The following is a 57,671-nucleotide window of genomic DNA, read 5'->3' as shown; positions in this document are numbered from 1 at the left end:
GTTTCTTCGTAGGTACGGACTTGGGCTACAGCTTCCAGACGGGCAGCGAGCTGAATGGTAATGGCGGCATGTATGTACGGCCCCAGGTGGGCTACCACAACCGGCTTTGGAATATTTTTGGGTTTTACAACGGCATCTTCCGTAAAGAGGAAAACGGAGGCCACATCCAATACCTTGGTATTGGCACCACCTTCAACATCATGTTTAAGTAGCCTGTCTACTAAGAATACCCATAAAAAACGCCGCCACCGGAAAGCGGCGTTTTTTTATGGGCTAAAATCAAGCGGTATCGTCTTTCCTTCCCGTGTCGATAATATCGCTCATCAGGTAGTAGCGCATGCTACCGATCTTGAGGGGATGAGTGCGGTTTTCGGTACTTGAATAGCAAACTATCGAGTTCCAAATATTTTTCTCGCATGGTTCCCAGCGCAAAGGAAGCTGCCGAAGCGGTCAGGACTGAAAAGTCGAATACCCCTTTGATGCCCGTAGAGAATGTCATCGATAGCGCAAACAACAGCAATAAAACACCACTGAGTGTTGCGAACAATTCCGTTTTGAAACCAATCAGGAGAAACAAGGCGAACACTACTTCAGCCGCCGTGGCGATAAATCCTATCGTCGGTATTAATCCAGCTGCAACCCATGGATTTAACAATTGGGTGTATTCCAAAAAACTATCCCAATTGCCCCAAATAGTCACGTCCTCGTTCCAAAATCCGAGCCTGTCTGCCACCGCCGACAAAAACCCGACAGCAATTGCCAGCCGCAGGTATAGTTTGATTGTTCTTTGCATACCCTATTTTATCTTAAATCTGTTTGCTATTTCGCCAAGGAGGGTGTTGGAAAACTTTTCAGCCGCTCCAATGCAAATTTCAATTGCGGATTTAACAGGCAGGAAGTAACCGCTATGCCAGCTACAATCAAAGGTGATAGGGCATCCCCATACATACCTGTTGCCAGGTGTGAGATTACGGCACCTATTGTCACAAAAAACAAGCCTGCATAGGCACTGATTTTAAAAAGCGCAGGGATCCGTGGTATGCTCAACGTAATTCCCCCAAGAATTTTCCCAAGCCCTATTATTGACATCGCATACAGCGGGTAGCCCAATTGTTCAAAAACATCGACTTGATAGGCTAGTTGGAAGAATTGACTTGCTCCGCCGACAAGCATCCCGATGATGGTAATGGCGGTAGTAATCTTAAAGATAATGTTGCGGGTTCTTGCTGAACCTGTTTTTGAATTGCTTTCTGCGTTCATCATTTCTGAAATATTTTATGTTTATACCTCAATAATGATTGAACACTTTGAAATTGGACAAATGGAGAGCTTAATCTTTTAAACGTTCCATTTTTTGCACTAATGTTTGTTTGTCAGCTTCCGTTTTGGCCAATGCAATCGCCTTCTGAAAATTCACTTTTGCCTCTTGGTCATCAATACCGGAATAGAGCAGGCCCAGCAGTGTAAAATAAAAATGGTTGTTCTCCAATTTTATCTTTTTGGCTTCTACCAAAGCTGGTTGTGGCCCATGTACTTTATAAAAGGCAAAAAGCCTGTTTAAAGCCACGCTTGGGGAATAATTGATCAAGAGAAGCTGGTCGTACAATTGCAATATATCTTTCCATTTTTCATCGCTGTCCTGTTTGATACAATGCCAGTATGCAATCCTTGCCTCCACATGGTATGAACTCATTTCGTGCCCTTCTGCTGAGCGGTTTAGAAAATGAATCCCTTTCTGTACCAATCCCATTTCCCATAACGATTCATCCTGTTGTTCGTACAAAATCAACGCATCATCAAGGCCTTTCCTGGCATCAAAACGGGAAGCATGGAAACACATCAGGGCGATCAATGCATTTGTTTTTGGTTGGTCTGTTTTTTCATATTCGGTAAGCATAATACCCAAGCGCATGGCTTCCAGACATAAATCCTTTTGTAGGATTTGATTTTGCGTTTTGGAATAATACCCCTCATTAAACAGCAGGTAAATAACATGCAACACATTGTCCAACCTATCGGGTATTTCAGTTTCAGCAGGGAATTCCAATTCAACTTTTTCTGTCCTTAGCTTTTCCTTCGCCCTAAAAAGTCTTTTGTTAATGGTGTCCTTTTTTGATAAAAAGGCTTCGGCTATTTCGTCAATACCAAACCCGCAAAGGATGCGAAGTGCCAATCCGATTTGGGCCTCACTTATTATAACCGGGGTGCAGATGGCAAAGAGCATTTGTAGTTGACTATCTTTTATATTCTGTTCCGAAAAATTCAATTCCCCTATTTCTTTGGCCTTGTGGTTATCCATCAGTTCAGGAGCAATTTTTTCCTCGAAAATTTTATGCCGTCTAAAATGGTATAGCGTTTTTTGTTTGGCCACGGTATATAACCACGCTACCGGATTTTTAGGGATTCCTTTCACGCCCCAAGTCTCCGCGGCCAATAAAAAGGTTTCGCTCACAATATCCTCGGCAATTTCTATATGTTGCAGTCCATACATCTTACTGATGACCGCCACCATTTTTGAAAATTCCTGTTGAAATATTGTTTTTAAAGATTCGTGTTCCGTTTCCATAATTTAATTACAAAACCCACGGTTCCACTCGGGAACGTGGGTTTTGCTTTTTGCTATATCCTTGTTAAGAACCATAAATCGGTCTGATCTCCACGCTACCGCCCTCGTCAATTGCGGGGCAACCGTGCGCCAAGGTCGTCGCATCATCAAGATTTTCTGCCTTGATAATAATAAAACTACCCAATTGTTCCTTGATTTCCACAAAGGGACCATCGGTAATCATGCCCCCGGGTTTTAGTACTTTACCTTCCATAGCCAATCGTGGGCCATGACTTGCCAATTTTCCCTGGGAAGCGATATTCCCCGCCCAGTCTTTCCATTTTTTGGAAAGCGTTTCCATTTCTTTGGGAGAAGCATTGCTGTAGTCATAATTGGGTTGACGGAATAATAGCATAAATTCTTTCATCTTTTTTATTTTTTATGGTTTACATATACTCCAATAATGATTGAAATCCCATGAATTGGACATCTTTTTTAAATATAGGTATTCCATCTGCTATTCACGCCGCATCGCCGGCATTTTGGCGGACGCCTAATCATATCCCCGATTCACAAAGCATTCAGGAACTCCAAATACAGCGGCACACTTTTTTCAACCCATTCCGGAGAAGCATTATACTCCATCCCATAGTACGCGAAAAAATGCCGATAATCTGCTCTTACATATTCAGCAGTCAGTTCAAAAGGCCGGGTCAATTCGGCAAGGATATATTTATACTTTTCGTTGGGGCGATTCGTGTTCGTCTATTCCGGCCGATATCGCGAGGGCTATATGCTTACCGGACAGCTTGTAACCGCTTTTGCTGCCATAAGCCCAACCATGCACCAGTACTTCATCGATCCATTTTCTAATAAATGACGGACAGCTATGCCAATATACCGGAAATTGGAATACGACCCGATTGTATCGCTCGACAAGGCGCTGCTCTGTCAATTTTCTCATCGGGATAAGCCTCGTACAACTGGTGAATGACATACTTTTCAGGAAATTTTTTCAACTCTTCTACCCATCGTTTATTGATGACCGAATGTTTAATATCCGGGTGGGTAACGATTACCAATGTTTGCATCATATTAATATTTTATTCAAGGCAAAAATAAACCAGCTAATCATACGTTTTAACCCAAAATCGAGCCCCAATTAGTTCGTTTGGATAGTATCGAACTAACCCAAAAAAAGACGCCTGTACTTTGGCAAAAAAGTACAACTATGGCGGAGTCCTCATCTGGACGCACTAAGCGGTATGTTTCGAGCAAACACAGTACATTAGCAGAAACATTAGACGCGGTCCAATGCTTGACATCAATTTGCTAACCTTCTTTAACGCGTTTACCGCAGGCGCCCTGTGGTTGCTCGGCGTTTTGTTTTTGTTCAACGTAAACGGCGTAAACGTGGCCGGTAATCGATGGCTTGGTGTGTTTTACTGCATTCTGGCCTGCATGTTTTCCCAGCTTTTCCTGGAAAATTTGCGAATTGGGCAACGTCTGCTGCTCTATCTACTTGAGCTGCCCAGATGGGCTATGCTTCCATGTTTTTATATGGCCATAGCCTATTTTGTGGCTCCTACTGCGCCCAAAAAAAATTTGGTTCTTACACTTTGTCCCCTTTCTGTTTTTCCTTGTTTTTTCGCTCGTATACCTGCTGCCCAGTTTTTTCAATATTGGGGTTGTTCAGCATGCAGGTAGTCTATGTTTCCCCGGCGCTGTATTTTTTGGGGTTACCGCACTCACCTATCTTACGCTGACACAGCGTTCGATCTACGCCATAGAACCCTATCAACCCGTGGCCACCGACGAGGGTTTTCAGAAAAAACCATTGTACGAACGGCTTACACCGCAACAGGTAGACGAACTAAAAAATAGGGTGTTAATAAAAACGACGGCAGAAAAACTACACCTCGACCCCAGTCTCACCCTTTCGGTGCTTTCGGATAAAACAGGGATAAGCGCGCACGAACTTTCCTATGTCCTGAATAACGGATTGGATAAAAATTTTTACCAGTTCATCAACGAGCTGCGGACGGAGGAAGCAAAATCGCTCTTGCTATCAAAAGAAACCAGCCATCTTGATATGCTTGGCGTTGCGACACGGGCCGGTTTCAACTCCAAAACGACATTCTATACCACATTTAAGAAAGCCACGGGCGACACCCCGGGCATACCTAAAAGCCCGTTCAAAACCTTCAAGATAGCGTGTTTTTCGTTCAGATGCATCCATCCGAACTCATCATCGTCGACAACCGGTTATCATTGCATCATACATAACAACGAATATTATGAAAACAATGAAATCATTCAAATTGTCGATCGGCCACAGCATCCGCGTTGCCGTATGGAGTATCTTATTAACAGTCAGAAGTTCTAACCTGCTGAACTACTGAGGAGTGTGTTTTATATTTCTGAAAATGAGTTAGTTAACAGTCGGATTTCTCATTTTCATTTTCACTCTTTTTATTGCTGTAAAGTATTTGTAAAGTACTTTGCAAAAATTAGAACGAGTTCCTACTATCATTATGCATTCTTGCAGAAACTGCCGCGAAAATACAGCTACGAATTAAATTCTGCAAATTTTTCTAAAAACGGATCAGATTTTTTTGATGGGAATCAACCCTGCCTGCAGCCCCCATAGGAAAATTGCATCCGCCTCAAGATGCAGGAAACCATAGACCGTACCACCATACGTGGTACGCTTCTGTGTTTAACATTTATGGAATCGGTATTGAAAATCGCAAGAGGGGGTTGCCCGCGCTTGGGAAGGAGCTTGATATGGATAAGCAGGAGGTGACCGACTGATCCATTAGGTTTCCCCTGACCATATACCCTGTATCGCCGTAGAAGTACAGTATACATTCTTCTGCCACCAACCATGGCGGCAGAAGAATGTTGCTGCCAACAGCACTATCGTTTACTAATCCGCATAGAGCACGTTGATCGCTACTTCGTAAAAATCATCCCCTTTTTTAATGAATGGAGGGGCTTCACCCCAGGCTTTCAGCGAGGTTAAATAGAGTGTAAATACATTTTTGACCGGTAGCGGATCCAAATAGCCCGGGCTGAAACCGGAGGTCCGATAGGGTGAACCGCCGTAATCAAGCAGCGGTTCTCCCGTTGCGCTATCGACAAATTCAAAATAATACTGATAGTCAATGGTACCATCAGGAACATCATATGGTAAAGTCACATAGGCAGCTTCGTCTATCTGCCCGGCAAGGTTACTGATGGTCCCCACCTCAACAACGGTTTCGTTCCATTCTTCGTCGGCAATCTTCACAAATACCTTGATGTCGGTCTGCGCAAATGGGATGAGATCCTGCGCGTAATTAGCGATTCTCAGTTTGATATGGCCATCCGGTGCGGTTTCCTCCGAGGCCTGCCCATCCGGATCGATAAATGTAACCGGAGCGTCCATCGTAGGTTGGAATAGGTAATACACCTGTTTTCCATCAGCTATCACATTGACCGTCGTGTCGCATACCACCTGATTGTTGCGGGTATCATAAAACTCGAAAGTCCCCTCTCCCTCCACTACCCTGACTTTCCCGTCAGCGCCAGCGTTCCAATCGATTGGAGCGCCGTTGTATCGCATCGCGATAAACACCCCTTCTGGATTCGATCGGAGTGCGGTGCGCAAAGGATCGAAATAAACATCCACAAACTCGTGGTATGACTTCACGTAGTCCCCTTTTTCACAGGAAGACAACCCCGCTGCCATTAGGGCCACCCACCAAATAGTTGCTTTTTTTTTCATGTTTCAGTGCAGTTAAAAATTATAGGTCAACGACAAGCTGATGCGTTGTCCTTCCTTCCGGCGGTACATGATGGTGTCGCCGTCTTCCTTATTGAATTTGTTGTCTCCCTTATGGTGCACCCAGTCGCTTTCTTCGCCACCTCCGGTCATTAACTCAGAGTTACGGTAAAAAAACGTCCATTTATTCAGCAGGTTCGCCATATTCAGCTTTAGCTCTGCCCTTTTCTTAAAAAACCGGGCATACAGCTGCGCATCCAATTGACCGGGTGCCTTTTCATATTCCACGGCGTTCTCGATAGCCGCCGTAAGGTTGGTCCGGTATCCCCGTTGGTTGTAGCTCGCCGTAGCGCCAAACTGGTCTCCCCAATACCCCATTCCGAGGTTGAGCAGCCAGGGCGATTGCCCAAGCAGCGGCCGGTCCTGTTCCCCTAATCTTTGCTGCCTGAATTCGGAATTACCCTGGTCATCGATAACCTCTGCCATCCAGGGCGACATCACCTTCACTTTGGATTTCAGTAAACTTCCGTTACCATAGACAAAGATATCCTCCCACCAAGGCTGATCGCCCAAAAAGCCCAGGTGCTTACGGAATTCCATTTCCAGACCCAGGTTGGTTGCAGATTCCATGTTGGTCATCGTGTACTGTCCGCTCTGAAATGCCGGATTCATGATCAACTCAATCGGCCTGTCCAGGTATTTATGATAGCCCGTTAGGGAAACGATTTCGCCGGGCGACGGATACCATTCCAGGCGCACATCCACGTTGTCTATCAGGGTAGACTCCACCCGGTCACCGCTGATGTTGGCATCCAACTCATAGTCGTAGAACCCGAAAAAGGAGCTTTCCCGGAAATCGGGACGGATAACCGTTCGCGAATAGGACGAGCGTACATTGAAGGTGCCGGTCACCTCATAGGTGGCATTGACCGAAGGCAGCCAGCGCCAGCCGTTTTCCATCACCCCCTTCCGGAAACTGATGAACTCATCAGGGTTGGGCCCGTACAGCCGCTTCAGCATATCCTCCTGGCTGCTGTTCAGCTCGAAGGACTCGCCCCGTACACCATACACTAGGCGCAGCTTGTCCCACAGTTTCTGGTCGGCCATTACATAGACCGAATGCGATTGGATGCGTCCGTCAAACACCGGGCCGTTGGTCTGCTGGGCCCAGTAATAGGCCTGGTTGACACCACTGCCCATGTTGGCCGGATCCAACACCTCTTCATAAGGCGCTTCGATAAGGCTGCCACGCGATGAAAACGGAATCATCCGCAGGATGTTCAGGTCGCGCTGTTTGTCATACCCCTGGTAACCCAGTTTTACCAGCGTGCTGACGGCCTTTCCCGTGCCGAAAGTCTTCGAGAAACCGGCCGCCCAGTTGTAGTCCATTTCATCTACGTGCGTCCACATGCGCGAATCTTCCGACAGCGCATCCGTGCCTGCTTGTCCATGGTTAGCGATATTGGGTGTCTGGAAATAATATTGGTCGCCGAGCTGCATGGTGAGCTGGTATTTGAATTTGCGCTCATCGAGGATGCGCTGGGTAATCTTATTGAAGGCGACCATCCCGGTGGCCTTGATGTCCCAGGGCAGCTGGTATTCACCGCTCAGCTGGTGCTGCTGCAACGCCATTGCTTCCGGCAATTGGTATTGTTCCTTATATGGCTTCGGATTGTGGCCAAGATCCGGATAATTCAGCCGGACAGCCTCGTTGTAGTTATTGCTGTACGTGCGGGCATACATATTTTTCAGGACCACCTTGAAGCCGCTGCCCTGCAGCCCGAGGTTGGCCACCAGGCCGCTATTGCTGTTGAAGCGGAAGGATTTGCCGGCGCCGTTGTATCCATACTTCGTGCTATCGGCATACTGCGCGCCACCGAATGGCGTGCCCCTCAGGTTGTTGAATTCATACAGCTGCTGGTCGTTGCGCAGGCTGGCACTGGCCGAAAAACCGAAGCGCATCCCATCAGCAAAATTATATACCCGGCCCAGGCTGAAGCGGTAGTTCTGGTTCGGCCTTCCGGAGGTCTTGTGGAGTTTCAGCGGTTCTGCCGACAGGCGCTTCGACTGGCCTACGGCATCTAGGCTGCTATATGGAATGCCGGCACCCGGGTAGAGTTCCATGTCATCGGTATTGGAGCCGGGTATTCCCGGCGGCGGCACGTCTTCATTCTGGAAACTCCAGGAAAGGATCCCTTCAGGCTGCTTGGCCGATTTATCGAAAAACCCGAAATATTCGCTGGCATGCCGCTGGCCCAACTGGTAGATGTCGCTTCCGATGGACTGGCTGTTGAAGCCCGATCCCACCTGTATACTCGTAAAGTTCCGGTCGGGGATATCCAGCGTGTTAATGGATACCTGGCCGCCGGAAAACTCCGAAGACACGTCAGGCGTGGCCGTTTTGTTGACCACCACGCTGCTGACCATCTCGGTGGGGATGATGTCGAACGAAAAATCACGCTTGTTCATGGAGGTGCTGGGTATCGCCACGCCGTCCAGCATGGCTTGGTTGTACCTGTCGGACATGCCGCGCACCACCACGTTTCTGTTGTTGATGGTCGTCAGGCCCGAAATACGTTTCAGCACCTGCCCCATATCGTTATCCGGTGTACGGGCTATTTGCTCGGCACTGATGCCATCGGTCACCGACGCCGCATTTTTTTGCGCGGCATAAAGGCCTTCCACCGACGCTTTCTTGTAGCCTGCTGTTACCGTGACCGTCCCTAGCTCTGCGGTGGATACCGATAGGGATATAGCCAGCGGGGTCATTTCCCCGGCTCGTATGTTTACGCCCGTAACACGCTTCGTCTGATATCCAAGGTAAGAGACTTCGATGGTGTAAGCGCCCGCAGCAAGCTGGAATGAATAACTGCCATCAACAGCACTTTGGGCAGAGCGGTTTAATTCTACTACCTTTACCGTGGCTCCGGCCAGGGTTTCGCCACGGTTGTCCATAATCTTGCCGGAGATGCGGCCGGGTTGCTGGGGTTTGGCCTCCGGCTCTTCTTTTCGTTTTACGATGATTTTTTTATCCTTAGCCGTGAATTCCAATAGGGTTCTTTGTTCCAATTGGCTCAGCACAGCCGCAAGGTTGTTTCCTACCTTATCAAGTGCTACTGGTTTGTTGAGCAGGGCATTGGCGTGCTGGTCCATCATCAGGAAAGAGTAGCCTGTCTGGCTTTCTATGTCTTCAAAAAGCATAGCCAGTGTTTTCTGTCCAGGCTGGGCAGCATAGGGTACATGCTCTAAATTTTGTGCACGTCCTGCTGCCGGGGACACTGTAAGGAAAATCATGTTGATGAAGAACCCGATTACAGTTATTTTCATAAAGTATAGAATAACAGAAGCGTTTGGATTTTTGGCCCCGAATATTTTGCCAGGGTGTTTTTTTTTCATATTTTTATCGAATACGTTTTTTAAGTTTCACTGATTTGAATGACGTTGTTAAGCCGGCATGGATCAGATGCCGGTTTTTTTATGGTAGCCATTGCCTGGCAAGGGTCGACCGATTGTTCTTTTCTGTATGCCTACATTCCTTTTTTGCTTGTTAAATAGATTACATCTCCTTCTTTTCTAAAATGTACCCCTCCGGCCATTTTGAGGTATCCGAGAACTTTTTCAAGGGATTCGTTTTCGAAGCTGGCCCATAATTGGCGATCTGCCATGTCTTTGTCGATCAATACGATTTTTACGCTATAGAGCTTTTCGATCTTCCGGGCGGCTTCCTCCAAAGGCGTATTTCTGAACACCAATTTGTTGGTGATCCAGCCATTGACGGTGGCTTCGTTGAAGTCCTGCCGGTATATGCGTCCTTCGTTGCGATCGTACAGGAGTTGCTGTCCGGGATGGAGGGCGTAGCTATGTTCGGGTTCGTTTTCTTTCGAAACTTCCACTTTGCCGCTAAAGAGGGATATTCGGATGTCCGGGCTGCCTGCAAATGCGTCGATATTGAACGATGTGCCCAGTACCCTCGTAGTCAATAGTTCGGTTGTTACGAGGAACGGATGGAGCGTATCCCTTTTCACTTCAAAAAAGGCTTCTCCCTCCAGAAAGACCTGCCGTTTGTCCCCGGCAAATGTTTCCGGGTACCGTAGCCTACTTTCCGGGGCAAGGTAAACTACGGTACTATCTGCCAGTATCAATTTCAGTTTTTGTTTGGGCAGCGTATTTTTTTCGATGTATACAATTGCCCCAGACTGGTTTTCGGATGTGTATCGAAAAAGAAACAGCAAGCAGAAGATGGTAATCGTGGCAGCGGCAGCTCCCCAATAATACCATCGGTTGCCTCGTGTCTTTTTTTGGGCAGGATATGGTGCCACATCGGTGATACCGTATTTTTCCTTTGTCTTGTGTAGCGCACTTAAAGCTGATAGCGCATCGCTGGCACTTGATCCGGCCAGCCATATCGTCTTGATGTTCTCAAACTCGGTTTCGTTCCCTTTAGACAGCGCAATCCAGTCGGCGAGTTTTTCATTTTCATCCAGCGTGGTTTGCTTGGAAAGGTAACGGGTAATGAGTAAATAGACTTCCTGATCTTCCATAGTATATAGCTGCCATTTTCTGGCTACTATATACGAAGAGCCACAGACAGCTTTAACTCCTTACAGGAAAAATGAAGATTAATGATAAGATAATATAAGAGGGAGTATTGTGAATAAAAGGTTAGGTTTCTATTTACCTAATGTAAACACGGCTGTTTTCAGGAATAATAATGCGCGGTACATGTGTGTTTTCACCGAATGGATTGAGATGTCCAATAATGCGGCGATCTCTTCATAGGTAAGCTTATCATTTCTGTTCATCAGGAACACCATCCGGCTACGCTCCGGCAGTTTGCCAATTAGGTGCCTGATACACTCATCAAGTTCTTTATACTGTAAAATACTGTCCGGTTCGTTATGAATGCTATCGGCAATAGCTGTATGTTCCGTACGATCCGCTTTGCGTTCGTAGATCCTTTCCCTGTTAAGTTCCTTTAATATCCTGTTTTTAACCGAGGTATAGAGGTATGCTGCGATAGACGCGGAAATATCCAGCCCATGACGGCGTTCCCATATATAGCCGAATACGGCACACACGCTATCTTCTGCACCATCGCTTGGGTAAGGCATCAAGCTCTTGGCAAAGCGGAGCAATCCGCTGTAATGGGTTAGGAACAGCTGGTCAAACGCTACCGTATCGCCCTCAGAAATCCTTCGCAAGAGCTCTCTGTCCTGTATATCAATTCTCTTTGTCACTTCGCAAATCTACAGGTTTAATGTTATCGGTATGTTAAGTCATTTGCGGAGGTATGTAGTGTCAAATCTGACTTTGTAGGATTTCTTCCGCGCGCGTTTGCGAACTGCCCGTTTCATGATGAAAATCAATAGAAGCCTTTAGTATTGACTGCGGTTAACTGTCAGTTAATCTTGAGCTATTGGTCTTTTTTTTGGAGGGAGGTAATCCACCCAAAAAGCTGGCATCCTTGCAGAAACTGCTTAGAAAACACCGCTAAGAATTAAATTCTGCAAATTTTTCCAAAAACGGATTAGATTTTTTTGTTAGCGATTAATAAGAAAGGCACCCTCATTCTTAAACACCGATGATGAAAGGTTATTATGCCGAGGCAAAAAGTCATCCATATAATCGGCCCAGCTCTCCCTGAGCATCCATGAACCTTGCTGATCCCAGATATAATCATGTCCCAAAAGTATAGGGTCACTCCCAAAAGGATTGGCATCTGTCCGTGCTAAGCAAAACGCGTAAATTTCAACCGAAGCATATCGTTTTTTTAGTACGGTAGCAACTGCCCTGATAGTAGCGCCGGTAGTGACCACGTCATCGATTATCCAAACCCGTTTTTTACCCCAGCCAAAAACATTCCCCAATTTATACACGTTTTCCAATTCCCGTTCCCGTTCAAAGCGGTTCAGCCCCGTTAGCTTTGTCGTGTTCCGTTTCTTTTGGAGGAGATCCGGGAGAAACCCGCATCCTACCTTTGAGGCAATGGCAACACAAAGCAAGTCCAATGGTTTGGGATCCGCCTTAAAAAGCACGGCCGTTTCCGGATGGCCTAGGGCACGGACCAAAATATCACCTCTTTCCAAACCAATCTTTTCCTCGGGATTACCGACTCGTTGAAAAAGGTTTACCGCCAACGGTTCACCTACGGCCCAAACCCGCAGCTGTCCCCGGTATTTTGATAACATTTTACATTTATAAGCCTTTCGATCATTCATTATTTCCCAAATGCAGCGAGCTCCTATCGAGGCCTCCATGTTTCGAATTTGAGTTCTCGATAAATGCCGAAGTAAATAGGAAGTACCCAGAATCTTCTAACCTGTATCTCTCTGAGAGTTTGAAAAAGTTTTCATTATTTTAACACCTCATTAACAATTTACTTAGTAATTTTGGCTGGCTATGTTACTCGAAGAATATGGAATCGCTTTATCACCTATCCGATGGTCAATTGATCGGCCTGCTGAACCAGGATAGCGAAGCCGCATTTACGGAAGTTTACAGGCGGTATTTCGACGTGTTGGACAGGCATGCCTATAAAATGACATACGGTGATGACGGTTCCTGTGATCTTGTCCACGACGTGTTTGCCAACCTATGGGTAAGAAGGAGAGAATTGATCAACATCTCCGGATCTGCGCTGAAATATTACCTCTACGCGGCCACCCGTAATGCTGTGTTGAATGACCTGCGCCGTAAGCGATACCTGGAGAAAAATCAACGCGATTTTGCCCGTTATGCGTCGACGAGGATGACCGCGCCCGATCAGCAGCTGGTGGACGCACAGACTCAATCTGCCCTTGATAAGGAAATAGGTGGTCTTCCTGACCGTATGCGGGAGATATTTTTGCTACGCCGAAACGAGGAGCTCAGCTACGCACAAATTGCTGAAAAGTTAAATCTTTCTAAACTGACTGTCAAAACCCAAATGCACAATGCCATCTATAGGCTTTGGAAGAAATTTTCAACCATTCTTATATTTTTGATAATCAGAACTTTGAATTAAACTAAGGTTCTTCACTTAATTTTCTTTCATTTCGGTCTACAACCGCAATGCACTTTTGGTGTATTATCAAATAACCAATGGCGGGATAAGTTAGAAAATACCTGGCTAAATTTATTAGGTATGACAACGAAACAAGCGAAAATATTGTTTGAAAAGTATCGACAAGGCACTTGTACACGCGACGAAAAGGCAATGATCGAAGAATGGTATGCCGACGCTTTGGCCAGCGACCTACGCCCTGATATTCCGGAAAGCAAAATGACCCATGACCGTGAAATGGTGCTTGCCCGTTTGCGCAAAACGTTGCTTCACGCGGATACCCCGCACAAGCCGGAACGTCTCCGTTGGGGTAAGTCTGCACAATACTGGTCAATGGCTGCCGCCCTGCTTCTCGTCTCGGCTGTCGGCCTCTTTTTTTTCAGGAATAGCGGATCTGACGACTGGCGGACCATCGCTGCGTCAGAAATCAGTCCAGGCGGTAACCGGGCGGTACTCGCCCTGGCAGATGGCAGGCAGATAAGCCTAGACAGTAACCAAACGGGAATCATCATGGCAGCAGGGACTATCAGATATGCAGACAACATATCCTTGAGAGCTATCAATTTGGGCGAAACCGAGTTGGTCCAACAACTCGCGCTTTCGACTTCGTTGCGTGGCCAATACCAGGTCACACTTTCCGACAGCACAAAAGTTTGGCTCAATGCAAGCTCAACGTTGAAATATCCCTCCCGGTTTACTGAGGACCGTCGGATGGTCGAATTGGAAGGAGAAGCCTATTTCGAAGTATACAAAAATGAAAGGGTACCTTTTATCGTAAAAAGCAAGGGGCAGGAAGTCAGGGTATTGGGCACGGAGTTCAACATTTCGGCCTATAACGACCAACAGGATATAACGACCACCCTGGTCAATGGTACAGTGCAAGTGACGGCCTATACGGGGATGCAGCAAGGTAATGCGGTGCGTGAAATACTCAAACCCGGGCAGCAAGCCATAAACAGTGATGGTGAAATCGAAATCGGCGACGCTGAAATCGAGAATGCCATTGCCTGGAAAAAGGGCTACTTCCGTTTCTCAGAAGACCTCGAAAGCATCTTGCAGCAGGTATCCCAATGGTACGACGTAAGCGTAACGTTTAAAGACGAATCGTTAAAGGGCGAACAGATTTTTGGAATAGTGCACCGGAAATGGACGCTTGGAGATGTGCTTAAAATGCTCGAAGCCGCATCTGACGCCCGGTTTGAAGTGACAACGAATGGGAAAGAAAGGAGGATTAGCGTAATGAGGTAAACGTGTACCAACATTCCCAAAAAAAGCTTCCGGATTGCAGCCGGAAGCCTGAATGCCTGGGAATATCCCCCGCTAGGCGGGGTTAATCAAACTGTGGTGATAATTTAATTAATAAATCCAGACCCTGCGAAGTTAGCAATAATTGCTGATTCAAGGGGTTGCATTACAATTTTATGATTAAAAATTTAGAGGAATGCGGTCTCACGAAAGACACATTGAATGTATTGGAATTGCCGAATCTCCTGCCCGATGTCAGCCCCATTAACGGAGCAAGGGTGGGAAACCTGACCATCGTCAAAAAATGGCTTATGCGTATTTATACCCTTTTCAGTTTACTGACCATCGTAATGATTTCCGCTTTTGCAGCAGAAACAACCGCCCAGCGGGTGACGTTGGAGAAGAGAACAATGGCATTTGAGGACGTCATCACATCGTTCAGTGAGCAAACCGGTTTCAATTTCATTATGAAAGGAGATCTGATGCAGGCTCAACCGGCCATCGAGCTGGAACTTAAGAACGTTCTCCTTGACGAAGCGTTGGAAGAGCTTTTTTCCGGCCGGCCATTCACCTTTGAGATAAAGGATGAATTGAAATTGGTTGTGGTAAAAGAAAAAACCATTCCCGAACGAATCGGGGGTTCCTTTGGCAATGGAGGGAAGGACGGTAACGATGTACAGCAAAAAACCATAACGGGTGTCGTCACCGATACACTGGGCACACCAGTTGAAAGCGTCACCATACGGCTCAAGGGCAGCCCACTCGCAACTTATACCAATCAACTGGGGGAATTTACCCTGCAGGCCGTACCGACCAACGGCATACTCGAAGTACAGCGGATAGGCTACGAACCACAGGAAATCTCCATTAATGGGCGGCAACGCTTGGTCATCGAACTCCGCGCCTCACTTTCCCAATTGGACGAGGTTGTGGTGATCGGCTATGGAACACAGGTAGCCGAGGAAGTAACAGGGGCTGTTTCCACAGTTAATGCAGCCGATTTCAACCAAGGTGCCTTTACAGATGCAGCAGAACTGGTACAGGGAAAAGTAGCGGGTTTAAACATCACTACGCCAGATGCTGATCCCTTGAGCACTTCCCAGATCAATTTAAGGGGTGTTATTACGCTAGCGTCGGGGTCGCAACCTTTGATATTGATAGATGGGGTTCCTGGCGATCTTGACGAAGTTTCACCAGAAGAAATCGAATCGATCAATGTGCTAAAGGATGGTTCGGCGGCAGCCATTTATGGAACCAGGGGCTCCAACGGTGTTATTCTACTAACCACCAAGAGCGTAAAAAGAGATATAAAACCAACAATTTCTATTAAAAGCAGCTTGAACGTTCAAGCCATCGCCAGAAAACTGGATTTCTTGAATACCGACGAATACCGGGAAAAAGTTCAGGAAGGATTGCCGGGCGCTATTGATCAGGGGGCGAGTACCAACTGGCTGAAAGAGGTAACACGCTCGCCTATTTCACAAATTCATGATATAAGCCTTCAGGGCGGAAACAGGGCCAGTAATTATATTGCGAGCCTTAGGTATAGTAGTCAAAATGGAATCATGAAGAAATCCAATGACAAAAAAATATATCCGCGTTTCGAGGTAAATCATTCCATGTTTGATGATATGCTAAAGATTACTGCCAATATTAATGCGTACACACAAGAATCTTTTGCAGGGTCTCCTGGTGGCGGGTATAATCAGGCCGTTTATTACAACGCCCTTATTTATAACCCAACAGCTCCCTTAACGAATGAAAATGGCAGCTGGTTCCAAAACCTGGGCAGGCATGCGTATGATAACCCGGTGGCCCTCCTGGAGGAAACGAGGGGTATAAATCAAAATAACAAACTTAAATACTACGGTACGGCTACATTTAATCCAACACAGGACTTATCCCTCAGGATACTGGGTTCGAGGGATGTAACGAAGGAAATGCTGGGCTATTACGAAACCAAGGCCCATACCTCTACGCTGCGGGACGGACGAAACGGCTTTGCTTCAAGAAGGAACATAAGAACACAGGAGGATCTCTTTGAGGCTACCCTGGAATATGATAAAACTTTTTTTGAGGATCATAACATCGCTGCGCTGATCGGACATACCTGGTTTACCCAAAATTATCAGGATGCCGGGTTGCAGAATTGGGATTTTCCAACGGATGAATACGATTATAACCTCATACAAACAGGACTTGCCCTTACCAGGGGGGAAGCAATCCAGTCCTCTTATCAATCTGAAAATAAATTAATCAGTTATTTCTTCAGGATAAACTATAATTTCATGGGCAAATATTTACTCGCCGCAAGTATTCGGCGTGAAGGTTCGTCAAAATTTGGAATTAACAATAAATGGGCGAGTTTTCCTGCGATATCTGCAGGCTGGAATCTGCACAAGGAACCTTTCCTAAGCTCAAGTACAATTTTGAACCAGCTGAAATTACGTGTAGGATTCGGCCTAACCGGGACGATCCCGGAAGATCCATATCCCTCCCTAAGCACACTGAATTACAATACCCGGAGTTATATTGACGGAAATTGGATCCAAACCATAGAACCTACGACCAACCCGAACCCTAATTTACGATGGGAAACCAAAGAGGAGATCAATCTGGGTATTGATTTCGGCCTCTTTGGACAACGCATTTGGGGGTCCGTAGACCTTTACCAGCGGACAACCCGGGATATGATATGGGATTACAGTGTACCGGTACCCCCCTATTTATTCAATTCCATTACTGCCAACGCCGCAACGATGAAGAACAAAGGCTTGGAAATAACGTTGAATGCCTCCGTTATTGAACGGTCGGACTTCCAATGGAACACAGCGGTAAATTATGCCACCAATACCAATGAAGTTATTTCACTGACCAACGACAATTTTCAACTAGCCAGTGGTTACCTTGATGTCGGAGCTACCGGCGAACCTATTTTACAAACCACACACCGGATACAAATAGGGGAACCCATCGGTAATTTCTTCGGCTATCATTCAGTAGGGGTTGATGAAGAAGGACATTGGTTAATAGCAGGGGAAAATGGGGAAACTAAGCCCATATCGGAACAAACCGGTGACGATAAGCGTGTTTTAGGTAACGGCCTTCCAGACTACTACTTGAACTGGAACAACACCCTTACCTATAAAAATCTTGATCTCAGCATACAAATGCGAGGGGCTTTTGGGTTCCAGATTCTGAATATGGCCAGGATGTTCTACGAAACACCCACCATGCTGACACGGGGTAATGTCCTTAACTCGACCTTCGATCCTGTCTATGGACAACAATTGGCCCTCGACCAAGAATTGCAGTACATTAGCCATTACGTAGAACGCGGTGATTACTGGAAGATCAGCAATGTATCCTTGGGATACAATATGGATTTAAAGCATTCCGCATTTTTTAAAGTATTAAGGTTTAGTGCCACAGGAATTAATCTTGCAACCCTAACGGGATACTCCGGAATTGACCCTGAGGTGAACAGTGTAGGTCTTGATCTTGGAATTGACCATAGATACCGATATCCCTCAGCTAGGACCTACATTCTTGGCCTATCGTTAACTTTTTAAACTGGAATCATGAAACCATCACGATTTATTCATCCACAGTGTGACGAATAAATCTGATAGCTTCATCGCCTTAAACAAACAATTTATTAAGATGAAAAATACACAACGTATACTTATTATATTTTTGTCGGTTTTAATTTTTGGATGTGATCATGATCTTGATCCCACTGTCTTTTCTTCGGTTACAGAAGAAACCTACGAGTTTTCGGAAGAAGATCTACAGAGTACCATTGGGACGGTATACGCCAGCATGCGTCCATGGTGGAACCATCAGCATTTTTATATGGCCCAAGAACTTCCTGGTGACGCCATTGTAATGCCTGCAAATCCTTCAGGATGGGATGATGGAGGTATCTATAGGAATTTACACTTGCACAACTGGAATTCGTTGGAACGATCTATTCCAAATATGTGGGAAGGATTTTATCGAGGCGTTTTTTATTCGAACCGGGTCATCGAGCTGATTGAAAGCGGGGCTCTTCCAATATCAGCAGGTAAAGAGGCTATTCTTTCTGAAATGAGGGTTGCACGTGCTTTTTTTTATTGGTTGATTATGGACAATTTCGGAAATGGCCCTTTGGTGAAATCAACATCACAGGACCTGCCTGAAAGCGCTACTCGTGAAGAAATTTATGCATTCATAGTCACCGAAATAAACGAATCCCTTCCCAATCTGAATGAGGAGAAAAATAGCCTTATGTATGGGCGTTTTAATAAATGGGCTGCTAAAATTTTATTGGCAAACGTCTATCTTAATTCGGAAGTGTATGTTGGACAACCAAATTGGGAGGAATGCCTTGTACAAACCGATGATATTATAAACTCCGGAAAATATGCATTGGAGACCAATTACAGCGATGTTTTTCGTACGGACAATGAAGGGTCTCCGGAGATAGTTTTTGCCATTCCTTTTGACGAAAACCTGGGAACAGGGTTTTACATTCAACGATGGTCATGGCATAATGCCTTGGCTCAGAAGTATGAGTTGAAAGCCTTGCCATGGGGTCCTGGGGCCGCCAAGGGGGTTACTCAATTTTTAAACACCTATGATAGCGGCGACTCCCGGCTGGAAAGTACCTGGTTAGGGGGGCAGCAGTTTGATTTTGACGGGAATCTCATCATGGCAGAAGGTGTACAACTGGATTTTACCAAAGAAATCCCCAATGGCCGTTTCACGGCATCAAATGAAGGATACAGAGTGAATAAATTTGAGGTAAAGCAGGGTTCTCTTGCCAATTTAAGCAACGATTTCCCGTTTTTCCGTTATGCTGAAGTGCTAATGATAAAAGCAGAGGCTTTATTAAGATTGGGAAGAACTGACGAAGCGGCCGAGTTAGTGACCCAAGTCCGGCAGCGGGCGTTTAAGGATGAACCACAACAGGCAACCGTTACCGGGAATGAATTAACCCAGGATTCGGGCTATGATTATGGATATGTTGAAGACTATGAGATCACCGATGAGGGAGATACAAGCCCGGTAGCTTATGGGCGGTTTTTGGATGAACTGGGGTGGGAATTTGCCTGGGAAGCCCATAGGAGACGGGATATGATCCGCTTCGGAATATTTTCCACAAAAAGCTGGTTGTCGCACAAACCCAATGGCGATCATCATAACGTGTTCCCCATACCCCAAACCGCTTTGAACGCTAATCCGAACCTTTCACAGAACCCCGGCTACTAAACGTCAAACGTCTCAAACCCAAAAAAATGTTCGCAATGAAATACCTGAAAATAAATATCCTATTGCTATTCATTCTCACCTCTTTTCAAGCTTTCCCCAAAAATGAGCTAAGATTAGCGTCACCGGATGGGAAGTTGGTTTTTACCTTTCGTTTAACAACGGGCTCACCCGTTTACGAGATCGTATTTAAGGGGGATAAACTGCTCAATGAATCCAAGCTTGGGCTTGCCTTCAAAAAAGACGGAAGCTTTGCCCCAAACTTAAGTATGGGAAAACCTGAATTTACCGAAGTGAACCAATCGTATGAATTGATAGTGGGGAAGGTAAAAGAAGTAAGGGACTACCATAAGCAGGTTATAATCCCACTGGCCGAACGCAGCGGAGCAAAAAGAAAAATTAATCTGGTAGTGAGAGCTTTTAATGACGGTTTAGCATTTCGGTATGAAATTCCTGAACAAGAAAACTGGGAATCATATGAACTATTGGAGGAAGAAAGCACCTTTAACATCAACGGAAACCCTGTCGTGCGTGGGATATTCTGGGATAACTATACCAATAGTCACGAGGGGTTCGTTCACAAAGTCCCTTATGAAGAAGTAAAACAAGATACCTTAATAGACCTCCCGGCATTATTTGAATTTTCCAATAGTACGTTCATGGCTATTACCGAGGCCAATCTAAGGGATTATGCTAGCTTGTACTTAAAAAAGGAGGGTGGCAAATTAAGAAGCCAGCTGTCGCCCTTACCGAGTCAAACAGCGATAAAGGTCAAAGCGACCCTGCCCCACCGCACACCATGGCGGGTAATCATGATAGGAGACCGGATAGGCGGACTGATCGAATCGAATATCTTGGCCAACTTAAATGAGCCAACCCGGTTTGAAGACGTTTCCTGGATTAAGCCCGGGAAAACCACCTTTCATTGGTGGAACGGCGATATTATCCCGGATACCAGCTTTGCTCCGGGCAATAATTTTGAAACCAATAAATACTATATTGATTTTGCGGCGCGCAATCATATTGAATATCATGCAGTAATCGGCTACGGTGGTGTTCCGTGGTATAAAAGTGATGCTGCAATGTACAGCATAGTAGGTGAGCACACCGATGTTACCGAAACCGTTCCAACGATCGATATAAAAAAAATCGCTGATTATGCTAAAGGGAAAGGCGTAGGTATACATGTATGGGTTCATTGGAAAGCCATCTATCCTGATCTGGAAAAAGCATTTAAACAATTTAATGAATGGGGTATCAACGGGATGATGGTAGACTTTATGAACCGCGATGATCAGGAAATGATCAACATCCAAGAGGAAATTTTGCAAAAGGCTGCAAAATACAAACTTTACATTCAGTTTCACGGTTCGAATAAACCTACCGGGCTGAGCCGCACCTATCCGAATGAATTTACCCGGGAGGCGGCCTACAACTATGAATACAATAAATTCAGCCAGAAGCCGATTACGACAGCGCATGATCTTAATATCGCCTTTACGCGATTGCTTGCCGGACCAACGGACTACCATCTGGGCGGCTTCAGGGCCGTCCCCGAATCGGAGTGGAAAGAACATTATACACGCCCGCTTATGATCGGTACACGTGCACATATGCTGGCCATGTATGTCGTGATGGAAAGCTACCTCGGCAGCCTATGCGATTATCCGGAAGCCTATGAAGGCGAGCCCGGATTTAAATTTTTAAAAGCGGTTCCTACCGTTTGGGATGAGACTGTGGTCCCTACAGCCAAAATAGATGAATTTGTCACTGTTGCCCGTAGAAAAGGGAATAGCTGGTATATCGGGACGCTAAACAACAGTAAGGCCAAACGTGTTGAAGTCTCCTTGGATTTCTTGCCTCCGGGTAAGTATAAAGCAGAAATCTATGCAGACGCCCCGGATGTGGAACAAAACCCCAACAATCTCGAGATTTATACGCTGGAATTAACTAATTCGGATAAAATAATCCTAAAGCTGGCGCCTGATGGCGGAAATGCCATAAAATTAACAAAGTTTTAAGGAATTTTAAGTATTTAACATGCACATTCATTTACAATCAACGTTGAGTTTAGTTTTCTTTTATATCTCGACAGCAGTTTGTTTAGGTCAGTCCACTCCTCCAGGATCTGTTTCATTTGCCGTTCTTTCGGATAGCCATATTGGAAAACCCGGTAATGATACTTCGCTTGAACTTGTAGTTGACGCGATTAATCAAAATTCTGAGATAAGTTTTGTAATACATGCAGGAGATGCTAGTGATTTTGGTTCCCATAGTCAATTGAAGGAAGCCAAAAGAATATTGGATAAATTGGACAAGCCGTATATGATTGTTCCCGGAAATCATGATACCTATTGGTCTGATAATGCAGGCGCTTCTTTTACGGAACTTTTTGGGGGGCAGAAATTTATCAAAGACATAAACGGGATCCGTTTTATAGGGATAAGCACCGGCCCCTATGCACGCGCGACTATAAAAGGTTATGTTCCCAAGGGACAGTTGGATTGGCTTGAGAAGACCATGGCTTCTACCCCTCTACACCAACCGATTATACTAATAGCTCATATCCCTTTGTTGGATACATATATCAGCAATTATCAAGAAGTCCTATCCGTGCTGAAAGATCATAATGTCCTGATGGTTTTTTCAGGCCATGGCCATTCAAATAAAATAATCAATGAAGCTGGTTTTAAAAGTTTAATGACGACGACCACCCAGTTCAGGAACGGTTTAACCACATATAATCAAATCACCATTGCTAACGATTCCTTAACTGCAAAGGCTATCTTTCCGGAAGCGGGCAAAGATACAGTCTGGACCACCTTGGCCTTAATGAACAAAGCGGATATTCAGGCAGAGCTATCAAAATTAAACGTTTCGGAAGCAGAAACTGACCGGCCGGAGTCAGTAAAAATAACATGGAGTTATATGGATAATGGGAACATTATTTCGACTCCCATTGCTTCCAGGAAGAACATTTTGTTCGGAAATATGCTAGGGGAGTTTAAATCCGTAAGTACGCAAAATTCCAAGATCAACTGGACGTATAAAACAGAAGGAGCAATTTATTCCTCACCCGCAATATCGGGAAACAAAGTGGTTTTTGCATCGGTTGACAGTACTATTTACTGCCTGGATGTACTCACCGGTGCAAAGCTATGGGAATTGAAAACAGATGCTCCCATTATTGCTTCCCCTATCATTGAAGAGGACATGGTGTTTATCGGAGGAAGTGACAATAAATTCAGGGCTATCGAATTGAACAGTGGAGAAATAAGCTGGATTTTCCATGACATGGAAGGTGCTGTTTTTATGAAACCTTCAATTGCCGGCAAAACGATTGTATTCGGTACCTGGCACAATAAACTTTACGCCTTAGATAAAAATGATGGTTCCTTGTCTTGGTTCTGGGAAAATCCGGACCGCAGCCCGTATTATTCACCTGCTATCTGTGTCCCGGTAATTATGGATACCGTGGTTTACGTAGTTACGCCAGAAGGTCTGTTGAGAGGGTTTGATTTAGCTACCGGCGACCTTGTTTCAGAAATAGAGGAGCAAGGCTTGTGGGAGTCTTTAGGTGGCGACATCAAGAAAAAAAGGCTATTAGCGAAAACAAACCAAAGCGCGGTAGTTGGCTGGAAAATCGACAGTGGGTCTCCGCGTAAATTCCTGGAAATAAACCTTGGGACAGCAAGTGATTTATCTCCCTCCATACCCATTATTCACAAGAATAGCGGTTTTTTTGGCTCCAATTCGGGAGCGGTCTATTCGATAGACCTCTCCAAAAAGAAAATCAATTGGTCTTTTGACATGAGCGATAACATGGTGAATACGCTGTCACGCTTCTCAAAAGGTATTTTATTGGCTAGTAGTGTCGATGGCCGAATCGTTTTATTTGAGGAAGAATAATTCGAGAATATGGTCAACACAACGGGAAAAGCAGACACCACCAAAAAGTTCATCCTGGGCAAAGCTTCCAAGAGACCGCCCGTAATGAGCGACAGCGAGGTCATGTGCGTTTTGCTCCTGTTCCACCTCAGTGGTTTCCGCTGTTTCAAGCACTTCTACCTGTTCTACGTGCAGCGCCACATGCAGGTGGCGCCGATCCCCGATTTTGATGTTTCGGTGGCGATCGATTCAGTCCGATTCGCTTTTTTTGATCTCGTTGAAAATTAAGATTGTTTTTGTATTTCGTAGTGCAATTGAACCGAGTTGTTATTCAACTTCGTTACCTCCAATAGCTTGAGTTTGAATTCAAGTTCCACATTTTTTAAAAGCGGCAAACCGCTTCCGAAAAGCACGGGTTCCATAACGAAATAAATATCATCCACCAGATCGGCATTGATGAATTCACTCATTGTCATTGTACCCCCGATGATTACGGCTTCGTCATGGCCTTTTCCCGCAAGCATTTTTGCGATTTCCGGTGCGTTGCTTTTTGTGAAAACCACCGTTGGGTTATCAGACTTTGCCTGTTCATCCGTTGTCAGGACGACGATTGTCCCTTCCTTTTGGAGCGGCAGATAATCCGGCGCAAGGATGTTATAGGTCGTTTTGCCCATAATCACAGCTTTTGTTTTTTGGCATATTTCCATAAAACCCTGGCCATATTCAGGGGATAGCCAGTCGGGCACGTTTCTGAAATTCGAAATCAATCCATTGGCGGAAACTGCAATATAAATGCTGATTCTCATCGTTTTTTAGTTATTTGTTCGTTCATTGTTGACCAGGGCATTTTTCTCTATTATTATTTAGAGATTTCATTTAGTAACTTTGTTACAAAGTTCAGCAAGCCACTTTGGTTTCGCAATAACGAACAAAATTGTTAGTCCATAGAAAGCCGGAAGATTATGCGGAAAGAAAATTCCACCAATGCTATCAATGAACAGTTTTTGTTTCAGGTTTGTGAGTTGAATTCAGCGATTTCAATGGTAAGCGGACGCTGGAAATGTCAGATTGTTTTTTCCATTTCGCAGGGATACAACCGGTTTCACTTACTGAAAAGGAAATTGCCAAAGATTTCGGAACAGGTTTTAGGCCGTCAACTCAAAGAGTTGGAAACGCACGCAATTATTGTCAAACGAGAACTTCCCGAAACCGTTCCCGTCGGAATTGAATATGTATTAACCAATAAAGGTTTAGACCTGATTCCGATTTTAGAAGGTCTTTGCAACTGGGGAAAAGTTTATACGGGCGGCAAGGAAATTTCTGTTCGACTGACTTCTTAGGTCTATTTCGGTAACCACCACTCCATGCCGGACTGTATGATGTATTATGGCTGATTATGAACAGGAGCGACATCTGGTACAAATCTTTGAAAAATGGAAAAATAGACCGGGCGGATCAGTTTGACGAGAATATCGTGCGAGAAGGTATGGGTAAAATATTTGCGGATGGTTTTATAATGTAGTCAGAAAGAACAATGCAACAGCGAATGAAAGCAATGGTATATACGAGCTACGGCTCAGGCTTCCGGCCACGGCCTGACGTTGCAGATCGCCCCAATCGGAGATGCTTTGCAGCATGGGTTGCATGGAATAACCCAGTTCGGTGAGCTCATACTCTACCCGGGGCGGCACTTCGGGATGCACGATCCTGCTTACGAGCCGGTCCTTTTCCAGCTCCCGGAGCTGGGCTACCAGCATCCGTTCGGAGATACCGGGCAGGGTCTTCTTGAGTTCGCTGTACCGCATTTTACCTTCCAGCAGGAGCTGCCACAGAATACCCGGTTTCCACCTGCCTCCTATCAGGGACAGCGCATAGGCCATGCCGCAGCCGGCCAGGATTCTTTTTTCGTTGGAGTAGTTGGTTGACGTTTCTTTTCTCATGGTCCTTTTCCCCATTTCTTACTTTTTAGTAAGTATTTAATAAATCGGTAAGTACTTACAAATGTACAGTATGTCAGTTAGTTTTGCAAAAGTTTACAGGTAAATAAAAAACAAATGATCATGCAAAAACTAACAGGAAAAGTAGCTTTTATAACCGGTGGAAGCCGGGGCATGGGTGCCGCGATCGCCAAGCGTTTGTCGCAGGAAGGGGCGGATGTGATTTTCACCCATTCGGGAAGGAATCCGCAAAAGGCTGATGAAGTGGTCTCTGCTGCTCGGCAGAACGGAAACCGGGTCAGGGCGCTGGTGGCCGGCAATGAGGATTCGGATGCGCTGCTGACGGCATTGGAAACGACCGTCGATGAATTTGGAAGACTGGATATTCTGGTAAATAATGCCGGGATTTATTCGAACAAACCTATCAATGAATATACCTTGGAGGAATATGACCAGATGATGGGTGTGAATGTGAAGGCTGTTTTTGTGGCTGCGCAGTTTGCAGCCAGTCACATGAAACAAGGCGGCCGGATCATCACGGTAGGGAGCAACATGGCCGACCGGGTTGGGTTTCAGGGAGGCAGCCTTTATGCCATGAGTAAATCCGCGCTCAGCGGGTTAACGAAGGCAATAGCGCGGGATCTGGGTCCGAGGAATATAACGGCCAACCTGATCCAGCCGGGCCCGGTCGATACGGATATGAACCCGGCCGACAGCGATCATGCTCCTGCGTTGATCAGCCAAACGACTATCGGACGCTATGGAACTGTGGCGGAAATCGCCGGATTAGTGGCTTATTTCGCCGGTGAAGAGAGCCAGTTTATTACAGGAGCAACCTTCACCATCGACGGAGGTGTAAATGTCTGATACACCGATAAGGCGGGACAACGTCCGGATGATCCGGAAGAGACGACCCTTTGAATCATGAGCAGAACTACTTATGTACTGGCATTAGGCGCTTTTGGCATTATCACGACAGAATTCGGCATTATAGGCATCTTACCGAAGATTTCAGACTACTTCAGGATAAGCACTAATGAGGCGGGGCTGCTGGTGAGCCTATTCGCCCTAGCGGTGGCTGTTTCAAGCCCGTTCATGACATTGCTATTTTCGGGTTTTGACAGGAAGCGGCTCGTTCAGGGAGTAGTGGCAATTTTTATCGTGTCAAATATCTTGTCAGCGCTTTCGGATTCCTTTGCAACCCTGCTGCTGGCCAGGGTGCTGCCGGCCTTTTTCTTACCTGTTTATTTTTCAAACGGGCTGGTCATGGCGGCGGAGTCGGCCGGGAAGAAAAATGCCATTAAAGCAGTTGCAACGGTATATGGAGGGTTGAGTACAGCTACCGTAATAGGGATCCCTTTGACCGCTTATATGGCAGATCTGTTCACATGGAAGGCATCTTTATGGATGGCAGCGGGTATTAACACGATCGCGTTATCGGGCATCTGGTATGTTGTCCCTTCCATGCCGGGAGGGAAGAAACTTTCCTATGGCGGACAGCTGGGCGTATTGAAAAAGAAAGTCTTATGGATAAATATCCTGACCGTGGTACTGATCGCTGCCGGAGCCTTTTCTGTTTACAGTTATTTTGCCGATTACCTGGAGAAGGTATTTGACATGAGCGGACCCCAGGTCAGCCTGATGCTGATCCTGTTCGGGTTCACCGGCATCCTGGGGAACTGGGCTGCCGGTAGGGCTTTAAGTAAAAGTATCCCTAAGGCCATACTGATCTATATGATCTCCATGAGCGTGATCTTTATTCTTTTATACCATATGAATGCCGGCTATCTGCTGAATGTGGGTATCATTGGCGTCTGGGGCTTTTTTCACATGGCCGGTTTCGTGATCAGCCAGGCATGGATCAGTTCAGCTGCACCTGAGGCTCCTGAGTTCGTGAACAGCCTGGTCTTATCAACAGCGAATATAGGCATAGCCTTCGGAGCCGCTTTAGGCGGATTTATCATCGCGCATTTCGGGATACACCAGGTATTATTAGGCGGAATTGCCCTATTTTCCCTGGCTTTGATGCTGAATTGCCGGAAGTTGCTCGGCTTCAGTCGGGGGCGGAAACCCAGCAGCTGCAACCGGTAAGCTTTAGTTAACCCCCCGGCCATAGCATAGCGCCCGCGGAGTTTACCAATGTATTTTTCCAAGAACAGCTTAATTAGGTTCTGAACTGCCGTTTAATATCCAGGCCAGATTGAACTTGCTGAATGATATCGATTTATTGCTTCCGCTGCTATTCACGTTCTCATTATATTCGATTAAGGCACCTACGCAATAATCGTCTGTTTTTGCCATGCTCGAATAACCACCGTATACAACAGTACTTGTTGCATAATTACAATTTGCAGCACTATACAATGCCCGGCTTTTAGGCCAGGTCACACCGTCATCATAACTGATGCGAACCGTCATGTTACATCTTTTATCAACGCCGTTGGGATTTAAGAAGATAATCCTTCTGTTTGGCAGATCGGTGTTATACCTTAACATTGAACCTTCGCATTTTGGATCTGGAAGGGCAGCAACGGCAATCCAGGGAACAAATCCTCCGCTAATAGAGCCCCAAGTCTTTCTCCTTCTTTTAGAAGTATTCCACGCCGCAGTTCCAGGTCTGTCGTTTCGCATTAAACTGCCGTTCATCAGTTCTACAATTGTACTTTCGTCTGTGCCTCCCGGAATACGTTGATACTGCCAGGTTGTCCCCTTGTCGTCACTATAGATATTTCTACCGTAAGCAGGCACAATGAGTCTTCCGGGACTGTTATATACCGTTCTTATTCCTATTCCAGGGCCTACGCAGTCCCATTTATAGTTTGAAGGGGTAAGCGTAGCAGTTCGGTCTACCGGTGTAGACCAGGTAGAACCATGATTATCACTATACGAAGTATGGATTCTTCTATCACCCCATGAATCGAAATCAGACCATTGTTGCTTATGCTCATCGTTCCATTCCATGAAAAGCCATATCCTGCCATTTGTACCTTTACTCCTGTCATAAACAGCCGTCGGATTGGTCCAGCTACCGGGTCCGCTTCCGATTACTTCTCCACAGGCAGACCATGAAGAACCGTTATTGGTCGACCGCTTAAAAACAATATTAATGTCTCCATAGTCGCTCGGACTCCATCTTCTGCCTTCTGCAAATGCGACCAGCGTACCATTATTGGTTTTAATAATTGATGGGATGCGGAAGGAATGGTAGATAACTCCATTGTTACCTTCATTACCACCATTAAATACAGTGATTCTGGAGTATACAGGTGTTGCCAGGGGGGCAACATTTACCTGTTCTTCTTTCGACATAGCCTGCTTTTCAATAGATTGCATGACCTCCGGACTTTTGGCACAGCCCGTTACAATACATAAAATAAAACTCAGATAGCAAAGAATTGAAACCTCGTTTCTGCTAACACTTAATTTCTTAATGTGATACATAGGATTTATATTTGGCTTACTAATAGTAGTTATGTAGTACATATCAAATATGTTAAATATTTTCTATATATCCAAATATTTCATCAAAATTACACCATTTGCGCCCTGTGCTCCGTAAATAGCAGTAGATGACGCATCTTCAATACGTCTATAGTCTCTATATCTCCGACTGGAATATCATTGATAACCATCAATAAATTTAAAGCCAAGGCTCGACAATGAAGGGAAACATATTTACTATTATAGCTAGGGATACCCATAAAAAACGCCGCCACCGGAAAGCGGCGTTTTTTAATGGGCTAAAATCAGGCGGTATCGTCGTTCCTTCCGGCATCGATGATATCGCTCATCAGGTAGTAACGCATGCTACCGATCTTGAGGGGACACAGTATCCCCAGCTCATTATATCGTCTTAATGTGCGTGCGCTGATACGGAGCATCATGGTGACCTCTTCGGGCAACAGCAGCCCATGCCTATGGGCGGGATTGCCCAGCCCGGCCAATAGCCTTTTGAGCAGCTCCACTAAGAGATTTAACAACGGTAAAATTGCATTTGCCAGCTCTCCCCCTAGGGGATGATGCTGAGCGAGGTAGGTGTTTTGTTCCATACTCGAAATTTAGTTTGATAAACAATGTTAACCATATAATTGCATTATTCCGGTCTACAGGTATGTGTAAGACAAAGTTATAAACCCTCTTCCGATAAAAAAATGCCCAATATTGGGTGTTTTTTTTGTTGGACACAACCGTTATTTTTGCCGGTCACCAAAACTTATTTCGCACATGAAGAATTATTTGTTTTACCTCATTGGTTTATGCACGCTTTACGGATGCTATTTATTTGCTGTTGAACCTAAAACGTTATAGCCTATGGATTTTTTCGTATACGTGCAATTATCGAAATTGGCATTGATCAGCATTATGATTGTCGGTACCATCGCTATGCTAATGTGCTGCACCGCCATCGTGCTCCTCGTGGTACTATATAACCGGGAGCGACAACTTGCGGAGGAAACCGCCAAACGGCAAGACGTAGAACATGAAATTGCCCTCCAGGCCAGTCGTGTTCAGGAAGCGGACCGGGTAATCATGCAAATCACCGGTGCCCTACACGACCACCTGGGCAACAAGCTCGCATTCCTCAACACGTTGTTGGGCGATTTTTCCAAGCAACTCCAACACGACCAGCCCATCACTGCGCAACAGGTGCAATTTTGTCGGCAGTTTGCCCGGGAATCCTTGGCGGACTTCCGGGATTTCAACCGTGTTATCCAAGGAGAGCAGCTTGTTGAAGCAGGTCTTATAAGCGCTATTCAAGCCGAAGCGGCCCTCCTGCGACGCCACTTCAGTCTACAAGTGAGCGTACATATCAAACCCGATTGCCGTGATGATCTGGAACATGGTGTAGCACTTCACATTTTCCGCATTTTGCAGGAGGTCGCGGCCAATATCACGAAGCACGCGCAAGCGCGGGTAATCACCGTCTCACTCGCGATGTACGACCAGGATACATTTCAGCTTACCGTGAAAGACGATGGCAAGGGTTTCGACGTCGAAAGGCTACCCCTTGGCGAATCCATGGGGCTTAGCAATATGCAGTTCCGGGCTGACTGTGTCAATGCTACCCTCCGCATCGAATCAGCACCGAATAAAGGCACACAGATTACCCTCTACGTGCCCATGTTTACGACCTCCAATTGATCAACAAAACCTATTCATGACATGACTGAAAACAACATATCCCAGATTACGGTTGGAATCATCGACAACCAAACACCCATCAATCGCTATACCGCCGAATACCTCAATGCACAACCAAATGGCATTACGGTCATCTTCACCGCCAAAAACGGACTGGAAATGCAAGATCAAATCCACAGGTACGGTGCACCGCATGTGATGATCATGGATATTCGCATGCCGCACATGAACGGGTACGAGGCCACCAAGTGGCTTGCCAAACATTTTCCTGAAACCCATGTATTGGTATACACGTTTTCCGAAGAAAAAGCGGCTGTACAGGGGATGCTCCGTAGCGGGGCGCGTGGGTTCATTGCCAAGGCGTCAGACACGGACGACCTGGCTACTGCGATACACCACCTTTACAAATCCGGCCGGTACGTAAATGCATTGGTTACGGAACGCGATCTCAGCTTGGCCGAACAGGGAAAATTGGGCCGTGGAATTGCAGACATTCCGGCTAAGCGAATGAACGTGCTACATCTCCTTTCTGAAGGCTATTCGCAAAAGGAAATTGCCGCAAAAAATAGCATAAGCATTTACACCGTTCGGGGCCATGTAAAGCACCTGCGAAATACATTCGGGGTGCAGGACAACACCGCATTGATAGCCCGGGCCCATGAATGTGGCCTCGTCCCGTTAAAAAAGGCTAAGTAAAATACCACATGAACTTTCCATCTGCACACCAAAAGTACGAGCTCATCCGGCAGCACCTCCTACCCCTACTGGACACCCTACCCGCGGCGCTCCATGACCGCTTTTGCGGAGGGTTGGCCGAGCGCTGCCAGCTCCGGCAAGCTGTGGCACGCCAGTATGTGGAAGAGCCCGGCACCGCTGATGAGGGGCACGCCATCCTGCTGTTGCAATCCGTGGCGCACAGTTTTCAGATCATCGACCAAGGACCGGCCATACGTTATATCGGCACCCAAATCTGGCGCCGTCGTACCTTGATATTCAACCCCGCCGCCTTACATGATGGCGAGGCGCGTACCGATTACGTACAGGCACTGGAGCCTAGCCCCTATCTCAGCATCCGCTATCCCGCACTACATCGTTTTATGGCCGACTATGCGGTCATCGAGCGTGCCATCACCGTACTGGCCCGCCAACAGGAACGGCAGCGGCAGGCACATGACCATTTGTTGCGCCTCACACCCCTGCAACGCGTAGCCACTTTTGAAAAGCGGTACCCCACCTTTGCCCATGTGGCCACCGTGGAGACGCGCTGCATGCATGCCGGCCTCTCCCGGCAAACCTACAGCAAGAAACTCAAATTACTAGCCGTCGATGTTAAAAGTTAACAGCTGTGATGTTAACCTTTAACCGGGAGAATGTAAACCGCTTAACATTGGTGGGGCCTCCCATGGGCTACTTTTGTGATATGTCGATTACTCGAAAACATATCGCTTCACCTCTCGTCGCCTCGGTCCGGTTAACCCTCCTGCTACTGTGGGTTCCGGTCGCAGTGGAAAAGCTGTGGGGTCTTCAAGGATTCTACAGCACCCTGCTGCGGCAACCCTTCCCGGACTGGTGGGCCGATGTGCTTTTCTGGTTGTTGCCCCTCTTGGAGCTACTGGCCGGTGTGCTTATCGCTTGGCCAAACCTCCCGTCATCGCAAGCAAATCTTTTCGTCACTGCGAGCAAGAGCCCGCGGTACCGTGGAGGAGCGAAGCAGCCTACTTTTGGACGAAAATTGCTTTCACTCATCCCAATCCCCGAATCCCTCCATAGGCTCGGCTTGTGGCTCTCCGCCATCCTGATGCTCAGCTTCACGCTATTCATCCTCTTCGGTGTATTGGGCTGGTACGCCAAAAAGCCGTGTGGATGCGGATCCATCGTGTCTGGCCTTTCGTGGAATGAGCACCTGTGGTTCAACCTCGGTTTCCTACTTCTCTCTATTCTCGGCATCTGGCTCACCCGGCCCCAGCGCAAACCGTCAGCGGACAGCCATTCCTCATCGTCATTGCGAACCCGTGCATTGGACAAGGGTAGTGGCGTGAAGCAATCCAACGTATACGAGATTAAAAGGCGTATCCGCTTTCCGAGGAAATTCGCCCTTTTCCGGCGCAGGGCCTAGTGCATCCGTCCTACCCTGCCGATGTGCCATCTCCAGCGAAATGGCCAACGGCACGTGACCGGAATCTCCACGTCAGTGACCGGACAATAATTATTCATTTTTTCACTAAACATTTTTGGTACCCTTTTTTCGATGTGTTAGAAAAAAGTTCCTGTTATGCATAGTAAAGCAGCAATATTTATTAAGCAGTATTTTTTCGCGTTGGCCCTGGCGGCCACGTTTATCGGATTTTCGGCGTTTAAGTATGTCGAGTCTACCCAGCAACCCGAGGATGGGTGGTATGAGATAACGTCCGACGCCACCGATCCGGATGATGAATCACTGCAACAAATCGGCGAAAAGCTGGACAATGATCCTCCTGCAGTCGGTTCAGGATGTGCTACCGCCAATTCCGGAGACCGTTGCGCCATACATCTCACATTTGATGCTGAAGCAATAGATGTTCCGAGTACGGTTTCTGAAGCAGAGGCGGATGATGATGTCACTGTGGGCCAAGACTCAAACTACCCCTAAACAAACGAAGGCAGTTCTCCAAACCGGAGAACTGCCTTAATGATAAACATCACCGTTCGTTCTGAAGCATATTATTTATTGCGATTTCATCCTCTGGGATAGGCCACGCCAATTTTGGAGACCCGGGTTCTAGCAAATACGTCTCTCCCTCAATAATCCGTTTAAGAGATCGCGAAAACATGGTATCTCGTCTTAATCTCCTCACGTCTTCCCAGCAGTTTCCTCGCAACACCAATTCTTTACGCCGCTCCTCGATGATATATGTCAGTATGCCTTCCTTGGTTAAATTGGCTAAGGGCTCAAAAGTTGCCGTTAAAAAGCGGTGTTTCCTCAGGAAGTTCACGTGTTCCAAAGCTTCCTGCAAATTTCCCTGTCTAGCATGGCATTCGGCCGCAATGAGATATAACTCATCTACTGCAAGTCCTGAAAAAAATGCGTACGGCCCACCTCCGACATATGACCCTTTAAACACAACCCTTCCGTCATTTTCTTCATAAAAATAAGCCCTCCGCCTTAAATCTTCCGCTTCATATAAGCCCAATAGTATCGTATCCGCGTTAAATCTACTCACTTGGATGACAGGAATATTAGACATCATTGAGAAATAGATAATTTCCTTGTTTTCTTCCCTACTAACGGGAAGCATAGGAAAGGGCAAATCCGAGTCGACATCGATATCGTTGTAATCTATCAATTCATTTTTCAATGCCAAAGCCCGATCAGCCGCTTCAGCACCGTTAATATAATCTCCCAAGTGCAGATATGCCTTTGCAAGCATTGTATATGCTGCGACTTTGGAAGGGCGGTACAGATTGCCCGAGTATACCGGCAGTAAATCAGCTGCTTCTCTAAAATCAACAATGATTTGCTCATACGTCGCCTCAACATTGGAGCGCGGAGTAGTTATCGTAATATCCGATTCCAGTCTTATCGGAATACCCAAATCCGTGGAAGCGCTCCGCTCGTCATAAGGATGGCAAAAGAGTTGGGCAAGTTGATAGAAATTGTATGCCCTAACAAACAAGGCGTTGCCCTTGACATTGTTCAATACCCCCTCGTCAACATTGGGCTCAATTCCATCTACGCCCTCCAATACCAGATTTGCTAGCAATATACGATGGTAACCAATATTCCAGTCGTGTACGGACTGCCCTTCATACACGTCTTTTCCCCACAGATATCCATTCTTTTCATAAGGGGCAGTGAGCGACGCATAAGATTGATCGGAAAGGAAATATTCATCACCTCCGATGATGGCCAACCTGTTACCCGAATCGAAGTTAAATACATTGACATTATCCAATATCGATTGATAGTCGGCCAATGTGTAGGGTATTATTTGACTCCCGTCCCTTTTTATGTTTAAAAATTCTTTGCCGCAGGAACAAAGAAACAACACAACAATTAACAGCAGTATATTTATTTGTTTCATGGTCTTTTATTTGGTGGTTTCGCAATAGTACAACTAACTAAAAATCCACTTGCACACCAACGGAAAACATCCTTGGCGCGATGTATTCTGCATTGACATAGTCCGGGTCGATGTCATCTTGGTTGGCTTTCCACAATATCCCCAGGTTGCGTGCATACGCGTATAGTCTCATGCGCCGCAGTAGCAGCGTCTGGTTAACGGGCAAATCATACGATAAGTTGACATCCTGCAAGCGGATTTGATCGCCGTCGGTTATCAATGCCTCGGAATATAGGTACGACTGGCTCCGGTAAGGTTGTACCGTCTCGGCCCAGGCGGGGACGTCTGTATGCAGTTCATCCCCGGGACGCTGCCACCGCCTGAAATAGTCGATATGGTATCCTGAGGTGCTGTATTCCTGCCCCGGTGATATGGACTGCCTTCTGAAAACGTAACCGGCCTTCCAGACGATGTTCACCCCCACCTGCACTCCTTTCCATTCGAGGGTATTCCGGAGCGCTCCGTAAAACGGCGGCACACGCATACCGGCAATCAATAGTTTATCTGCATCGTAGTTTCGGATATAAGCATCGTAATCCATACCCATTTGTCCATCCACGTCCACCAGCGGCATCCCTGTGTCGCCATCCAGCCCATGCCAAGGCAATGCATATACCGCATCCCTGGATTGGCCGATAACCGGGGGTGGGTTAGTGAAATACGTACCAATGGTATTTACTTCGGCGGTGCTGAAATGCGTAACCTTGTTGCGGACATGGCTAAATTGAAAGCCTGTCTGCCAGTTCAACACACCTGTCAGATTGCGCGTGGTGACCTGCACGTCCCAGCCGTGGGTACGCAGGTTGGCGTAGTTGATCTGGTTGGAGAGCCGAGCCGCGCTGTTGATACCCGTAGACGGGGCCATAAAGTCCTCCCCAATCAGATCTTCCGCGTACTTGGTATAGTATTCGACGTTTCCCTGTATCCGGTTGTTCCGGCTGGCGAAATCCACTCCGAAATTCAACGTATTCACTTGCTCCCAACGCAATGAAGGGTTACCCACGCTCTGCACGTTGGCCACCGGCAGCCCCGTAGTGGAATTGGTGGTAAACCGCACAACCGGGAACACACTTACCTGCTTATTGACATTGCCTGCGCTTCCGTACGTTGCCCGCAGACGCAGGTACGGGAGGATATCGCCCAGCCCGTAAAAGGGTTCCTTGCTCGCATTCCAGCTACCGCCTATGGACCACAGCGGCACCCCCTTCTGGTTGGTCTTTACCCCAAAGAGATTGCTTCCATCCCAGCGCAGGCTGCCCGAGAGCGTATAGCGACCGGTATAGGTGTAGGCCGCGTTGCCGAAGTAAGAGAGGTAGCGATCGGTGTAATGGGTCAAACCCGTCGGCGGCGTGGGCAAACGGGAGCTGCCCGAAGGCCGAACCGGATAGGCCTGGTTGTAATTATAGGTGGCCGTGCCCGTCAGCAGCTCGCGGTCGAAGTTGTAGATCCGGTAGCCCGGTGAGCTTTCGCTGACCGCTTCCCGGATCTCCGCACCGGTCAGGGCTGTCACGCTGTGGTCACTGCCGAAATCACGGCTGTAGTTGAGCTGCGCCCGCCCTGATTGGCTCCGTCCAACCGTGTTGCGCCCGCCGTCCAGGATCGCCCCGTGCGGCACCATGCGGCTTCCGTCGGCCTGTGTGAAACGGTTTACCAGGTTGCGCACGAAATAGCTATCGGCGTCATAATAATTTTTGCCGGTGCTGCTGCTCTGCAGGTATTGGTATGTCACGTTCAGGTTGAAGTGGTCAAGAAACCGGTAGCGCAACGCGGCGTTCAGCCGATATTCATTGCCGGTGGAAGTATTGTCGGTCAGCTGCAATTCGTCCAGTGGACGGTAGTGCCAGTCGAGCAGACCATCAGCTTCTGCCCTGTCATAGTAAGCCAATCGCCGTTCATGGGGAATGGCAAGCGTATTGCCCTGTTCATCGGCCAAGCGCACATAGGTGGATACCTGTTGTGCCGCGGCCGGATTGAGGTTGCTCAGCGACAATCCGTTATTGGTCGCCCGTTGTTGGGCATACCAGATGCCCGCCGTTATTTCCAAGCCATCGATCGGCTGAAAGGTATTCTGCAAATTCATGTTCAGGCGATTGTTGCCATTGCCCACCAGTATGCTGCGGTTTTGGTCATATCCGGTGGAGAGGTAATAGCGGTAGCGCTCACCGCCCCCACTGATGTTGATTGCATATTGCTGGTGGGACTCTCCCCGGTACAGGTGGCGCATGGCCTCGTTGCGCACATCCGTCTTGCGCATGATGGCTTCCTGCCGGGCCAGTTCCGCGTCATCGATCGATCCATTTTTATGTTTGATGAGCAGCTCCACGTAAGCCGGGAAAGGACGCTGGTTGGTCGATTCCAGGTAATACCCACCTCGTTCGAATAATTCCTTCTCGATATCCATCACCGTGGCACTCGGCAGCCAACTCTGGCTGTAGAACAGGTCCGGCTTCTCCCCCATCGTGAAGTTGCTATTGACGGAGATCTTGGCTCGCTGGTTGTACCGTCCCTGTTTGGTGGTGATCACAATCACGCCATTGCCGGCCCGGGCACCCCATATACTGGCTGCTGCCGCATCGCGTAGTACGGTGATGCTCTCGACATCGTTGGGGTTGATGCTGTTGATATCCCCCTCATAGGGGAAATTATCAACCACGATGAGCGGGGTCTCGTCCGATTCGATGGTGGCCACACCACGCACACGGATGTCCGAGGCTGAGGCGCCGTTAGCATTGACAAACTGTACGCCGGGAGCGATACCTTCCAACCGCTGGAGGATATTGGACCCCACGCTGCGATTAAGCAGGCTGTTATCGACATGGGTAAATGAACCCGTAGCCCTTTCCTTCGGCACCTTGTAATAGCCGGTGTTGATGACCACCTCTTCTAATGTGGATGCATCTGCTTCGAGGTAAATCTCGATGGTTTCGGGGATCCGCATCTTGTTAATAGGTATACGCTGTGTGATATAGCCTATATAGGTCACCTGTATGGTATCCGTACCCGCAGATACAGAAAGCCGGAAACGGCCTTCGCTGTCTGTAGTGGCCGAACCGCCAGATGAGATGGAACGGACATTGGCACCGCTAAGTGAAGCACGGTCTTCCGCTGATCGTACAACTCCCATTACTTCCTGCTGGGAAAATGCTGCCATTCCGGCAAAGCATAGGAATAGTATCAGTGATATGGTTGTTTTCATTTCAAGTGGTTTAGTTGTTCGAAATAGGTTGTTCTGGCTGGTTTTCCATATGGACAGGTTGTCCCTGAATGACCTTAGCGATGTTTTCTGCTGTGATGGCCTCATACTGCGGGATGGCGTAGAGCTTTCCATCGGTTATCCACACCGTGCCGAAGGCCGTCAGGTATCGGGAAAAAACATCACTGTGCAATGCAGGGTCATTCACCACGGAATAGCGCGTCCAATGATGCCGGTCTATAAATTCCAAAGCCCGGCGTTCACTGTCAAAAGCCTGCACGGGTATGACCGCCAGTTCGGCTTGGAATGCCGAGTCCCTAATAGCATCCAGCTTATTGAGCGATTGCAGACACGGCTTGCACCACGTGGCCCAAAAATCCAGTATAATCAGTTTACTATTCCGATAGTCATTCAGCGTAATCGTTTCCTTTCCATCCGGATGGTTTATCACCTGCAATGGCAGACGCCATAGCGCCTCGGGGATGGTGTCACCTATCTGCAATGGCGTAATACTGTCTACTTCCATTGCGCGTTGCGTGCTCGGTTGTGCACACAGGCCACTGAACAAGGCTAACAAGAAAAACAAGGTCATCCCCAAAGCGAGGCCCAGCCCGCTGCGGGCTGGTGCCTTCGCATGGGTACAAACACATGATTCTTCGGAATCTCTTTTGGCCGGCAGCCAACGTGGCATACCCTTCTCAGCTCCGGAACCATCCGGCATACGGCTTTGCCGCTCGGACGGGGCTTCTACGGCACTCCAACGGGACACCTTCGGGTCTCGTTCCGCTTTCGGCCGAACAAGCCCCGTCAAAAACCCGTTCAGCACCGCACTTATATCCGAAGCCATCTCCAAGCCGGTCTGAAGACAACCCCAAGCGGTTGACGGGCGCGCCACGTTCCACCCCATTCCATGCCCCTCCGTATGCGCCTTTCTCCCGCTATATAGCCGCTTACTCTTCGCTAAAGTGCCGCTTTTGGGCCTTTTTACCGAAGTATATGCGGGACATATGCGGATAAGGACCGAAGGAAGGGTAAGGGAAGGTGGACGGGAACATGCTTCCATATGCAGTTTATCCCCAAGCGCACCAGTGCCCAAAATGCTCCGCATCATGGTCGGGTCTTCGTGCAGTATACCGGCTGTCTCGCCCGGGGTTCGCTGCTTAAAAACAGCACTGTGACCCCTAGCCGACAGCTCGCGCATCGCCAGCGAGACCGCAGCAGTCTGGGAGCCATCTCGAACCCGTCGCCTAACCTTGTCCGCTTCCGCTCCGTTTATGCTCCGCTGGTTGCCATTACCTAAGCAATACCCGCTGCGCACCTGCGCCGCTCCCGCTTCGGTGGTTTTCCGCTCATTGTTCGCTCGTTCTCCGCTGCTTCTACGCTTGAGCAGCGGAGGAACAGCGGAGAAGCACCGAAGGAGCAGCGGAGAACAAGCGGAGAAAACACGTTTTAAGTACGGGGCTGTTAAGGCTCGGGTATCCAGCAGCAGCGAAGAACCATCGGAGGATGACCGAAGATGTAACGGAGGTTGCTCGGCTGTTTTGGATGATTTTAGAATGATTGGCTTTCGTTTATATTTCTTGGTTAAGGCCAATAGCCTTAGCAAAGGCCATAGCCCGGCCATTAAGCGTATTTTTTGCTTCATCGTATTGTTTGATTTTAGGTGTAAGAAATCGTTAATTCATTCAGATTAATCACCTAAATCAAACCGGCACTTTTATAACATTTTTAAAGAGATTTTTAGTGGAGATACTCCACGCCTTTGAACATACCGCTCTCCCCTCTCCTATTGGATCGGAAAAACTGGCAAGCTGTAAAAATAAAAAACTCGTTTTCATAATGGTTAGTTTGAAAACGAGTCCCGTTTATGATAGAGCACGAAAACTATAGCGGGCTCTATCTGCGTGTCGCAAGGTCCGACCCCTCCAATACGTCTTACGATAGAGCCCATGGCGCTATAGTCGTACAAAAGTACGCAAAATTCGCCACGGGCATTAATCTACCGTCTCGATTGGATTTAAATGTCGGATTTGCGACCGAGACTCTTTGTTTAACACCTCTCCCCTAAGGGACATCTATTAACTGATGCAAATATAATAAAAATCATATTCAATACAAATATGTATCGAATAAAAATATTGTTTATCGAAACCTTTACCACATGTCACAAAAGAATACGCCTATACATATCAAAATTATTAGTGTTCACGTAGGCTGCATGCTTCGGCTTGAAAGATTAAAAAGAAAGTTTTCCCAGCATCAAGTTGGTCTAAAGAGCGGAACTGACAGCATATCTGTGGGAAGAATTGAAAGAGCAGAGTATAATACTGCTTGGTATAAAATAATGCTGATATGCGATGTTTTAGGTGTAGAATTTGAAAAACTATTCGTTTTGAAGTCTAAAGAAGAGCTACTTTGCATTGTAGATGAATGTTATTCACTTGAAACGAAACTAACTCAAGAAAAAAAGAAATATTACTCAAACTTAAAAGACAAAATCGAGGAATTTTTTTTACGAAAATCCTTTTAGTCACTAATGAGTATCATAGAATACCTTCTTTATTTGATGCCTGAACCTCCGACACAACGATTTTAATGCGTTTTCAAAAACTACTGCGGGAGTTGTTGAGGAAGATTGGGGTTTGAGTGATGAGGTGATCCGCAGTTCGACCGCTAAACTACTTTAGTTTTTGTTTGCGAAACACTACGAAAATCGTAGTGTTTCGCAAACAAAAACTACAATAAACTTTGATATACCAAACCTAAAACATACATTTGCTTAACCTTAAAAAACGCAAAGACAAATACGCCAATGCCCGCATTGATTCAGCATATCAGCACGTTAGAAGATTTTGTGGATGACCTGCGTTCACAAGGTAGACATGCCTTTTCGCTGGAAGAGACCAAAGCACATTTCGAATTGACTGGAAAAGCGCTTCTGCAAGCGCTTTTCCGACTAAAGCAGAAGAACCGTATTGTACAGATCCGTAAAGGATATTATGTAATTATATCCCCAGAGTATGCTCGGCAAGGCATGATTCCTCCAGCGTTGTTTATCGACGACATGATGGTAGCACTTGAAAGATCCTATTATGTAGGGTTGCTTTCTGCGTCCGCCCTACATGGTGCAAGCCACCAACAGCCGATGGAATATTTCGTCGTCATTGAGCGGCCACCATTAAGGGCTGTCGAAAACAATGGCTTGAAAATAAATTTCTACGTCAAAAAGGAATGGGACGAAACTGACATTGTCCAAATCAAAACGGATGCGGGCTATATCAATGTATCAACACCGGAACTGACCGCACTGGATTTGTTGTATTATTTGGAAAGCACCGGATTGAATCGAAGCTACACTATTATAATAGAACTGGTCGAAAAGTTCAAGATAAACAGCCTTTTGCAAACGGCTAAGCGCTACCCGCAAATAGCAGCAATACAGCGATTAGGCTTTCTACTGGACAAACTCGGAGAGGAGAAATTGGCAGAAGCGCTATACCGAGTTTTGGAGGGACAACGGTATTACCTGACCCCTCTATCCCCCAATAAGGGCAAAGAAGGCGATTCGGATAACCGCTGGAAAATCATCGTGAACACGGAACTGGAGGCAGATTTATGATCCCACGCCGGTATATCGAAGAATGGAAAAACCATGCGCCATGGCCTGACAACGCACAGGTGGAGCAAGACCTTGTCATCGAGCGTGCATTGGTGGAATTGTTCACCGATGAAATGTTGCATGAGCATCTCGCCTTCCGGGGAGGAACGGCGCTACACAAGCTCTACCTGTCACCCCAAATCAGATATTCCGAGGACATTGATCTGGTACAAGTGAAGGAAGGTGCCATTGGCCCCATACTGAAACGCATCCGTGACCGGTTGAAGTTCCTTGGGTTGAAACGTACCGTGATGCCACGTGCGCATAACAACACCATTATTTACCGGTTCGATTCGGAGATTGCGCCGGTGATTAATATGCGGTTAAAAATCGAAATCAATTGCAAAGAACATTTCAGCGTATTCGGATTTGAGAATTATCCCTTTGTAGTGAACAATGGTTGGTTCACGGGTGAATGCACCTTACACACGTACCTTCCGGAAGAATTATTGAGCACCAAGCTTCGTGCGCTGTACCAGCGTCGCAAAGGACGCGATCTCTTTGACTTGTATTGGGCTTTGGAAAACATGAAGCTGGATACAGGCAAAATAATCGAATGCTATAAAGCATATATGGACTTCTCGGTAGCCCAGCCGCCGACGCAAAAAATGTTCATACTCAACATGGAAGAAAAAATGAAAGATCCTGAGTTCACAAAGGACATCAGCTTTATACTACGCCCCGGCGTGGAATACGATAACGAGAAGGCTTACGAATTGGTAAAATCGGAATTGTTGGAGAGGATTTAGCAGAGGTGGCTGAATAAAGCTAAACAACCATGTTGGTTACATGCGGTAGATGTTTAGATAAAGCCGCATCTGGCATGATGATAAGGCGACAATAAAGCAGTCAAAAGTGCCGTAACTACCAGTACGGCTGCCCTGACTGGTCTAAAATCGACTTGCAGAACAATGGGGCGGGGCAACATTACAATGTGATCTCTGAATCTATTGTAAACAAAAAGAGACGAGTTCTCTAAGCTCGTCTCATAAAAACAATAATTGCTTTTTGGGAGATTGTGTGTGTTGGTTACCTATCCATCACTAATTTTCACTTAAAAAGCCACTCAAAATTTCAATGAAGAAATTGAGAAAAGCCGTCCACATCAAAATTAGAAACTCTACCAATAATTTTAAGGCTTTTAGATTTCTCCATGAATCTTTATGTTAGTAAACTTCGTGCCCTCTTTTAGTATTAAGCTCTTTTCCAAAGTTAGGATTTCTCCAATCAAAAAAATACATTTTTTTAAAATTTGAAATCGAAGATATGAAATTATTCTTGTCAGCACTAGATATATTGTTCGCAAAAAAACGTATGGAATCCAAAACTTTGGTTTTAAACTCATTAAGATTATTCTTGTTATAGCCAAAATACGGGTTTGTTAAAGTTTCAAATAAGAGGAAGATATGTTCTGTCTCCTTTGGGTTGAAATGCTTCAATCTATATAGAATTTTGCCCTGCAATATTTCAATAAGACTTTTATAAGTTGAGTCGCCCTTTAGAAATGTTAGCAAGAAGGTGATAGTAAAATAATTTGTACTTTTTTCTGGTTGATCTAATAAAAAGTGTTTGTTTAATATATCGTTACTGACACTATACTCTTTACCGAGATTTTCAATGACTGGTAATAAATATAATGTTTCGATCTCAGAGTATTCATTAATGACCTTCTTGCCTAATATTGTGGCTATTCCATCATATATTCGTTTAAAAATATCATGTTTAGTGTCAAAATCAAACGTTAGAAGAATATTACTGTCTTTAATTATTACACCATTCATTTTCAGCATATTGACTGTTTTTTCAGCATTTTTTATGAAAGAAATGATAGTAATTAAAACCTGACATAGCTTTATTGAATAGGAGACTCTAGGCAAAACGGTATAAATAAAAAATGAAAGCTCAATGATTTCCATTATCTTATTCACCAAGCTTTTATGCTTTTTTTTTAAATCCGACGAAACTTCTGCAAACCTTAGGTTGAGATCCTCCGATGACGGAGCTGTTCTTAAATCTTTATAGATTTTTATCAATGCATTTTGCTCTTTAGATATTTCTTTAAAGAGCTTAGTCAAATTTCTGTATATGCTCGCTAAAAAATAGTTTTGTAAATCCTTATAACTAGTTTGGGTGCTTTTTAGAATACGTTTATAGTTTGTTATAATGTCCTTCGCAAGATAATACCTTATTCCTTCTGGTTTATTCTCGTTAAATTTGAAGATGATAGAATTATTCAGGAGCTTTTTTATTTCCTCCTTAGCAATAGATATTTCCGTGATAATGGGTTTGGAATATTCTTTTGTTTTCGATTCGTTAAAATATAGATTGTATTCTTGAAGCTCCTTCTTGAAAGTAGAGATTATAAGCTCTTTAACATCTTGATCGTTGTAATAAATAAAATAGTCATCAACATATCTTGCAATTTCATAATCAAGGTTATTCTTTTTATCTCTTTTATCAAGTGTGTTCTCTACATTATGATCTACTTTTTGCAGGATGATTTCTGCAAAAATTCTTGAATATTCTGGCCCGATTACAATGCCATTTGTTTCATTGTAATTATGCCTTTGCATTAGTGTATCAAAGTCATGTCCAAAGGTCGCCTTGCAGTTCAGATTGTCTTTTGAAGCTTTTTTATTAATTGTGGCCCATATAATCGAGTGAGTATAAATACTGTCGAAGCATCTCGAAATATCAAATTTCAAGAGGAAATTGAATTTTTTTTCAGCTCTTTGAAAGTCGTAAGATTCATAATACTTATAAATATTGCTATATTTTTCATAAGAGAAGTATGTTTTTAAGCTTCTGTATTCCTTTTTATCTAGCTCAATGAATTCTTCTGCTTTTGCCTTTTGAGATTTAAGTGTGTTTTTAAAGAATCGTAATGAGGCGATTCTATGTGGTTTTCGGAGGGAAAATTTAGATCGAGAAGTATAGTAAAGCATTGTAGAATTATGCTTTTTATAAAAATCAATTATCTCAAGTTGACTAAAGGGATGGATGACAAATAATCTCCTATAATCATTATCTTTATGCGAGATCTTAAAATCAAAAGGAATAGTTTGATTATGTTTGTTTGGTATCTTAAAATAGTCATACTTTTCATTTGAATCAGTTCGGACAAAATTACTATTTCTAAAATCTAACCCAAACAGTAGTATAATGATGTTTCTGATTTCATCAGATAAACCTTTTTTTATTTTAAGTTTATTATTTTCAATATGAATGTTGAATTGAACAATGAAATCATAAAATTTTCTATTACTGAAGAATGGAGGTACTTCATATGGTAATATATCAGACAATACTACTCTAGCATCTTTGTAGCCAATTGATTTCTTGTATCTCATTTTTTCCAGATAGATGTGATTTCTCTTATACCAAATTTCAGAACGCCATTATTTTCTAAATTAATTGAATTCGAATCAACGGCATTATAATTTTTATATTTCTTATTACTCAAACAATGTTTCATAAACTCCTTTTTACTATAATATTCAGCAAAGGATAGATTTTTCAATTTTAGTTTTTCATCAAAACTCAATCTGCTTCGTCCTGTGTAATAAACCAATGATCTGTCAAGTTTTTTCAGATTCAGATTTTCGGTAATAAATGGATAGGAATAATACAGCCCTACGAAAACATTTGATTTGTTGTTACTTAATTGAGTGTTTGTCATTAAATATATTAATCGACTCCTTAATAATTCGAATGCATATTTAGGGTTGTGTTTCTTTTTTCTTATAAAATACTCAAACGACAATTTGATTTTAGTTTTATAGTCTTTTACCTTTTTGTCTGATATGTCAACTGCGATTTCGTAAGATAGTTTTGTCGTGCCATCCCTTATTATTTTGGTTTCTTTTAATCCAATGAAATAACCTAGATATTGAATTCCTTTGTCGTATTTGATATCTTTTATGGAATAGGATGCTGAGTTAAATTCATTCTTTATTATAACAATCTCCTTGGAATCAGATTGCAAGTCAAAATCATTAGTTTTCTCCTCATTTATTACTAATGCCCCATTAGATTCTATTTGGATGATATTTTTAATTTCATTTATGTAATCTTCTGCGGTATATAGATTCTTTTGGGAAGGAACAAATATTACGATAATATCATCAACATACCGTGCAAAATAAACTAAGTCTTCAATCTTATTAATCTGCTTATCTATTTGCCGCATGTAGATCTCAGACAGATAAGCACTAATGCCAATGCCTCTAGGTAAACCTTTTTTTACAGTATTCCCAGTTAAACTGTTGAAGCTCTCCAATATATTTAGGATGCATCTCTTTGTGTTTACTGTGACAAGATGGTCGTTGCTCAATTGATTGATGATATCTTCTTGAGGGATGCTTTCGTAGAAGTTTTTAATGTCAGTTCTAATGATAACTTTTGGGAATTTATCCGACACAAAATGGATAACAGACTTTAAAATATGATATCTCGAAAGTTGCTTGATTTTATAGGTATCTCGGAGGTTTTTCTGAATTATTTTAGAATAAAAAAAGCTTTCAACTGTAGGGCTTAAGGTATAACAACTCTTGGAGTCAATTAGCTTATGAATAACTTCTGGATTATAGCCTTTTAAATGATTAGAAATATTCTCAAAAATATCTGTTAATATTTCTTTTCGAGTTTCCGTTTGATTGTTTAGGTCGTCAATTAGTGATTTTCTAGTTTCAAGATCATGGGTAAACTTGATTTGCTTTCTTATACTCTTTAAGTCAGCAGTAAGCGCGATACTTTCACGGAAAGCACCTTCAAACATGCGCTCAATATTTACTCCTCTCTTATTTTCAGCATCAAAGATTTCTTCTATGTTTTTCCGTGAAAATGATTGGTCTATCATATTGAAATTATTTACTCAATAGTTTGCCTATTTAAAAAGGATAATTTAATACTTCCTCTACTGTCATCTCTTCCTCTTTCAGTACATATTGCTAAATGTTTCTATCACTTTCGAGCTTAAATATGAATTCATATCTATATAAAAAATAAAAAGAGTGGATGATGAGGTCTTTATATTAACATTCCAGACATAAAATAAATTGCATTTCTTAAATTCTCTTAAGTTTCCACCCATGTTCGTATGGTCGTAATCGGGGAAGAATTGGCCCAATACCCAATCGGCGGTGTGGAGGATGTTCATTAACTTATTAAGTGTTTTATCGTCCTCGTTTTCTTTGTTTGTATCGAGGGGCCACTTACATTATTCCGTGACACGCAATTTGGATTGGCCCAGAGAGAGACTCGAACTCTCATTGTCATAATTATTCTCACTATTATAAGGTCATACTCATCCCGTCCTATTGAAAACCTAGATATACAACCGCCTCCGGCTTTCCAATTTCCCAAAACTAACCCTACGAAAACCCATTCCCTTACGGTTTCCCATAAACTGGTGAATGGGGTATATAATTGCGTCAACCACTTCCATAATGGCTTACACACCTTACACGCTCCATATCCATTCTTCGCAGCTTCCTTCTTGGTGGTCTTAATCTGGCTTTTGGCCAAATACCGGCACCCTGCCTGGTGATACTTCTCCCCTGTTTTGGTAATATATACCGTGGCGTCCTTTTGCTCGGTAGTGGTATAGGCCACTTCCCTACCCTGCACATTCGAAGCCGCAGGCAGTAGGAACCCCAATACGAGGAAAAGGTAGACGATACGCTTACGCATGATGGTTTGTGTTGGTCGTTTTATTGATAGTTAATGGTTAGTGAATTGGGCTGATTATATGTTGTTGTTGTCTCATTAAATGTATTTCTTAGGCCTATTGGCTTATATGGTCGTTATAACATGCAAGGTAAAACATCCGATTGACAATTACAAATTTTGATTAGCCAAAGGTAACGGAAGGAATGGTGAGGACATTACGGGAAACCGGAAGGTGATACCTAATCACCGGCCAAACTTGCGTAGCTAGCATAATTGGCTAAATTTGGCAACAAACAAAGATTGATGATTCACGAAGTAGCGATATTGAATGTGAAGATGGGACTTGAAGATAAGTTTGAACAGGATTTTGTCCTGGCCAGCCGATTCATAAGTGCCATTGTCGGATATAAAGGCCACACGTTGCGAAAATGCATGGAAGAACCGGGCAAATATATCCTATTGGTGGATTGGGAAACCTTGACGGATCATACCGTGGGTTTCCGTTCATCACCTGAATACCTAGAATGGAAAAGCCTGCTGCATCATTACTACGACCCATTCCCAACGATAGAGCACTACGAGACCGTGTTTGCCAAGAGAAACTAACCACCCCCTAACACACTTCAAAAACTAAGCTAACAACTATTCCATATCTAAATCTTATTTACTACATTTGTTAGCAACTAAGTTTTGCCAATAACATTGACCTTCGACTTATGGCCTATTTTATGTTCATCGATGAAAGTGGGCAGGATCATCACGATTCTCCTTACGAGGTTTTAGCCGGTATTGCCATCCTTGACGACGATTTGTGGACGATGATTAAAGCCGTTCATGATTTAGAGATGAAGTGTTTCGGTCGTAAATACCGTGATACGCGGAACGAAATTAAGGCAAAGAAGTTTTTGAAACGCAAGACATTCCGTTTGGCTAACCAAATGTCAACGATTCCGTTAGAAAGCCGAACGATGTTGGCAAAATCGGCATTGGATAACGGAGAACAGGTTACCAAAGAAAGCCTAACCGCACTGGCTCAGGCCAAGCTGGACTACGTGACTCAACTCCTTGAACTATGTCACCAATTCCGTTGTAAGGTTTTCGCCTCTATCGTACATGACCATACTACGTTACCAGACGAAGATCATATGCTGCGTAAGGACTATGTGTATTTATTTGAACGGTTTTATTATTTTCTGGAAGATAAACACGATGAACATCAGGGAATCGTAGTGTTCGACGAACTGGATAAATCTGCAAGCCATTTGGTGCTCGATCAGATGGAAAAATACTTCAAACGTACTCGAAAGGGACGGACCCGGTCTAGCTTAATCATCCCCGAACCGTTCTTTGTACATAGCGACCTGACAACCGGAATCCAAATCGTGGATTTCATGGCTTACATTCTCTCTTGGAATTTCCGATCTGGCAAATTAGACAAGACATGCCGACGCGAACTCGACTCGTTCCTGAATATTATCAAACCCTTACGCTATCGTACATTCCGGGAAATCAATGACGGTGAAGAATACGAAATATGGAGTATATCGGTTGTATAAATAAAAAAGGCAATGCCACTGCTGGCAAAGCCTCCGGTACAAAGATAAGAAATAAGTTTGTTTAAATAAAAATAATTTCTTCTCCTAAGGCTTTGATAGTGGGTGGATGCTAGGTTAATATGCGTGTGATGAATTGTGCTCCGTCCAACCTGGAGCGTATGCTAAAAGGGGATTCACGAATCCGTGAAATCCGCTCACGAATCCATAGAAAACATTCCCTAATCCGAAATCGCCGGATTTTTGGCATGGTGTTTATCGCATCGGCCGCTTTCCGCCAATGGGGGGACTTGCCGTGGAATAACAGCGTGAATCGTTTCAGGATACCCATTGGTATACATATTCAAACGTTTAAAAGAACCATCTCCTTGCACCTTTATTCATTACACTCACTGATTCAATTTTTTTATCGTTAAAAAGCACTGGCAGAAAAAATTGCCCTTCATATTCTATAATATAAATATCCGCCGGACGTTCCGTCAGGATATTTTTATTTTCTGCATCCATATGCGCATATTCAAGGATGGTTAGTTCTTCAATATTAACATCTTTCAACCTTTTATGCAAATCCTCCAGTTGCAATTCCAAGATCCTTACCCTTTCTTGTTCTTGAAGAGTCTGTCCCGGCACGGGGAAGAATTCCGCTATAATGTCCGCAGTCGCTTTTTCCGCGCGCTGCACTTCTAACAAAAATTCCCTGATAATACCTGCCCTGTTTTGAAAGGATTGAGCCGAAGTGCAGCTAGCTAATATTATAAAATAGGTGAATAAAATTAACACTTTCATAACAGTCAACTTGCTAAGATATGTATGTTTATAAAATCTAAAATATTGCCGTTTCAAAATCCTGTACATATCCCCCAGAATTATACACGTTTGCACACGACAAAGGATGTCAACGACTTCCTTTACTAAATAGCGGCTGCCGATCGTTGAATTTTTCGAATTAATCTCCTTTTTTATCCATTATTAGGAGAACAAGCCATATTGTGATAAACACAACAATACTCAGCCATAGAATGGGATAAAATACCACCGCTATGATGGCAATCCATACATACGATACAACGAGCAGTGGAGGGAAATATGCTAAAAATGTATCAAAGTACTTGGGGGAGCACTGAAGAAATAACAGCGCTATTACACCTAAATGAGCGATAATAAGCAAAAAGAATTGTAAATGGAATATCGCGCTATTATTGGGATTGGGAAAGCTCCTGATGATACCGATTTCTATGGAAAGGATATAAACCGAAAACTCAGGCGAAAACCCCAATAAGAAGCTACTCACCACCAACAGTACGGTTAGAATACACTTTTTCTTTGCCATTTTTCAATTCTTTCCGTTAATAGCGGGGCCCCTTACGAGCTGGGGCATCGCCTCCGCCTGTATCTGATCCCGGTAAATTTCTCAACGTTTGACCTAAGTCTGCCGGAGTATTTGTGAATTTCCCTGCCGGGGTATTAGGAATATTGGCGTTGACAGAGTGATTTGAAACACCAATTTTATAGCCTCTTAAATCGTTTTATTAACGGTCGTACTATTTAGGATTCATAGTCCTTTTTAGGGAATCAAGTCGGTTCCTAAGTATGGGATCTTCTATTTCATTTATGAAACCGGCGCCGTTAGGAAGATAAACATCCAAGCTTACACGTTGTTTTTGACCCGATAACATCAATCAAATCCGTTGACAGTTTCCCTACGCTTGGGGTTACAAAAACGAAATTGTATTGGCCTGGTTCCAGTTTGACTTCGTACAGCCCATGATCATCGGAAATTGTTTCCGTCTTCAGGCGCCCCGAATGATCATATACAAATACCAATGTACCCTTTGCAGCTACACCTCGCTGCATGTTCTTGCAACACCAAACGATTGTCATTCGGTCTTGCATATTCGTATCGGATTCATAACGCACCGTGAACTTTCCGCAATTGTCAATTCGGCCATCGCTACTTTTGTAAGCCGCTTTTTTTTACCGATGTACAAGAGATGAATAAAAGTAGAAGAAATGATAAAATTGAAATAATGCTAGCATCTGCCCGCATCACCTTTTTGTTGATCAATTGTTGAGTTCCCATTCCTGTCGATTCCATATTGTTCGGTCGCTATTGTATTTAAAATTCTATCTCTGTCTACTTGAATTTTGCTAAGGAAAGCAGCTTAGCCTGGCATCAATACCTGCCCGTTTACCATAGGCAGCTAACCTTTTTTCTACGAAAAGGGGAAATACCGAGATTAGCAAACAGATGGTGAACAGTAAATTTCTCCTTGCAACGGCGACATCTCTTACGTTCAAAATGGCTATTCAATTTTTAAATCATTTACTATTTTCCGCATATTATCGATTTTGACGTCGTCTGGAGAATTACTGATGTATGTTATTAAAAGTGCTATCTTTTTATCTGTGTTTTTATACAAAATAAAATTAGAGTTGGTCAGTTTATAATCTTTAATAAAAAAAATAATAGCTTTAGAGTTTTGGTTATTAATATGTTCCGTATATCTCTCGAAATTATTATGGGATACTGGGGTAAGAGTTTCAACATATCCCAAAACAGCTTTATCCCAATTAGCTACTAATTCTTTATTGAGCCGTGGGGTGATTTGAATTAAATCATCGCTTCCTTTTAGTTTATAAATTTTACTGTGTTCGCCTAATCCTAGTTCTACGGCAGTAAAGAACCCCCCTCTCGGGTTTTTAAATTTCTCTCTCTGATAAGCTTGGATATCAGGAATGGAGGAGGAGCTAATTTCCTCTAGCTGTTCGTTTTTTAAGTTAACCTCACTCAATGTTTTTTGCCCAAAACAAAAAAATATTGAAAGTATCAGACAAGTTGTTATCATTAAATTTTTCATACTATTCAAACTAAATTAAGGATTACATGGATTAAAAGATACAACTTTATTGCTTGTGTTTAATCTCAATTCTATGTTATTATTATTGGAATTTACACTCTGTCGCGTGAGATTGATAGAGTTACCATACATTTTGAGTAATGCATACTCTCCTGCTTCTTGAACCGATGCAGATGCATTTGAATTTAAATAGCTTTGACCGTGAGTTACCCAAGTATTTTCTGCAGATGTTGAATTAGCATAGAAATTAGCTTGGTCTATTTTATACTGAGCCGCATTTTTGATGGTAATAGTATATATATAACTACTGGTCACAATAACCGAACTGAAGTTCTTTGTATAAAAATTGATTTCGCTGGTTGTATGTAAAGACTGCATAAACGCTAGATCAATACCTGCCATCGCATCAGTAGGATTAGGTGCAGACCCTTGGGGATGGTTATGCATATGGCCTATCGAGTATCCATTTGATGGATTCCAAGTAAAGCTAGGAGCCCAAACTGATGTTCCTCCACTAATCGCAGGTCCTACATAAAATGTATTGTAATTATCCTTGCTAGTTACAAAAAACTTATATCCAATCTCCGTGCTACTATTTTTTATGTTGTTTATTCCGGTGCTCACGGCTGGCTTATTTTTAATTTGGTTAGCTTTCGTAACCGCATCACATGGATCGTTTTGGATGGAATCTGTTGAGCAATCTGAAAGCCCAGTATTCCCTCCAATACATCCGCAGTAACTCATATATGCGGAGCCATTCAAGTCCCCATTGCAATCGTAACCATGACCTGGATCTCCCGGCCCTTCTCCGCCGCATTCTGGCAGGTCCCAGTTGTAGGGGTCATCGCAGAACTCGGGTTCCTCTGGGTCGTCCACGTAATAGCAATCCTCCCAGCATTCTTCGTCGACGATCTCTTCATAACAAATATCATCTTGATCGGGGTCGTCTGGGTCTGGGTTTCCGACACAGACCTCGGCCCAAATCGGTTCGCATATCTCCACGCATTCCCAATCACCAGACATTGGTGTCATGGTATCCGCACTATCCGGCACCACGTCTTTGGCCTTCATTGATAGCTGCACGTTGGGTGTGCGCGTGATGTACCGTTTCACCGGTCTGCCGTCCACTACGCGTACAATGGCAGTGCGGTCGCCTTCCAGCGTGAGGTACTCGAGATATCCGGTAAAATCCTCATCGAGCCGGGTAAGATAATTGTGGCTAACATCGTATTTGTGTCTCTCAAGGTACGCCTTATCGGGATGATATCGGATCACCTTCTGCTGGAAGCTTTCCTTGCCCTGCTGCTTATAAATGACCAGTCGGTCAAATATGGTGCTTAGCATGGTTTGGTCCGGTATATAACCAAGGCTATCACGGGGTACGGCAATCAGCGACACCAAGCGCTTGGAGTACGAGATGGGCACTTCGAGGGCAAGGGTTCCTGCCACTTGTGATGTATAGGCCTTTTTCCATATGGAATAGATGTGCACGTTATCAGCTGAAAACCTATCGGGGCTTTTCGTGGCAAGGATTTGCATGCGCCCATCGGCCAGCCTCTTCTGCATTCTCACTTTAAGTTCCCGGTGGTAGTAGGCCCTGCCGGCCTTTGTGAAATCAGCAATTTCCTTGCTCCCTGCATCATCGATGTTTTCGGTGAATTCCTTCTGGCAAGAGAATATACTTACCAGAAAGGCAAGCAGCAGGAATTGGGTCTGTCTTTTCATAGCTAGGTTTTGTTAAGGTGATGTTTTTAGTGGTGTCGTTAAGGCTGTATAATCAATGAAAATTCGTTACGGTTACGTTACCGCTAAATACAGTAAAAGTATTTGGATTTCAAAATTAATTTCAACAAATATTCAATCGAGGACGGAGAAACCTGCATGGAATGTGTTTTTCGTACCATTGCATCACATGGCATCTTAATTTTTGATGCGGTTGGCCACTTCCTCCCTGATCCTGTCTACATGTAGCGACGGAACCTTAATGGGGAGTTCCAGAATCGAGACGCCCCATCTGGTTGCATCGCTGTCCCTACCGGTCCGATCATAGAAATCAAACAGGGCAAGGCGGCTTTCAAACCGGTTAGGCACCATATGAACGGCCTTAAGCAGTGCTTTTTCCGCTTCAGGAACCCGCCCCATTTCCATATAGCACTTGCCTAATGCTAGGTAAATGCGATGGTGCAGGCGATATTGCAGCGCCTCCTGCAAAATAGCCGCGGCCTTTTCATAGTGCCTGAGCGAAAAAAGTTGATAACCATAACTTTCGAGAAACGGGCCGTGGTTATGCAAGTTTGGGTAAGCCGTCTCAAACATGGCCAACCCCTCCTGGGCAATCCCAGCCCTCGAAAGGGCCAAGCCTTCTTTCCAATGCCTGTGGTCATCGGCGTGACGAACTTTATGGCCCACTGAATAATAAAGCAACAGGACCGCAATGGCAAGGCCAGCCGTGGCGGATAATACGGCACCTACTCTATCGGGCTTTGTGGCTTCCCGTACAATGACACCTATGCAGCATAGCGCCAGCAATTGGAAAAGCAATTTATCGTATACATGCGTGAAAAACGCTGCGATAAGGATGGCGATGAGTTGTACACATGCAATGTGGTATAGCGTACGTTTTCCTTGATGTTGCCGCCGGTATACGCGGACGATGCCATACAGGAGAACCCCTATCGCTACCGACATTGCCAATGCGCCCAATAAACCCCATTCGATTGCATATTGGTAATGGTCATTGAACGCATAGTATGTGTTGCCTGCAAGGAGGAGCTCTTTCTCCGTATATTCACCTTCGCTGAAATAGGCCGCCTGGTAGTGTAGGTATGTCGTCTTGAACTTGTCATGGCCTATCCCTTTCGGCCAATGTTCCTTTAATATGCTGGAGGAAACCTTGTAGATAAGCATACGCCCTTTGGATGAGTCCGTCTTAAAAGCCAATGCCAGTATGGAGGCCGCCGCCAGCAGCAGGCATGCCGCCCCGATGATTGCGAGCTTCTTTACACGGAATTTATTCAGTGCGAAGAGGAGAAAAACCATTGCCGTAGCATAGCCTAGCACAAACGCACGGCTGCCGAGATAGACGGCGGCCAGCAACGCAAATACAGCAACACCCATCGGTACCCAGGCCTCTCTCCTCACCACCATACCTGTCGATCGTTTTCGTAGGTGAAGATACGTTCTTCCTTGCCCCTCGTGAGGTTGTGGAGCAGGTAAAGCCCGTTAGCGGGTATTTGCCGGTAGTGGAGCTCCTGCTCCCGAGCCACTTGCTTACCCATGGATATCCACCGGCCCCCATCCCAATAGCACAGTTCATAAGTATCGCCTATGAGGATGAAATTCGTATCGCTTCTCGGCGCGAATTTGACCTTTGTCAGGTAATGGGGCTTTCCCAAATCCAATCCCACCCAACTGGGCTGCTCATCGTTATACGCTGAAAAGAAGGTTTCCAAGCTGCCGTCAAATGCAAGCTCATAAGGTGTTCCATAGGTTGGTGGCACCTCCGGATAACCCATAATACGTCCAGACAGTTTGGTGCCGTCCAATGCCCCGTTTGCCGAACCGTAAAATTGAAGTTCGGCCACATCCGTGCGGTATGACGGGCCAGAAAAGTACCTTACATATCGATACTTCCGGCTGTTGTTGATGGTGGCTTCTTCAACCCTATCCGGTGTTTGGGTAATGTTGAATAGGTTTATGGCATCACTGAAATCAGGGTTGTTTGCTGCCTGGAAATGCGCTTCTACCATTGTTTTTTGATAGTCCTCGATGGCAGGGAACCGGGGAAATTTCCTTTTTAAAACCATATCCTGTTTCTCGTGTCGGGATATGTGTAAATACCTTGTGTCCCCATTTTTGTTCAGCAAGAACGGATCGCTTGCGGGATAGTATGTTTTTCCATCGTAGTACATGGCTATATATACTACCCCTGCGCCCATGTCTTTGAACATAGCCTTTCCACCATTTATTTCGCCCCAGTGTTGAGCCTGCCAATTCTTATTGTCAAATGTGCAGATGACCGCGAACTTCTTGTTGCCTTCCTTAAAGGGGTAGGTGAGCGGTATGGCCAAATCATACACGTCGGTGTATTCGGCGGTAACGTCTATCCTGTCGCGTGCCAGCAACGCAGCAGGAATATCTTCTGCGGCATCCGGTGGCAGGTCTAGGTCTTGCAAGCGGAACGTATGCCGGTATACTTTGGCAATGGAATAATGCGGACGTTCAAATTGCCCGAATGGCCGCCCACCGACAGCATCAAACGCGAAATAGCTGCCATCTTCCTGTAGCAATGTATTCCAATAATGCCCCCCATTGCGGTTGCCCCAAAGCGGTATATGGTCCATCCCTACGGGTAGCCCGTTGGCCCTCATTACCATCGATGTATGGATGACAAGGTGTCGGCATGCACCGCGCTTGCCTATTTCCATTTTACTTGCGGGTATATCAAATGGGTATTTCCAGAAAGTCCTGTTCGAAAATATCTTACTTTTTAGATATGCTTGGATATTAGCCGTCAGTTGCAGCCTGTTTTGTGCCTCAGCGGTGTCGCGGAATGCTTGGAAATCCTCGTAAATCTTGGCATTCCATAGCTCAGGACGTTCATTACCAATTCTATGGGGAAGTATGTACTCGCAAAACTCCCCGAAGGACAACCGCTTGGCCCACGGCAATTCTTCTCTCAAGCGAAACGCTTGGTCAATGTGGGCAATGAAGTGATCAGCATTCAGGTACTCGTAGTCATGCCAAAGTTCGGCCACCGAGGAACTGGGGGTTCCATACAAGCCTTCGAGGGATGTCCATCGCCGTTCCACAAGTGGGGAGCCAATGGTCACGAGTACGTTTTCCCGGTCCAACGAATCCAGGTAATAAAATATGGAATCGAAATCCATCACGATGTCCCCGTCCCAAAAAGACTTGCCTTCCAGGTTACCTATTAAATAATAGGCCGCGTCTAACTTTTCCTTGTTGCCCTTTTGTTTATAATACGTAATGACTTTCTGGAGCTCCGGCCTATTATCATCCGAGAGTTGCAAAACTGCTTCCACCCGATCAGGTGTGCCCGATATGCAGGATTCCAATAAGAAAATCGCAGCTACCAATCTGTAGCCTGCTACCCGAGCTTTGCTCATTGTTGAAAGTATTTGAATTGTCTCATAATTATATTTGAATAACCACATACCGGCACTTGCTGTTAGTAGGTAGTGGTTAGAGATAGGGTTTCATTGCATCCGCATCCTCGAACTCGAGGGTGTTTCCTCACCATTGCAAGGATTCATACGGCATGGCAGTATTTAGTAATGTCTATCCGTGGATTGTGATGGGTTGTAAGCGGTTAATTAATCTGTTTGTTCATCCTTTTATCTGTGGGTATTGATTTAGTGTTGTTGGTTTGTAGGTGCAAGATAGGAAAGGGCTTTGGGATTTGCAAATTGGCTGTCAGCTTTTGGCTGCCAGTGGGTAGATCCTAGGTTAATATGCGTGTGATTAATTGCTTCGTCCAACCCGGAGCGTATGCTGTAAGGGGATTCACGAATCCGTGAAATCCGCTCACGAATCCAGAAAAACACTCACGAATCCATAGAAAACATTCCCTAATCCGGAATCGCCGGATTTTTGGCATAGGGGGACTTGCCGTGGAATAACAGCGTGAATCGTTTTGTGTCTTTACTGTTCATCGAGCTAAATTCAGGTCTCCCTTCTGGAGAAGGGAAGAAAAATATGTTTGAAAAATAAAGGCCATCCGAGGGGATGGCTTAATATCAAATTATGGCAACAAGGGTCACCGTTATTTCTTTTTCTTGAAGTGACGGGTATTTGAAATCAA

At 45.0% G+C, this 57,671-nt stretch carries 47 protein-coding genes and 1 pseudogene (1 of these 48 running past the window's edge); 22 read left to right on the top strand and 26 right to left on the bottom strand.

Going from position 1 to position 57,671, the window contains the following annotated elements; all coding sequences use genetic code 11:
* Window positions 1-212, top strand: the 3' end of a protein-coding gene (locus tag NF543_RS16155; protein WP_257669211.1) for a hypothetical protein. The gene continues 337 nt to the left of window position 1, outside the view; 212 of the gene's 549 nt are visible here — the last part of the coding sequence; its start codon lies beyond the left edge, outside the window; it ends in the stop codon at window positions 210-212.
* Between the two features lie 128 nt (window positions 213-340).
* Here the strand turns inward: NF543_RS16155 and NF543_RS16150 are convergent, their stop codons facing one another.
* The 5 genes from NF543_RS16150 to NF543_RS25420 all read right to left on the bottom strand — a co-directional run bounded on the left by NF543_RS16150 (window position 341) and on the right by NF543_RS25420 (window position 3,509).
* Complete coding sequence (locus NF543_RS16150) at window positions 341-793, bottom strand: DoxX protein (protein ID WP_257669210.1); 453 nt, start codon at window positions 791-793, stop codon at window positions 341-343.
* Window positions 794-819: 26 nt separating this feature from the next.
* The gene (locus NF543_RS16145) at window positions 820-1,263 is read right to left on the bottom strand and encodes a DoxX family protein (protein ID WP_257669209.1); all 444 of its coding nucleotides are present in this window, start codon (window positions 1,261-1,263) and stop codon (window positions 820-822) included.
* 67 nt (window positions 1,264-1,330) lie between these two features.
* On the bottom strand, window positions 1,331-2,566 hold the full coding sequence (locus NF543_RS16140; protein ID WP_257669208.1) for an RNA polymerase sigma factor: 1,236 nt from the start codon (window positions 2,564-2,566) through the stop codon (window positions 1,331-1,333).
* Between the two features lie 64 nt (window positions 2,567-2,630).
* On the bottom strand, window positions 2,631-2,972 hold the full coding sequence (locus tag NF543_RS16135; protein WP_257669207.1) for a YciI family protein: 342 nt from the start codon (window positions 2,970-2,972) through the stop codon (window positions 2,631-2,633).
* 306 nt (window positions 2,973-3,278) lie between these two features.
* On the bottom strand, window positions 3,279-3,509 hold the full coding sequence (locus NF543_RS25420; RefSeq protein WP_308379028.1) for an NAD(P)H-dependent oxidoreductase: 231 nt from the start codon (window positions 3,507-3,509) through the stop codon (window positions 3,279-3,281).
* A gap of 612 nt (window positions 3,510-4,121) precedes the next feature.
* Here NF543_RS25420 and NF543_RS16125 point away from each other — a divergent pair.
* Window positions 4,122-4,931 carry an AraC family transcriptional regulator gene (locus tag NF543_RS16125; protein WP_257669206.1) on the top strand — a complete coding sequence of 270 codons (810 nt, stop codon included), beginning with the start codon at window positions 4,122-4,124 and terminating at the stop codon, window positions 4,929-4,931.
* Window positions 4,932-5,474: 543 nt separating this feature from the next.
* On the opposite strand, the gene NF543_RS16120 is transcribed toward NF543_RS16125, so the two are convergent.
* The 5 genes from NF543_RS16120 to NF543_RS16100 all read right to left on the bottom strand — a co-directional run bounded on the left by NF543_RS16120 (window position 5,475) and on the right by NF543_RS16100 (window position 12,499).
* Entirely contained in the window at window positions 5,475-6,314 is an 840-nt protein-coding gene (locus NF543_RS16120) for a hypothetical protein (RefSeq protein ID WP_257669205.1), read from the bottom strand.
* A 12-nt stretch (window positions 6,315-6,326) separates the two neighbouring features.
* Window positions 6,327-9,638, bottom strand: a complete 3,312-nt coding sequence (locus tag NF543_RS16115; RefSeq protein WP_257669204.1) for a TonB-dependent receptor — start codon at window positions 9,636-9,638, stop codon at window positions 6,327-6,329.
* A gap of 200 nt (window positions 9,639-9,838) precedes the next feature.
* The gene (locus tag NF543_RS16110; protein WP_257669203.1) at window positions 9,839-10,852 is read right to left on the bottom strand and encodes a FecR family protein; all 1,014 of its coding nucleotides are present in this window, start codon (window positions 10,850-10,852) and stop codon (window positions 9,839-9,841) included.
* A gap of 129 nt (window positions 10,853-10,981) precedes the next feature.
* Entirely contained in the window at window positions 10,982-11,548 is a 567-nt protein-coding gene (locus NF543_RS16105; protein WP_257669202.1) for an RNA polymerase sigma-70 factor, read from the bottom strand.
* A 303-nt stretch (window positions 11,549-11,851) separates the two neighbouring features.
* A complete protein-coding gene (locus tag NF543_RS16100) occupies window positions 11,852-12,499 on the bottom strand; it encodes a ComF family protein (protein WP_257669201.1) in 648 nt (215 codons plus the stop codon).
* Between the two features lie 227 nt (window positions 12,500-12,726).
* On the opposite strand from NF543_RS16100, the gene NF543_RS16095 reads away from it, so the two are divergent.
* The 7 genes and pseudogenes from NF543_RS16095 to NF543_RS25630 form a co-directional block, all read left to right on the top strand.
* Complete coding sequence (locus NF543_RS16095; protein ID WP_257669200.1) at window positions 12,727-13,314, top strand: RNA polymerase sigma factor; 588 nt, start codon at window positions 12,727-12,729, stop codon at window positions 13,312-13,314.
* Window positions 13,315-13,434: 120 nt separating this feature from the next.
* Entirely contained in the window at window positions 13,435-14,601 is a 1,167-nt protein-coding gene (locus NF543_RS16090; RefSeq protein ID WP_257669199.1) for a FecR family protein, read from the top strand.
* A gap of 173 nt (window positions 14,602-14,774) precedes the next feature.
* Window positions 14,775-18,170: a SusC/RagA family TonB-linked outer membrane protein gene (locus tag NF543_RS16085; RefSeq protein WP_257669198.1), complete on the top strand. Its 3,396-nt coding sequence runs from the start codon at window positions 14,775-14,777 to the stop codon at window positions 18,168-18,170.
* A 91-nt stretch (window positions 18,171-18,261) separates the two neighbouring features.
* Window positions 18,262-19,851, top strand: a complete 1,590-nt coding sequence (locus NF543_RS16080; RefSeq protein WP_257669197.1) for a RagB/SusD family nutrient uptake outer membrane protein — start codon at window positions 18,262-18,264, stop codon at window positions 19,849-19,851.
* 35 nt (window positions 19,852-19,886) lie between these two features.
* Window positions 19,887-21,869: a glycoside hydrolase family 97 protein gene (locus NF543_RS16075; RefSeq protein ID WP_257669196.1), complete on the top strand. Its 1,983-nt coding sequence runs from the start codon at window positions 19,887-19,889 to the stop codon at window positions 21,867-21,869.
* Between the two features lie 19 nt (window positions 21,870-21,888).
* On the top strand, window positions 21,889-23,757 hold the full coding sequence (locus NF543_RS16070) for an outer membrane protein assembly factor BamB family protein (RefSeq protein WP_257669195.1): 1,869 nt from the start codon (window positions 21,889-21,891) through the stop codon (window positions 23,755-23,757).
* A gap of 39 nt (window positions 23,758-23,796) precedes the next feature.
* Window positions 23,797-23,943, top strand: a pseudogene (locus tag NF543_RS25630) (IS982 family transposase); the annotation flags it as partial.
* Between the two features lie 77 nt (window positions 23,944-24,020).
* Here NF543_RS25630 and NF543_RS16060 read toward each other — a convergent pair.
* The gene (locus NF543_RS16060; RefSeq protein WP_257669193.1) at window positions 24,021-24,542 is read right to left on the bottom strand and encodes a dihydrofolate reductase family protein; all 522 of its coding nucleotides are present in this window, start codon (window positions 24,540-24,542) and stop codon (window positions 24,021-24,023) included.
* Window positions 24,543-24,698: 156 nt separating this feature from the next.
* On the opposite strand from NF543_RS16060, the gene NF543_RS16055 reads away from it, so the two are divergent.
* Window positions 24,699-25,076, top strand: coding sequence for a winged helix-turn-helix transcriptional regulator (locus NF543_RS16055; protein WP_257669192.1), 378 nt, complete (start codon window positions 24,699-24,701; stop codon window positions 25,074-25,076).
* A 171-nt stretch (window positions 25,077-25,247) separates the two neighbouring features.
* On the opposite strand, the gene NF543_RS16050 is transcribed toward NF543_RS16055, so the two are convergent.
* Window positions 25,248-25,676 (bottom strand): winged helix-turn-helix transcriptional regulator, encoded by a 429-nt coding sequence (locus NF543_RS16050; RefSeq protein WP_308379019.1) that lies wholly within the window; start codon window positions 25,674-25,676, stop codon window positions 25,248-25,250.
* A gap of 120 nt (window positions 25,677-25,796) precedes the next feature.
* Here NF543_RS16050 and NF543_RS16045 point away from each other — a divergent pair, with 120 nt between their 5' ends.
* Both NF543_RS16045 and NF543_RS16040 read left to right on the top strand, forming a co-directional pair.
* Entirely contained in the window at window positions 25,797-26,540 is a 744-nt protein-coding gene (locus NF543_RS16045) for an SDR family NAD(P)-dependent oxidoreductase (protein ID WP_257669191.1), read from the top strand.
* Between the two features lie 57 nt (window positions 26,541-26,597).
* Entirely contained in the window at window positions 26,598-27,764 is a 1,167-nt protein-coding gene (locus NF543_RS16040) for an MFS transporter (protein ID WP_257669190.1), read from the top strand.
* A 69-nt stretch (window positions 27,765-27,833) separates the two neighbouring features.
* Here NF543_RS16040 and NF543_RS16035 read toward each other — a convergent pair whose 3' ends face one another.
* Window positions 27,834-29,006: a sialidase family protein gene (locus tag NF543_RS16035; RefSeq protein WP_257669189.1), complete on the bottom strand. Its 1,173-nt coding sequence runs from the start codon at window positions 29,004-29,006 to the stop codon at window positions 27,834-27,836.
* A gap of 413 nt (window positions 29,007-29,419) precedes the next feature.
* Window positions 29,420-29,722 carry a MerR family transcriptional regulator gene (locus tag NF543_RS16030; protein WP_257669188.1) on the bottom strand — a complete coding sequence of 101 codons (303 nt, stop codon included), beginning with the start codon at window positions 29,720-29,722 and terminating at the stop codon, window positions 29,420-29,422.
* Between the two features lie 262 nt (window positions 29,723-29,984).
* Between NF543_RS16030 and NF543_RS16025 the strand changes: the two genes are divergently transcribed.
* From NF543_RS16025 to NF543_RS16005, 5 genes are all read left to right on the top strand, one after another.
* Complete coding sequence (locus NF543_RS16025; protein WP_257669187.1) at window positions 29,985-30,815, top strand: sensor histidine kinase; 831 nt, start codon at window positions 29,985-29,987, stop codon at window positions 30,813-30,815.
* A gap of 21 nt (window positions 30,816-30,836) precedes the next feature.
* On the top strand, window positions 30,837-31,511 hold the full coding sequence (locus NF543_RS16020; protein WP_257669186.1) for a response regulator transcription factor: 675 nt from the start codon (window positions 30,837-30,839) through the stop codon (window positions 31,509-31,511).
* Window positions 31,512-31,519: 8 nt separating this feature from the next.
* Entirely contained in the window at window positions 31,520-32,155 is a 636-nt protein-coding gene (locus NF543_RS16015; protein ID WP_257669185.1) for a cyclic nucleotide-binding domain-containing protein, read from the top strand.
* Between the two features lie 8 nt (window positions 32,156-32,163).
* The gene (locus NF543_RS16010; protein WP_373275013.1) at window positions 32,164-32,931 is read left to right on the top strand and encodes a MauE/DoxX family redox-associated membrane protein; all 768 of its coding nucleotides are present in this window, start codon (window positions 32,164-32,166) and stop codon (window positions 32,929-32,931) included.
* A gap of 156 nt (window positions 32,932-33,087) precedes the next feature.
* Window positions 33,088-33,444, top strand: a complete 357-nt coding sequence (locus NF543_RS16005; RefSeq protein WP_257669183.1) for a hypothetical protein — start codon at window positions 33,088-33,090, stop codon at window positions 33,442-33,444.
* Between the two features lie 49 nt (window positions 33,445-33,493).
* Here the strand turns inward: NF543_RS16005 and NF543_RS16000 are convergent, their stop codons facing one another.
* Genes NF543_RS16000 through NF543_RS15990 form a run of 3 tightly spaced genes read right to left on the bottom strand, consistent with a single transcriptional unit; the run spans window position 33,494 to window position 39,753 of the window.
* Entirely contained in the window at window positions 33,494-34,876 is a 1,383-nt protein-coding gene (locus NF543_RS16000; RefSeq protein WP_257669182.1) for a RagB/SusD family nutrient uptake outer membrane protein, read from the bottom strand.
* Between the two features lie 37 nt (window positions 34,877-34,913).
* Window positions 34,914-38,111, bottom strand: coding sequence for a SusC/RagA family TonB-linked outer membrane protein (locus NF543_RS15995; RefSeq protein ID WP_257669181.1), 3,198 nt, complete (start codon window positions 38,109-38,111; stop codon window positions 34,914-34,916).
* Window positions 38,112-38,121: 10 nt separating this feature from the next.
* Window positions 38,122-39,753 carry a TlpA disulfide reductase family protein gene (locus tag NF543_RS15990; protein ID WP_257669180.1) on the bottom strand — a complete coding sequence of 544 codons (1,632 nt, stop codon included), beginning with the start codon at window positions 39,751-39,753 and terminating at the stop codon, window positions 38,122-38,124.
* Between the two features lie 516 nt (window positions 39,754-40,269).
* On the opposite strand from NF543_RS15990, the gene NF543_RS15985 reads away from it, so the two are divergent.
* From NF543_RS15985 to NF543_RS15975, 3 genes are all read left to right on the top strand, one after another.
* Window positions 40,270-40,638, top strand: a complete 369-nt coding sequence (locus NF543_RS15985; RefSeq protein ID WP_257669179.1) for a helix-turn-helix transcriptional regulator — start codon at window positions 40,270-40,272, stop codon at window positions 40,636-40,638.
* A 282-nt stretch (window positions 40,639-40,920) separates the two neighbouring features.
* Window positions 40,921-41,727, top strand: a complete 807-nt coding sequence (locus NF543_RS15980; protein WP_257669178.1) for a type IV toxin-antitoxin system AbiEi family antitoxin domain-containing protein — start codon at window positions 40,921-40,923, stop codon at window positions 41,725-41,727.
* Window positions 41,724-42,515, top strand: coding sequence for a nucleotidyl transferase AbiEii/AbiGii toxin family protein (locus NF543_RS15975; protein WP_257669177.1), 792 nt, complete (start codon window positions 41,724-41,726; stop codon window positions 42,513-42,515). Before NF543_RS15980 ends, NF543_RS15975 begins: the two co-directional genes overlap by 4 nt.
* Window positions 42,516-42,932: 417 nt before the next feature.
* On the opposite strand, the gene drt3b is transcribed toward NF543_RS15975, so the two are convergent.
* From drt3b to NF543_RS15960, 3 genes are all read right to left on the bottom strand, one after another.
* Window positions 42,933-45,116, bottom strand: a complete 2,184-nt coding sequence (gene drt3b / locus NF543_RS15970; protein WP_257669176.1) for an antiviral reverse transcriptase Drt3b — start codon at window positions 45,114-45,116, stop codon at window positions 42,933-42,935.
* Window positions 45,113-46,624: an antiviral reverse transcriptase Drt3a gene (drt3a, locus tag NF543_RS15965; RefSeq protein ID WP_257669175.1), complete on the bottom strand. Its 1,512-nt coding sequence runs from the start codon at window positions 46,622-46,624 to the stop codon at window positions 45,113-45,115. Before drt3a ends, drt3b begins: the two co-directional genes overlap by 4 nt.
* 299 nt (window positions 46,625-46,923) lie before the next feature.
* Window positions 46,924-47,457 (bottom strand): hypothetical protein, encoded by a 534-nt coding sequence (locus NF543_RS15960; protein WP_257669174.1) that lies wholly within the window; start codon window positions 47,455-47,457, stop codon window positions 46,924-46,926.
* Between the two features lie 282 nt (window positions 47,458-47,739).
* On the opposite strand from NF543_RS15960, the gene NF543_RS15955 reads away from it, so the two are divergent.
* Both NF543_RS15955 and NF543_RS15950 read left to right on the top strand, forming a co-directional pair.
* Window positions 47,740-48,042: an antibiotic biosynthesis monooxygenase family protein gene (locus NF543_RS15955; RefSeq protein ID WP_257669173.1), complete on the top strand. Its 303-nt coding sequence runs from the start codon at window positions 47,740-47,742 to the stop codon at window positions 48,040-48,042.
* Between the two features lie 110 nt (window positions 48,043-48,152).
* Window positions 48,153-48,992: a DUF3800 domain-containing protein gene (locus NF543_RS15950; RefSeq protein ID WP_257669172.1), complete on the top strand. Its 840-nt coding sequence runs from the start codon at window positions 48,153-48,155 to the stop codon at window positions 48,990-48,992.
* Between the two features lie 348 nt (window positions 48,993-49,340).
* Here the strand turns inward: NF543_RS15950 and NF543_RS15945 are convergent, their stop codons facing one another.
* The 6 genes from NF543_RS15945 to NF543_RS15920 form a co-directional block, all read right to left on the bottom strand.
* Window positions 49,341-49,775 carry a hypothetical protein gene (locus NF543_RS15945; RefSeq protein WP_257669171.1) on the bottom strand — a complete coding sequence of 145 codons (435 nt, stop codon included), beginning with the start codon at window positions 49,773-49,775 and terminating at the stop codon, window positions 49,341-49,343.
* 160 nt (window positions 49,776-49,935) lie between these two features.
* The gene (locus NF543_RS15940) at window positions 49,936-50,319 is read right to left on the bottom strand and encodes a hypothetical protein (RefSeq protein WP_257669170.1); all 384 of its coding nucleotides are present in this window, start codon (window positions 50,317-50,319) and stop codon (window positions 49,936-49,938) included.
* 973 nt (window positions 50,320-51,292) lie between these two features.
* Window positions 51,293-51,847: a hypothetical protein gene (locus NF543_RS15935; protein ID WP_257669169.1), complete on the bottom strand. Its 555-nt coding sequence runs from the start codon at window positions 51,845-51,847 to the stop codon at window positions 51,293-51,295.
* Window positions 51,848-51,862: 15 nt separating this feature from the next.
* Window positions 51,863-53,572: a hypothetical protein gene (locus NF543_RS15930; protein ID WP_257669168.1), complete on the bottom strand. Its 1,710-nt coding sequence runs from the start codon at window positions 53,570-53,572 to the stop codon at window positions 51,863-51,865.
* A 195-nt stretch (window positions 53,573-53,767) separates the two neighbouring features.
* The gene (locus NF543_RS15925; protein ID WP_257669167.1) at window positions 53,768-54,994 is read right to left on the bottom strand and encodes an O-antigen ligase family protein; all 1,227 of its coding nucleotides are present in this window, start codon (window positions 54,992-54,994) and stop codon (window positions 53,768-53,770) included.
* Window positions 54,985-56,976, bottom strand: a complete 1,992-nt coding sequence (locus tag NF543_RS15920; protein WP_257669166.1) for a discoidin domain-containing protein — start codon at window positions 56,974-56,976, stop codon at window positions 54,985-54,987. The genes NF543_RS15925 and NF543_RS15920 overlap by 10 nt, the downstream gene beginning before the upstream one ends.
* Between the last annotated feature and the right edge of the window lie 695 nt (window positions 56,977-57,671).

The organism is Parapedobacter tibetensis (assembly GCF_024704835.1).
GTDB lineage: Bacteria > Bacteroidota > Bacteroidia > Sphingobacteriales > Sphingobacteriaceae > Parapedobacter > Parapedobacter tibetensis.
Note: the sequence above shows the minus strand (reverse complement) of the source record. Positions and strands in the feature narration are given on the sequence as shown.

What these genes read in the sequence shown, in the direction of transcription:
- NF543_RS16150 (WP_257669210.1), bottom strand. Translation starts at nt 793, where the DNA reads ATGCAAAGAACAATCAAACTATACCTGCGGCTGGCAATTGCTGTCGGG.
- NF543_RS16145 (WP_257669209.1), bottom strand. Translation starts at nt 1,263, where the DNA reads ATGATGAACGCAGAAAGCAATTCAAAAACAGGTTCAGCAAGAACCCGC.
- NF543_RS16140 (WP_257669208.1), bottom strand. Translation starts at nt 2,566, where the DNA reads ATGGAAACGGAACACGAATCTTTAAAAACAATATTTCAACAGGAATTT.
- NF543_RS16135 (WP_257669207.1), bottom strand. Translation starts at nt 2,972, where the DNA reads ATGAAAGAATTTATGCTATTATTCCGTCAACCCAATTATGACTACAGC.
- NF543_RS25420 (WP_308379028.1), bottom strand. Translation starts at nt 3,509, where the DNA reads ATGAGAAAATTGACAGAGCAGCGCCTTGTCGAGCGATACAATCGGGTC.
- NF543_RS16120 (WP_257669205.1), bottom strand. Translation starts at nt 6,314, where the DNA reads ATGAAAAAAAAAGCAACTATTTGGTGGGTGGCCCTAATGGCAGCGGGG.
- NF543_RS16115 (WP_257669204.1), bottom strand. Translation starts at nt 9,638, where the DNA reads ATGAAAATAACTGTAATCGGGTTCTTCATCAACATGATTTTCCTTACA.
- NF543_RS16110 (WP_257669203.1), bottom strand. Translation starts at nt 10,852, where the DNA reads ATGGAAGATCAGGAAGTCTATTTACTCATTACCCGTTACCTTTCCAAG.
- NF543_RS16100 (WP_257669201.1), bottom strand. Translation starts at nt 12,499, where the DNA reads ATGTTATCAAAATACCGGGGACAGCTGCGGGTTTGGGCCGTAGGTGAA.
- NF543_RS16095 (WP_257669200.1), top strand. Translation starts at nt 12,727, where the DNA reads ATGGAATCGCTTTATCACCTATCCGATGGTCAATTGATCGGCCTGCTG.
- NF543_RS16090 (WP_257669199.1), top strand. Translation starts at nt 13,435, where the DNA reads ATGACAACGAAACAAGCGAAAATATTGTTTGAAAAGTATCGACAAGGC.
- NF543_RS16085 (WP_257669198.1), top strand. Translation starts at nt 14,775, where the DNA reads ATGATTAAAAATTTAGAGGAATGCGGTCTCACGAAAGACACATTGAAT.
- NF543_RS16080 (WP_257669197.1), top strand. Translation starts at nt 18,262, where the DNA reads ATGAAAAATACACAACGTATACTTATTATATTTTTGTCGGTTTTAATT.
- NF543_RS16075 (WP_257669196.1), top strand. Translation starts at nt 19,887, where the DNA reads ATGAAATACCTGAAAATAAATATCCTATTGCTATTCATTCTCACCTCT.
- NF543_RS16070 (WP_257669195.1), top strand. Translation starts at nt 21,889, where the DNA reads ATGCACATTCATTTACAATCAACGTTGAGTTTAGTTTTCTTTTATATC.
- NF543_RS16060 (WP_257669193.1), bottom strand. Translation starts at nt 24,542, where the DNA reads ATGAGAATCAGCATTTATATTGCAGTTTCCGCCAATGGATTGATTTCG.
- NF543_RS16055 (WP_257669192.1), top strand. Translation starts at nt 24,699, where the DNA reads ATGCGGAAAGAAAATTCCACCAATGCTATCAATGAACAGTTTTTGTTT.
- NF543_RS16050 (WP_308379019.1), bottom strand. Translation starts at nt 25,676, where the DNA reads ATGAGAAAAGAAACGTCAACCAACTACTCCAACGAAAAAAGAATCCTG.
- NF543_RS16045 (WP_257669191.1), top strand. Translation starts at nt 25,797, where the DNA reads ATGCAAAAACTAACAGGAAAAGTAGCTTTTATAACCGGTGGAAGCCGG.
- NF543_RS16040 (WP_257669190.1), top strand. Translation starts at nt 26,598, where the DNA reads ATGAGCAGAACTACTTATGTACTGGCATTAGGCGCTTTTGGCATTATC.
- NF543_RS16035 (WP_257669189.1), bottom strand. Translation starts at nt 29,006, where the DNA reads ATGCAATCTATTGAAAAGCAGGCTATGTCGAAAGAAGAACAGGTAAAT.
- NF543_RS16030 (WP_257669188.1), bottom strand. Translation starts at nt 29,722, where the DNA reads ATGGAACAAAACACCTACCTCGCTCAGCATCATCCCCTAGGGGGAGAG.
- NF543_RS16025 (WP_257669187.1), top strand. Translation starts at nt 29,985, where the DNA reads ATGGATTTTTTCGTATACGTGCAATTATCGAAATTGGCATTGATCAGC.
- NF543_RS16020 (WP_257669186.1), top strand. Translation starts at nt 30,837, where the DNA reads ATGACTGAAAACAACATATCCCAGATTACGGTTGGAATCATCGACAAC.
- NF543_RS16015 (WP_257669185.1), top strand. Translation starts at nt 31,520, where the DNA reads ATGAACTTTCCATCTGCACACCAAAAGTACGAGCTCATCCGGCAGCAC.
- NF543_RS16010 (WP_373275013.1), top strand. Translation starts at nt 32,164, where the DNA reads ATGTTAACCTTTAACCGGGAGAATGTAAACCGCTTAACATTGGTGGGG.
- NF543_RS16005 (WP_257669183.1), top strand. Translation starts at nt 33,088, where the DNA reads ATGCATAGTAAAGCAGCAATATTTATTAAGCAGTATTTTTTCGCGTTG.
- NF543_RS16000 (WP_257669182.1), bottom strand. Translation starts at nt 34,876, where the DNA reads ATGAAACAAATAAATATACTGCTGTTAATTGTTGTGTTGTTTCTTTGT.
- NF543_RS15995 (WP_257669181.1), bottom strand. Translation starts at nt 38,111, where the DNA reads ATGAAAACAACCATATCACTGATACTATTCCTATGCTTTGCCGGAATG.
- NF543_RS15990 (WP_257669180.1), bottom strand. Translation starts at nt 39,753, where the DNA reads ATGAAGCAAAAAATACGCTTAATGGCCGGGCTATGGCCTTTGCTAAGG.
- NF543_RS15985 (WP_257669179.1), top strand. Translation starts at nt 40,270, where the DNA reads ATGTCACAAAAGAATACGCCTATACATATCAAAATTATTAGTGTTCAC.
- NF543_RS15980 (WP_257669178.1), top strand. Translation starts at nt 40,921, where the DNA reads ATGCCCGCATTGATTCAGCATATCAGCACGTTAGAAGATTTTGTGGAT.
- NF543_RS15975 (WP_257669177.1), top strand. Translation starts at nt 41,724, where the DNA reads ATGATCCCACGCCGGTATATCGAAGAATGGAAAAACCATGCGCCATGG.
- drt3b (WP_257669176.1), bottom strand. Translation starts at nt 45,116, where the DNA reads ATGAGATACAAGAAATCAATTGGCTACAAAGATGCTAGAGTAGTATTG.
- drt3a (WP_257669175.1), bottom strand. Translation starts at nt 46,624, where the DNA reads ATGATAGACCAATCATTTTCACGGAAAAACATAGAAGAAATCTTTGAT.
- NF543_RS15960 (WP_257669174.1), bottom strand. Translation starts at nt 47,457, where the DNA reads ATGCGTAAGCGTATCGTCTACCTTTTCCTCGTATTGGGGTTCCTACTG.
- NF543_RS15955 (WP_257669173.1), top strand. Translation starts at nt 47,740, where the DNA reads ATGATTCACGAAGTAGCGATATTGAATGTGAAGATGGGACTTGAAGAT.
- NF543_RS15950 (WP_257669172.1), top strand. Translation starts at nt 48,153, where the DNA reads ATGGCCTATTTTATGTTCATCGATGAAAGTGGGCAGGATCATCACGAT.
- NF543_RS15945 (WP_257669171.1), bottom strand. Translation starts at nt 49,775, where the DNA reads ATGAAAGTGTTAATTTTATTCACCTATTTTATAATATTAGCTAGCTGC.
- NF543_RS15940 (WP_257669170.1), bottom strand. Translation starts at nt 50,319, where the DNA reads ATGGCAAAGAAAAAGTGTATTCTAACCGTACTGTTGGTGGTGAGTAGC.
- NF543_RS15935 (WP_257669169.1), bottom strand. Translation starts at nt 51,847, where the DNA reads ATGAAAAATTTAATGATAACAACTTGTCTGATACTTTCAATATTTTTT.
- NF543_RS15930 (WP_257669168.1), bottom strand. Translation starts at nt 53,572, where the DNA reads ATGAAAAGACAGACCCAATTCCTGCTGCTTGCCTTTCTGGTAAGTATA.
- NF543_RS15925 (WP_257669167.1), bottom strand. Translation starts at nt 54,994, where the DNA reads ATGGTGGTGAGGAGAGAGGCCTGGGTACCGATGGGTGTTGCTGTATTT.
- NF543_RS15920 (WP_257669166.1), bottom strand. Translation starts at nt 56,976, where the DNA reads ATGAGCAAAGCTCGGGTAGCAGGCTACAGATTGGTAGCTGCGATTTTC.